The 57671-nt window shown below is 44.7% G+C and carries 29 protein-coding genes (1 of these 29 running past the window's edge); 11 read left to right on the top strand and 18 right to left on the bottom strand.

Annotation, left to right across the window (positions count from 1 at the left end; genetic code table 11):
* The 5 genes in view from KN811_RS20715 to KN811_RS20695 are tightly spaced (at most 41 nt apart) and all read right to left on the bottom strand, a layout consistent with a single transcriptional unit that may run on beyond the window.
* Positions 1–663, bottom strand: the 5' portion of a protein-coding gene (locus tag KN811_RS20715; protein WP_187966315.1) for a DUF1735 domain-containing protein. It extends 267 nt beyond the left edge of the window; the window shows 663 of its 930 coding nt (coding positions 1–663); its start codon is at positions 661–663; the stop codon falls past the left edge of the window.
* A gap of 17 nt (positions 664–680) precedes the next feature.
* Positions 681–2450, bottom strand: a complete 1770-nt coding sequence (locus KN811_RS20710; RefSeq protein ID WP_187966316.1) for a RagB/SusD family nutrient uptake outer membrane protein — start codon at positions 2448–2450, stop codon at positions 681–683.
* Positions 2451–2462: 12 nt separating this feature from the next.
* Positions 2463–5477, bottom strand: coding sequence for a SusC/RagA family TonB-linked outer membrane protein (locus KN811_RS20705; RefSeq protein ID WP_187966317.1), 3015 nt, complete (start codon positions 5475–5477; stop codon positions 2463–2465).
* Positions 5478–5518: 41 nt separating this feature from the next.
* The gene (locus tag KN811_RS20700; RefSeq protein ID WP_187966318.1) at positions 5519–7378 is read right to left on the bottom strand and encodes a RagB/SusD family nutrient uptake outer membrane protein; all 1860 of its coding nucleotides are present in this window, start codon (positions 7376–7378) and stop codon (positions 5519–5521) included.
* Positions 7379–7401: 23 nt separating this feature from the next.
* Complete coding sequence (locus KN811_RS20695; RefSeq protein WP_282097930.1) at positions 7402–10581, bottom strand: SusC/RagA family TonB-linked outer membrane protein; 3180 nt, start codon at positions 10579–10581, stop codon at positions 7402–7404.
* A gap of 607 nt (positions 10582–11188) precedes the next feature.
* Here KN811_RS20695 and KN811_RS20690 point away from each other — a divergent pair.
* The 4 genes from KN811_RS20690 to KN811_RS20675 all read left to right on the top strand — a co-directional run bounded on the left by KN811_RS20690 (position 11189) and on the right by KN811_RS20675 (position 21195).
* Positions 11189–12439: a cellulase family glycosylhydrolase gene (locus tag KN811_RS20690; protein WP_187966320.1), complete on the top strand. Its 1251-nt coding sequence runs from the start codon at positions 11189–11191 to the stop codon at positions 12437–12439.
* 300 nt (positions 12440–12739) lie between these two features.
* Positions 12740–14830 (top strand): sulfatase-like hydrolase/transferase, encoded by a 2091-nt coding sequence (locus KN811_RS20685; protein ID WP_187966321.1) that lies wholly within the window; start codon positions 12740–12742, stop codon positions 14828–14830.
* A gap of 53 nt (positions 14831–14883) precedes the next feature.
* On the top strand, positions 14884–19038 hold the full coding sequence (locus KN811_RS20680) for a hybrid sensor histidine kinase/response regulator transcription factor (protein WP_216334998.1): 4155 nt from the start codon (positions 14884–14886) through the stop codon (positions 19036–19038).
* Positions 19039–19104: 66 nt separating this feature from the next.
* On the top strand, positions 19105–21195 hold the full coding sequence (locus KN811_RS20675; RefSeq protein WP_187967224.1) for a glycoside hydrolase family 30 protein: 2091 nt from the start codon (positions 19105–19107) through the stop codon (positions 21193–21195).
* Positions 21196–21377: 182 nt separating this feature from the next.
* Here KN811_RS20675 and KN811_RS20670 read toward each other — a convergent pair whose 3' ends face one another.
* From KN811_RS20670 to KN811_RS20615, 12 genes are all read right to left on the bottom strand, one after another.
* Positions 21378–22778, bottom strand: a complete 1401-nt coding sequence (locus tag KN811_RS20670) for a glycoside hydrolase family 30 protein (RefSeq protein WP_187967225.1) — start codon at positions 22776–22778, stop codon at positions 21378–21380.
* Between the two features lie 214 nt (positions 22779–22992).
* Positions 22993–24513, bottom strand: a complete 1521-nt coding sequence (locus KN811_RS20665) for a sulfatase family protein (protein ID WP_187967226.1) — start codon at positions 24511–24513, stop codon at positions 22993–22995.
* 15 nt (positions 24514–24528) lie between these two features.
* Positions 24529–26976: a glycoside hydrolase family 2 TIM barrel-domain containing protein gene (locus KN811_RS20660; RefSeq protein WP_187967227.1), complete on the bottom strand. Its 2448-nt coding sequence runs from the start codon at positions 26974–26976 to the stop codon at positions 24529–24531.
* A gap of 34 nt (positions 26977–27010) precedes the next feature.
* Positions 27011–27856: an alpha/beta hydrolase gene (locus KN811_RS20655; RefSeq protein ID WP_187967228.1), complete on the bottom strand. Its 846-nt coding sequence runs from the start codon at positions 27854–27856 to the stop codon at positions 27011–27013.
* Between the two features lie 14 nt (positions 27857–27870).
* A complete protein-coding gene (locus KN811_RS20650; RefSeq protein WP_187967229.1) occupies positions 27871–29781 on the bottom strand; it encodes a sulfatase family protein in 1911 nt (636 codons plus the stop codon).
* A 248-nt stretch (positions 29782–30029) separates the two neighbouring features.
* Positions 30030–32501 (bottom strand): hypothetical protein, encoded by a 2472-nt coding sequence (locus tag KN811_RS20645; protein ID WP_187967230.1) that lies wholly within the window; start codon positions 32499–32501, stop codon positions 30030–30032.
* Between the two features lie 49 nt (positions 32502–32550).
* The gene (lacZ, locus tag KN811_RS20640) at positions 32551–35736 is read right to left on the bottom strand and encodes a beta-galactosidase, LacZ type (protein WP_187967231.1); all 3186 of its coding nucleotides are present in this window, start codon (positions 35734–35736) and stop codon (positions 32551–32553) included.
* 289 nt (positions 35737–36025) lie between these two features.
* Positions 36026–40240: a hybrid sensor histidine kinase/response regulator transcription factor gene (locus KN811_RS20635; RefSeq protein ID WP_216334996.1), complete on the bottom strand. Its 4215-nt coding sequence runs from the start codon at positions 40238–40240 to the stop codon at positions 36026–36028.
* 76 nt (positions 40241–40316) lie between these two features.
* On the bottom strand, positions 40317–41768 hold the full coding sequence (locus KN811_RS20630; protein WP_187967645.1) for a carbon starvation CstA family protein: 1452 nt from the start codon (positions 41766–41768) through the stop codon (positions 40317–40319).
* A gap of 46 nt (positions 41769–41814) precedes the next feature.
* Entirely contained in the window at positions 41815–43836 is a 2022-nt protein-coding gene (locus KN811_RS20625) for a glycoside hydrolase (RefSeq protein ID WP_187967644.1), read from the bottom strand.
* 167 nt (positions 43837–44003) lie between these two features.
* Positions 44004–45776: a RagB/SusD family nutrient uptake outer membrane protein gene (locus KN811_RS20620; protein ID WP_187967643.1), complete on the bottom strand. Its 1773-nt coding sequence runs from the start codon at positions 45774–45776 to the stop codon at positions 44004–44006.
* 10 nt (positions 45777–45786) lie between these two features.
* Entirely contained in the window at positions 45787–48861 is a 3075-nt protein-coding gene (locus KN811_RS20615; protein WP_216334994.1) for a SusC/RagA family TonB-linked outer membrane protein, read from the bottom strand.
* Between the two features lie 885 nt (positions 48862–49746).
* Here KN811_RS20615 and KN811_RS20610 point away from each other — a divergent pair.
* The 4 genes from KN811_RS20610 (at position 49747) to KN811_RS20595 (ending at position 52666) form a co-directional block, all read left to right on the top strand.
* On the top strand, positions 49747–50760 hold the full coding sequence (locus KN811_RS20610; protein WP_187967572.1) for a DUF932 domain-containing protein: 1014 nt from the start codon (positions 49747–49749) through the stop codon (positions 50758–50760).
* A gap of 77 nt (positions 50761–50837) precedes the next feature.
* On the top strand, positions 50838–51179 hold the full coding sequence (locus KN811_RS20605; RefSeq protein ID WP_187967571.1) for a single-stranded DNA-binding protein: 342 nt from the start codon (positions 50838–50840) through the stop codon (positions 51177–51179).
* A 77-nt stretch (positions 51180–51256) separates the two neighbouring features.
* Complete coding sequence (locus KN811_RS20600; RefSeq protein ID WP_187967570.1) at positions 51257–51532, top strand: DUF7000 family protein; 276 nt, start codon at positions 51257–51259, stop codon at positions 51530–51532.
* A 330-nt stretch (positions 51533–51862) separates the two neighbouring features.
* A complete protein-coding gene (locus KN811_RS20595; RefSeq protein WP_187967569.1) occupies positions 51863–52666 on the top strand; it encodes a hypothetical protein in 804 nt (267 codons plus the stop codon).
* Between the two features lie 20 nt (positions 52667–52686).
* Here KN811_RS20595 and KN811_RS20590 read toward each other — a convergent pair whose 3' ends face one another.
* Complete coding sequence (locus KN811_RS20590) at positions 52687–54639, bottom strand: sensor histidine kinase (RefSeq protein WP_187967568.1); 1953 nt, start codon at positions 54637–54639, stop codon at positions 52687–52689.
* 1067 nt (positions 54640–55706) lie between these two features.
* Here KN811_RS20590 and KN811_RS20585 point away from each other — a divergent pair.
* From KN811_RS20585 to KN811_RS20575, 3 genes are all read left to right on the top strand, one after another.
* Positions 55707–56249, top strand: coding sequence for a Crp/Fnr family transcriptional regulator (locus KN811_RS20585; RefSeq protein ID WP_247716575.1), 543 nt, complete (start codon positions 55707–55709; stop codon positions 56247–56249).
* Between the two features lie 102 nt (positions 56250–56351).
* Positions 56352–56705 (top strand): hypothetical protein, encoded by a 354-nt coding sequence (locus KN811_RS20580; protein WP_187967566.1) that lies wholly within the window; start codon positions 56352–56354, stop codon positions 56703–56705.
* Positions 56706–57143: 438 nt separating this feature from the next.
* Complete coding sequence (locus KN811_RS20575) at positions 57144–57500, top strand: hypothetical protein (protein ID WP_187967565.1); 357 nt, start codon at positions 57144–57146, stop codon at positions 57498–57500.
* Positions 57501–57671: the final 171 nt, after the last annotated feature.

The raw sequence follows: 57671 nt of genomic DNA, 5'->3' as shown, positions 1-57671 counted from the left end.
CGTGGAAAGGTTCCACGTCCCGTTTTTAACCAGATCCGGATGATCATAGACGACTTCGTTCGTTTGCCCGTCTGAAGTAGTTTCGAGCTGGTTTCCCGTATGATAATACGTTCCCTGATACCGGCTTATATATTTTATGACCACAATCGCGTAATTTTTGGGGGCTGTGACCTGGTTTCCCTGGTCGTCAAAACTTCCTGAGGCTATGGAGTCCAGGGAAGTTTCGGTAATCCGTACAGGGAGGGCGTAGGTATTGGATGTTGACAGTGAGTCCGTAATAAATTCCTCCCGGTTCAGGGTCACGGTGACATCTCCTATATACCGGCCTTCCGGAAAGGTCATGGTATTCCCGTTACTCAGGGAATAATAGGCTTCGGGAAGCAGTTTGAACGCTCCCGCCCCGTCCAGCACCTCATTGTCGAGCAAAGACGGGTCTATAACGAATGTGGCGGTTTCTTCAACGGTGTTATACCGCTTTCCTCCCATCGCAACCCCTACTTTAAACTGCATCTCGTCATAGGCAACAACAGTTCTCAAAGGTTTCTGGCTATTAAAATAGGCGATGGTAAAATCGTAATCCTCGACGTAATCTTCATACTTTTCACAGGAAACCATTGTCGTGAAGATCAGTACTATTATGGTTATTTTTCTGATTGTCATCATTTTTCTCACTTTAATTATTACCATCCCAGGTTATCGATCAGTTTCGGGCTCTTGGCCAGTTCTTCATAGGGCAATGGCGCATAGTAATATTTTATATCGTTGAACCTGCGTTCTTCCACTTCAAAAACAGTATACGAATAGGTGTCGTCTTCGTTCCGTTCAATCCTTATTCCTCTTACGGCCTCATCAAGCGGCATCAGCCATCGCCTCATATCGAAATAGCGATGGTTTTCAAAGGCGAGTTCCAGTCTTCTCTCTCTTAATACCAGTTCCCGGAAGGCTTCCTTTCCCCGGGCTGCCACCTCATCTACATAGGTGTTGTCGGTAATACCGGCCTTGGCCCTGATCATCTTGATCACATCTACGGCCGACCAGGCCATCCCCGGGCCTGCCACATCCGGCCCGTAAGCTTCATTGGAAGCTTCTGCAAAATTCAAATATACTTCGGTTTTCCGGAGATACGGGTTGTAATGATGATCGTTCCCCGGGTTCTCTACACTGATAATACCCGGTTTCAGGGACAACCACTTTCTCAGATAGTACCCCGTCCGGGTATTTTGCGGATAGGCATCGCGGGAATCCCTGCCCCCTTCATATATCTGCAAAGGGCTGTTATTGAGTATTGCCCCGTTGTAAAGCACATTGAGGTACAGGCGGGGGTCCCGGTTCTCATAAGGATGCTGCGGATCATAGCCCGAACGCGTATCGGTTATCGGAAAACCGTTCTCACTGTAAAAGGCTTCTACGAGGTTTTGTGAAGGTCCCGTACGGGCCTGGCCGTATTCCCCGAAAGGATAATTCTGGCTTTCCAGCGACCGGTTTTGATGGTAACTCCTCCAGATAAACTCATCAGGGGTATTGTTATTGTTAAAATCTGCTTCTGACAGTCCCTTCAGGGCACCGACAACATCTATCGCTTCCTGCGTCGCCCGGGCTGCCTCCTCCCATTGTGCTACAAAAGTACCCTGGTCCGTAATGGAAAACTGTCCCATTCCGGTAAGCCTGACCACTTCATCGGGCTGGTATGCCGGACTTGCCCCATAGACTGCTACCCTTGACTTCAGGGCCAGGGCAACCTTCTGGTCAGCCCTTCCGATCTGAAGTTGTCCGGTCACCGGATCGCTTCCCGCATATTCGACAGGCAGGTATACCACGGCCGAATCGAGGTCCTGCATGATCTGCGCTACACATTCCTTATAAGTGTTTCGTTCCACTGCATCGAGGTCCTGTGCTTCTTCGTCCGATTTCAGGGAACGTATTATCGGATATCCCAGGGCTTCGCCTTCTCCGGTCTTACCTCCGTATACCTGTAACAACCGGAAGCCCCACCATGCCCTTAAATAAAAAGCCTCTCCCTTAAGGTTGCGCTTTTTCCGGATATTGTTTTCCTCATTGGTAATATCGTAGTTGACCTGGGGGCCAAGGCCATTCTCTAAAAAGAAATGTACATTCCTGAACTGATTATATGCCGCGCCCCATACCGAAACCGGGTTGGTGCTCGCTGTAAGCCCCCCTTGTGACATCCGGTAAATATCACTGCTGAAATTGTTGGTTACCGCATTGTCGGTAGCTGCATCCAGAAAATTTCCTCCGTAATCATCCACAATCGTATTGGGAAGATTGGAATAGGCATTCATCAGTAAGCCTTCGGCTTTTTCAGGAAGTGTAAAGGCATACTCCCCTCCGTAGGTATTGTCGATCTCCGGGTCTAAAGAACAGGAAACCACAATAGCAGAGCATACCGATATGGCAAGTATACGAATTCGCGTATTTAGTATTTTCTTCATCTCGATCTTTTTTTAAAATCCTATGGTAAGTCCTCCCGTAATTACCCGCATCAGGGGATAGTTATCAACACCCGATGCAGGGACTTCGGGGTCCAGGTCTTTTTCGCCAGACAGCACAAACAGGTTCGTACCTCTTAGATAGACCGTGATATTCCTGGCCACCCGGGTATCGTTGGAAAAGGTATAGCTCACTTCCACGTTCTTCAGCCTGAAAAAAGAGGCATCCTGTATCCAGAACGTAGACCCCTGAAAGTCGTTTGTCGGGTTGTAGGTGGTGAGCGCCGGCAAATTTCCCCCGGGGTTATTTACAGGGTGAAACCTGTCCCTTGCCAGTACCGAGTATTTACCTTCGCCGGAATTTCTGTAATAGGTATTGTTACGCATAAAATCAACACCCAGTTCGGAAGTTCCCAGCAGGCTTAGCCCGAATCCCTTGTATTTAAGATTGGCATTGATCCCTATACTGGTCCGGGGAAATGAATTTCCGATCACTTTTCTGTCCTGCTCATTGACGATCCCGTCATTGTTGAGGTTCTGATAACTGATATTTCCTGCCTTATAAGGCCCCAGTGCCTGATATGGGGCTTCGGCCACCGCTTCTTCGCTCCTGAACAGGCCGTTGGAAACATACCCGAAGATCGCATCAGAAGGATTCCCTTCCACATTCAGGTACGCATCGGAATTGTCTATGGCATCTGCCCTGACCACGCGGTTCCTGGCATATAAAACATTGGCCCCTACTTCATACCTGAGCCTCCCGGAGCCTCCGTAATACGTGACCTTGCCATCTATACCGTTGTTGACGACCTTTCCGAGATTATGCGGTGCATAGGGATTAAAGGTGGAAGAATAGATGGAAGAGGGACTATTGAAAATAATATCATCCCTTACTTCATTGAAATAATTCACTTCAACGGCCAGAGACCTATTAAAGAAAAGCCCTTCTACCCCAAGGTTTAACTCTGCGGAGGTCTCCCATTTAAGGTCCGGGTTGCCCAAATTATTATAGATCGTTCTCCCGACACCCTGCTGGTTGCGTTCTCCAAAATTTACATTCCCCCCGTTGCTGAAACGCGTGTTGTATAAATAGAACCCGGTAGCCCGGTCATAGCCCATCATCCCGTAAGTTCCCTTAACTTTCAGATAGTCCAGGTTTTTGGCGCCCTTGAGAAATTCCTCTTCGGAAAGCACCCATGCCACCCCGAAAGTACTAAAATATTTGTACCGGTTCTTACGGGCAAAACGGTTGCTGCCCATAACACTCTGTACCCAGTCTATATAAACCCTGTCTTTATAGGCATAGGTGCTTTTTAAAAACGTATTGGTATTTTCGGTATGCTGGCGGTTGTTTTTTTGATCGTTCAGATAGTAAAAATGAGAAAGGGTCAATGAAAGATGGTTGTCGTTATTGACCGTAACCCTGTAATTGGCTTTGGCCGACCAGCCCAGGTTTCTCTCAATATCGTTCCCGCTTTCCGAACGGTTGCCCCCTATGAGCCGGTTGTTCAGTTTGGTATACACCAGCGAATCCGGGGTAACGGCCCTTACGGCATAGCGCACGGGATTGTTGATCTGCTGGGCCCGATGATATTGGTAATTATCAAAAGTCACCTCAGCACTCACAGACAGCCCTTTGAGCAGGTTACCGAGGTCAAAGTCCAGTCCGAAATTGGTCTGCCCATAGAAGAACTGGTGTTCCTGGTAGCCCCCGTATACCACATCGCCATAGAGGCTTTGGGGGTTCAGCAGGCTTCCGCCTAGGGGAGGGATCTGCTCCTCTCCCAAAGGGGTTTCTTCTCCCATAAAATCTGGGTCTGTTATCACAAAAGGAAATTCATTGGGTCTCTGGGTCTTAAGGGCTGAATAAAAATCGCCCTGGTGCAGCTTGCCCCATTTCCTGCTCTCTATGATCCCGTTGGCCCCGAGGTGTGCCGTAATGGACCGGGACAGGTCTATACTGAGGTTTCCGCGCACATTAAACCGGTCCTGTTCTACGGCCTTCCCCACTTTTTCTATACCCTGGTTCCCCCTGTAACCGGCGAGCAGGGCGTAACGGACCCCTTTTTCTCCCCCGGAATACTCGAGGTTTACCCTTCTGAAAGGGTTCAGGTCCTCGATAAAATAATCGTTGTAATCGACATCGGGATACAAAAGGTCGTTTGCACCGGTGCTTTGCTCATACCCTTGTATCTGTTGTTGGGTATAAAATGAAGACAACCCGTCATTGGCCCGGGCCTCATTATACAGCCTTGCATATTCCGCACTGTTGAGATATTCGGCCATACGCGTATTCATATTTACCCCGTATTCTGCAGAAACCTCAAAAATCCTGGTGTTTTCCTTACCTTTTTTAGTGGTGATGAGCACTACCCCGTTTGCCGCCCTCGGTCCATAAAGGATCTTGGCGTTGACATCCTTCAGCACTTCCACGCTTTCTATTTCCTGCGGATTTAAAAAATCTATGGGCCTTTCGATACCATCCACGACCGTAATGGCCTGGTTGTCCGTTTGCCTGGACAAACCACGCACATATAATTCCGCATTGTTGTTTCCCGGCCCGTCGGTCGTCATTCGTGCTGTCAGGCCCGCCAGTCTTCCCTGTAAGGTATTTGAGAAGACCATATCGGGCTGGGACTCCAGGTCTTTCCCGGCGATCTTATCTGTCGCTCCCACAAATTCCCTCTGGGTAGTCTGTAAGGAAGCCGGTAAATCGATCATATCGGAGCCGTACAGCCCTTCACTTTCGAGCATTATGCGATCCGGAAGACCGCTTTGGGAAAGATCGATGACTTTTTCCTTAAATCCGTTTGCGGAGATGATCAGTACATTATCGGTCCTTACCATCAGGCTAAAGGCCCCGGAGTCGTCGGTATACACCTGGATATTGCCGTGACCCAATGTTACTTTTGCACGGGGTACGGGGGCTTCTTTATCGTTGACCACTACGGCACGTATATGCTTTGCCATATCCGGGCCCTGCTGACCATAAGACATTGTAAACCATCCGGACATTAAAAAAATGATCATGTGGAGCGTATTGCGTTTTAGTACCATTTCCAAATAAAATTTTACCATCCCGGGTTTTGCTTTAGATTAGTGAGATTCAAGGCATCCGCCTGGGGCATGGGATACCAATAGTGTTTCAAATCAAAAACCCTCTGTTCCGTAGTCAGGTCGGTGACCTCGTAAGAGAAATCAAGGGTACTTTTATCTGTGACCTGTTTGTGACCTGCAGGCGGATTGGCCCGGACACCCCTGATGGGGTCTGAAAATACCTCTTCGGCGATCATCCACCTCCTGAGGTCGTGCCAGCGATGATTTTCCCACATCAGTTCAACAGCCCGCTCCTGTCTTATCTTATCCCTGAAGGTTTCCTTGGATGCGGTGAGTTCACTCCTTACATCGGGCATACCTACCCGGTTGCGGATGATATTGACAGCATCTACCGCGGTCATCCCATACCCTTTCGGGTCACTATCGGGCCCATAGGCCTCATTCATGGCTTCGGCATAATCCAGGTAAACCTGGGAAACCCGGATATAAATGGTATTGACACTATATTTCCTGTATTGCCAGCTATACCCGTTCGCTTCGGGCCATATAAATTTTTTACACATATATCCCGATAACTGGCGGGCGTTGGTCCAGCTGCTATTCACCGTGCGGTTCCAGTCGCGTCCCCCCACATAAAGCTCCTGATAAATGGGTTTTCCGGACTGGTTCACTCCCCATTCTTCTCCGGGCACCAAAATATTGTTATAAAACCGGGGGTCCCGGTTGGCATAAGGGTTTTGCGGGTCATAGCCTGACCGGGGGTCCGATATGGGGTAGGCCCGGCCATTATTGAGTACTTCAAACATATCCACAATATTCTGTGTCGGATTGGTATAGGCCGTCTGGTCGCTCCCCGTATTATTACCGCAAAAATACTGGGGCAGGTAGAACACCCTGAACCCGCGTCCCTGATCGCGTTTACCGGCATCCAGACGGTACCATATCGATTCTTCGGTAACCTGGGCGCCTTCCGAATAAAATATGAATTCGTATTCGTTCCCGTTCATCAGCCGTACACGGGCCCCTCCTGCCCCCTCGTCGATATAGGCCAATACATCATGGGCATATTCGGCCGCACGTTCGCTCCATTCCTGCCCATAAGGCAAATACTGCGTACTTTCCAGGCCATTTTGCATCAGGGGACTGGCCGCATAGAGCGCTGCCATTTCCTTTACGGCCATGGCCGCTACCTTGTTGGCCCTTCCGTATTCTGCATCTTCCCAGGCCCCTGGCAGCAATGCAATGGCCTTGTCGAGGTCTTCCATGATAAATTCGGAATTTTCGGAATACGTCAGCCTGGGAAGGTCGACATCATCGTCCGGGCCAAAAGCCTTGTCCAGCCTTGGCATCCCTCCCATACGCTGAATGACCTGGAAAGTATACCATGCCCTGAAAAAATAAGCCTGCCCCAACAAATGGTCGTACTCCTCCTGTGTCATGTTGGGTATATCATCTATACGCTCAATCACCTTATTCGCAATACGTATGGCATAAAAAGCATTGCCTATCACTTTTCCCTGGTTCCAGCTCGGAGTCCCTGTTCCTGTCCACCCGATCTCCCCTTCCGCTCCCCGGTTTATCCAGGAACCCGTGTTGATCACATTCACTATCCGGCTCATATTAAAAATTACTCCTGCCTCGTCAGACAGCGCATTGATATTACTTCTGCCCAGGTATTGCGATTGCCAGTTATGGATATCCAGTAAAACCTCGTAGCAGTTGTCCAGATAACCGCGGGCAGACTCGTATTCCGAAAACACATCATCTTCGGCAATCCCGAAATCCGGGTCTACGTCCAGGTAATCTTCACAAGAAAGGATAGCGCAACTCAATAGTACAAGCAGCAGGGTATATAAATGTTTTCTTGTTCTCATCGATCTTGTTTTTACTTTGATTTTTAAAATGTGACCCTTAATCCGAAGTTATACCGTTTTAACACAGGATATACCCCTGCGCCGCTGGTTTCCGGATCAACGGGAATATCCAGTTTGGACCACGTTAACACATTGTTTCCATTGGCATAAAGCTGTAGTTGTTTTAGTCCCAATGATTCGAGGACCCGCCCTTTAAAAGCATAATTGATCTCAATATTTTTAAGGCGCAGGTAGGAGCCATCCCTATATAATAAGGTGCTGTTAGTACTGTTGTGATTATTGACAAGGTGAAGCGCGGGTTTTTCGGCAGTGTCCGCGGTTTCCGGGGTCCACCGGGTCAATACATCGGGCTGGGCCTGAACAAATCCTCCCGCGAAATCATAGAACAACAGGTCCGGAACCGTATATCCCGTATTGGTCACTCCGTATAAAAGGGCATTGAAACCAAGATTTTTCCAGTTAAATCCCAGGCGTAAATTATAGGTACGCAACGGATATGCTTCCACATCCTTCATCGGCACCCTGTCATTATTGTCGGAAACACCATCCCCGTTATAGTCGACATACAGGATGTCCCCGGGAACCAGGTTGCTTAAACCCGACCCGTGATTCTGGCCCGGGCCGTTGTAGATATCGTCCAGCGACTGGTAATATCCTCCTGCAATGGGCAGGGATTTCCAGTCAATGGGCTTGCCCGCGTCCTTGAGATACCTGTCCATCATCGCAGGATCATCCCTGAAGACAACCCTGTTTTCCGTAAAAGAAGTACCGAAACTCACGTTGTACCTGAAGTCGGAACCTATCCGGTCGTTCCACCCCAGGGTAAGTTCATACCCATGGCTTTTGGTCCGTCCTATATTGGCATCCGGAAGGTCCGAATATCCCACAAAAGTAGGGACGGTCCTTCTTTGCATCAGGATATCCTCCCGGTCTGATTTGTACATATCCAGCTCAAAGCTGACCTTCTCTATGAGATCGGCACTGATCTTAAGGTTCTGCTGTGTACTTTTCTCCCATGTGGCATTGGGGTTGGCAATGGCCCCTTCCATATAGCGAGGTCCGTAACCCGTCGGGGTTTCATAGCCAAACCTCACATCTCCCGCACTGTCATAGGTTTGCACATACTGAAAACTGTCCGTTCTGTCATTTCCCACTTCACCATAGGAATAATTGACCTTGAGGAAGTCCAACCAGTTGCCGGCCAGTTTTTTTGCAAAGGGTTCTTCCGAAATCACCCAGGCCCCGCCTATGGCCGGGAAAAATCCGAATCTCAGCCCCGGGGCGAATTTTTCGGTCCCGGAATAGTTCCCCGAGGCTTCAATCATATACCGTTCTTTGTAATTATAGCTCAAACGACCTATCCACTCCTCCCTTCGGGCAGGATAGCCATTTCTCCATACATCATTCTGCCGGAGCATCAAAGCCGTTACATTCAGGTTATGATCATTAAACCTGCGTCTGTATTCCAGTTGAAAACGATAATTCAACCTTCGGTTATAGCCATACAGATTGGGGAGGCTCCCGTTTACAGGGCCTTCCTGGGCCTGGTTATCAGGCCAGCGCAATTCTTCGATCAACGGGTAAGACACATTCCCCTGTTCATCTACCGTGGGCAGGGAATAATCGTAACGCCGGTAATAACGGATAATATTCAAACCCGAAAAAGCGCCTTGCACCCCGTCCCGGAGAATCTGCTTGGAATAGTTGGAAAGTGAAGAGTAATTAATACTGGCATTAAACGATAGCCCCTTAGTGATAAAATCCAGTTTCTGGTCTAATTGCGCGTCGTAAAACCCTTGGAAATACTGATAGGTCCGTTGTCCTCCTTCATTTAAGTAGACCAGCAGGTTCCCTTCTCCATCGGAAGCATCACCGGGATACCCGTCCGGATGGGTGATCGGGAACAGGTTTTGAGGGGCATAATAAATACGCTCATAAAACTGGGCCTGTCCATAACCATCCTCCACCCCATTACTAATACGATAAGCCGGTTGGTTCCTCACCCGATAATTCCCTGAAAACCGCACGCTGAACTTTGTAGTAGCGGTAATGTCAAAATCGAGATTGGTACGCCAGTTGTATTTCCTGAGCCGATAGGACGGGTCGTAGTCGGGGTTCTTCTCTGTCTGAAAAATATCCCCGTCGTCCCGGTATCCGAGAGAAGCAAAGTATTTAATCTTATTTCCCCCTCCCCTCACATTCAGGTTATAGGTTTGCTCAAAGCCCGTACCGATCAACTCGTCGTACCAATCTATTTCCGGGAAATAAGGATTGTAGGGCCCGCGTTCGTCATAGTGTTCTGTCCATGCATCTATCGTGGACCGGGGAATGAGCTGATCATAGTTCCTGTCGTTAAATGCCGCTTCATTGTAAGCCCTCATGGCCGTAAGATAATCTGCCTTTTTCGGGGTTTTGGTAGGCTGTTTTATCCCCAGGTTGGCCGAAAAGTTAAAGACCGGGTCTGACAGTTTTCCGGTCTTGGTGGTCACCAGGATCACACCGTTGGCCCCTCTTACCCCGTAAACTGCGGTGGAGGCTGCATCTTTAAGTACGGAGATGGTTTCTATTTCGTTAGGATCTATATTGTTCACGTCCCTCTCCACGCCATCTACCAGGAATAAGGGCGAAGCATTTCTCCACGTAGACTTTCCCCTGATAAATATTTCTCCTGCATCTGCTCCCGGTTTCCCGTTTGAATTGATGATCGTCATTCCGGGGGATTGTCCCTGTAAGGCCTCCGAGATCGTACTTACCGAACCGGTCTGCAAAATATCCTCTCCTTTTACCGAACTTACAGACCCCACCAGGGTCTGTTTGGTCTGTTCACCATATCCTATGACCACGACCTCGTCCAGGTTGGTGGCATCGGGCTTCATTACAATATGCAAGGCATCGGTTTCTGTTACGTCTTCAATACGTTCGGTAAGGTACCCTACATAACTGAAAGTAAGCGTAGATCCCGCTTCTATTTCCAAAGTGAAATTTCCGTCAAAATCGGTGGCAACTCCTCTCGAAGTATTTTCTTGCATCACGGTAACCCCAATCATGGGAATGTTATTTTCGTCCACCACCGTTCCCGAAACACTTATCACAGACTGATAAAAGGTGAATGCACGAACATTGTAACCACACAATGCTATACAGCCGAAACAAATTCCTATTACCCCCCGAATTAAAATTAACTTAGTAAAGGTTTCCTTCATTATCAATGAATTGAATGGTTGTTATTTAGAGTCTGTCTAAGTTTTATCCTTTGGTTCTTTTATGCGCCTTTTCCCGCTATACTTCAGCTATTTTTCGCCACGTAGCTATGGCTATGTGCCTCAAAATACCTTCGTCTGACAAAAAAATGCACTATAAAATATTCCAAAAACAAAATTTAGACAGGCTCTTAGTTTTAGTTGTTTTCTCTCCCTGCTTTATAAATATTTCCAATACACCTGACTATTTCACAAATGAATCGAGCCTGTTTTTATGGATCCACATTTTTCAAGGCATTATTTTACAAAATATCAAAAAACAGTATCGCAAATGTAAAAGGGCCTGGCGGTGAGCATCATTAAAATTTCATCAAATACTGTGAATATATATTCATGAATAAATGCCGAATCCTTTTTATGTTAAAAAAAGTGGGTAATATATAAAAATCAACAAGAATTGATTATTACTTCACAATAATTCCCTTTAAAAAATATCATATTCACACCGCTAAAGCAAGTCGTTGAAAATAATCCATTTGACGAATGACACCTAACCCCTGTCAGGAAATCAGATCTCAAACCAATTTTATAACACCCAAAACCAATAATTATGAAAACAAGTGTACAAACCCTGAGCAAGCTTCCAAAACGTATTCCAACAGGCACATGGACATTATTATTGTCCCTGATTTTATGTATTGTCCTGGCAGGCTGTAAAACAGACGAGGTCCCTCCTCTTGAGAACGAGAACATCTCATCTGATACTTACCAGTACAACATAGGTTTAAGTCTGAATGGTAAAGAAATACTACTCGACGGAGCTCCTTTTTATCCGAGGGGCTATGTATTTGAATCTTTACTTTATAAAAAAGAAAATCTGATCGAATATGCCCAGTATCCGGAATATGAGGAATTTTGTACCAGGCAGTTGGCAGCACAGGATTATTACTTCGGCAAAGGTGATTTTACAGACAATTCCGGTCTGGACCTGGCCCGGGCATGGGGAGCCAATACCATCAGGCTAAACTTAAACCAGGGAGCTCTTGACCCTCAGAATCAATATTATTCCGAGAATTATGTACAATTGGTCCGGAGAGCTGTCAGTGCTGCCAGGAATAAAGATTTCGTTGTTATTTTAACCATTTTTGTTGCTGCCAATAAAAATATACCTCAGCCCATGCAAGATGAAAATCCGAATATTCCCATAAATAATCCGATATCCCTTGGAGCTTGTGTAAAACTCGCGGAACTTTTCGGGGATGATCCCTATATTATGTTGGAAACACTAAACGAACCCTGGTCACCTACCCGGCGGGATTTTGGCTGGGAGTTCTACAGGGATGGTGGTACTCCAAGTGCCGGTTGTTGTCCGGGTGTAGAATTTGTCGGGGTCAATACCATAATCCAGGCCATGCGTGACAAAGGGGCTAAAAATTTAATTATAGTGCAGGGTTTGAAAACATCTTTTAAAGGATTTCCCGGTGGTTTTGTAGATCCTCTGGACAAGATCGTCTACTCTGTCCATCCATTTTTCGGGGATGGCTCAGATCCGGAAAGGATAGACTGGGATGGAAATTTCGGATTCATGGCCGAACAATACCCATTTTTAATTACGGCATGGGGAGCACCACTGGCACATGGATGGTGTGATGAATTCGGGTTAAATAAGCCTATAGAATTTCTGAACTATATCGACTCCAAAAATATCGGGATGATGGCCTATGCACTCGATGTCCCCTTTACAACGATCAGAGATTTCAGAACAGACCCCATAGAACCTACTGTTTTAGGAAATCAATGCTCAACCTGGGCAGGCCGTGGTACGGGAGAAATTATCAGGGATTATTTTTTATCCTTCTAAAATAATTCCATACCATAATACATTTTTAGTACCTTATCAGCACAAAAAGCCCTTTAAATATGTATTTTTAACAATAACTCGTTTAAACAGGTTCAATTTCTCATAATCTTTGATTAAAGATTTATATTTTAAATGTGTTTATTTTTTGATATTTACCCGCCCGATGATATCCCTTTTATTGGTGCCATTTTATCGGCCCCGGCAAAATGTGGATATATTGCAGGTTTCAACACCGGGAACAGCGCGATTATTGATTAACAAACCGGAGATCCCGGCGGGTTTCACTTATACTAATATTACATGAACAGGATCAAATCATTTCTATTCCTATCTTTTTTCAGTACCGTTTGTCTTTCTTCCTGCAAGAATGAACAAAAAGAAAAAGCGGCAGAGGCCGAGCCCGTAAAGCCCAATATCATATTCATTCTCACGGATGACCTCGGTTACGGGGATATCGGCATATTCTTCCAGAACCAAAGAAAAGAAAAGGGCGACCGAAGTGAACCCTGGCTCGAAACACCTTACCTCGATGCCATGGCAGAAGAAGGTGCGCAACTCACACAGCATTATACGGCAGCCCCTGTCTGTGCGCCCTCCAGGGCTTCGATACTCCTGGGTGTCAACCAGGGGCATTCCAACGTACGCGACAACCAGTTCGACAAAGCCCTGGAAGATAATTACACCATGGCCAACGTACTAAAACAGGCCGGTTACCGTACCGTAGCCATCGGCAAATGGGGATTACAGGGAAAAGGCGACGGACCGGACTGGCCTTCACACCCTTTAAAACGGGGGTTCGATGCCTATTACGGTTATATCAGGCACAGGGACGGACATGAGCACTATCCGAAAGAAGGGACATACCGGGGGCCCAAGGAAGTTTATGAAAATTATAAGGAAGTCAGTGAAAGCCTTGATAAATGCTACACGGGCGATCTTTTCACCGCCCGGGCAAAAAAGTATATCACCGAGCACCGGGAAAATCATAAGAACAAGCCCTTTTTTATGTACCTGTCTTATGACACCCCGCATGCCGTGCTCGAATTACCCACCCAGGCCTACCCGGAAGGCCGTGGACTGAACGGAGGGTTACAGTGGCAGGGGAAACCGGGAGAAATGATTAATACGGCTTCCGGTGAGGTAGATTCCTATGTATATCCGGAATATGAAAATGCCACCTGGGACGATGATAAAAACCCCGATACCCCGGAAGTCCCCTGGCCCGATACCTACAAGCGCTATGCAACGGTAAACAGGCGGATCGATGACCAGGTCGGGGACCTCATACAATTGTTGAAGGACCTGGAGATAGACCAAAACACCCTCGTGATATTTACATCCGATAACGGCCCTTCCAAAGAATCTTATCTTTCCAAAGACGAGTACGTGGAATACAGTCCGGAATTCTTTAACAATTTCGGGTATTTTGACGGCATTAAAAGAGATACTTACGAAGGGGGTCTGCGCACGTCGACCATTGCCTTCTGGCCGGGGACCATCCCCGCGGGAAGCGTGGTAAACAGTCCCAGCATTTCCTATGACTGGATGCCCACATTTGCAGCCGCCGCAGGAACAACAGCCCCGGTAAGGACAGATGGCATTTCCCTGCTCCCCTCCCTGACCGGGAAAGGAAAACAGGAAGAAAGCAGGATCTATGTCGAATATTTCCATCCCGGGACAACGCCTTCTTATGCCGAATTCGGGGAAAACCATCAAAACACCAGGCGAAAACAGATGCAAATGATAAGAATTGGCGATATGGCCGGGGTACGGTATAACATTACTTCGGCCGCAGACGATTTTAATATTTACAATGTGGTGGACGATCCGGCCCAGCAAAACGACCTTGCCGGCCAGCATACCGACCTCCAGGACCTGATGAAGGCCAGGGTGATCCAAATGCGGCATACCGATGCTTCTGCCCCGCGGACCTATGACAATGCTCTGGTTCCGGCGGCCCCCGGTAAATCCCTTGTCAACGGGCTCATGGCAAAATCTTTTCGCAATGATCTGCCATGGATTCCGTCCGCCCCTGAAAACCCTGTGGCCGTGGCCCGGATCGATAATCCCGGTGAAGCACAATTCGAAGGAAACCTGGTATGCCTCGAAGGTTACATCAAAATTCCCGAGGATGGAAAGTACAGGTTCTCTGTAAACACGGATAAAAAGTGTTTTATGAGGCTTCATGATATTTCGGTCATAGACGGGGACTTTAACAAAGACAGGGACCGGGAATATGAGGTCAGCCTCTCCAAAGGATATCACCCCATCAAATTATATGTTATGGGAGATCAACCGGTAACTGGCAAGAACCTGCAACTGATGTGGAAGTACGCAGACCGGGAAGGATCTGCGGTTCCCCCGTCGGCATTTTATCACTATCCGCAATAGACTTTCGTATTAATATGCTGTTCGGTTATTCCAGATATTTATTACTTCTTTTCATGGGTGCCATGCTTTGCAGTTTCCAAAGCGTAGACCGGGAAGATATTCTTTCTTCGCGAATAACATCGGAAGACGGACTGGACTCCGATGAAAGTAATTTTGTCTTCCAGGACAGTGACGGTTTTATATGGATAGGAACAAACGGGGGCCTCTTCCGCTATGACGGTTATGAGGTCCTGAATTTTGAAACGCTGGTCCGGGACAGCAAAAAAATACCGGGAAAGGCACAATATTTTGAAATGACCGAGAGTGAGGACCAAAAACTCTGGGTGGCATCTTCGGCAGGCATATTTTCCTATGATAAAAAGAAAGCTTCCATCCGACTGATCAAAAAAGGCCCCCAGGTCTATAACAGTACCAGTCCCGGAGATCGGGTGACCATAGAATATGATCCTTCCGGAAAAGTCTGGTTTGGCGGGAGCAAAGGAATTTTTTTCTATGACCTTCAGACACAAAAAATAACGCACTACAGTACCATTAAAAACAAGGATCATACCAGGGGATTAAGGGATGTACTCATCAGTTCTTCCGGGGATGTATGGCTGGCCACCTGGAAAGACGGGCTGGGAAGGTATCTTCCCGAAAAAGGGACGTTTGAGGTTGTTGATAAATTTACGTCCGGGCCTTTCCGGCAAAAAGACAATGTTTTGAATGCCCTCTACCAGGACCGCAAGGGAAGATTATGGGTAGGTACCTGGGACGGGGGGTTGTATGTTATGGATATTTCAGACCCCGGATCTCCCGAGATCCTGGAATGGTTCGGAGAAGCAACCGGCAAGGAAGAAGGGCTTCCGAGCAACATTATCTATGATATCAATGAAGATATTTACGGCAACATATGGGTAGGGACACCCTTTGGCCCCGGCATCATCAAAACCGTAAAGGACCGGGAATTCGAATTCCTTCATTTTAAATATGCAGATCATACCACAAAATGGAGAAGCCATGAAGTCAGGGGTATTATTCAGGACAGGTCCGGCCCTATGTGGCTGGCGACGTTTGGAGGTGGGGTCAATAAATTTGATCTCAGGCGAAATAAATTTCCACTATATCACATATCCCTATCCGACAACAGGAAAAGTCAATCCGTCTATGCCTTTACCAGAGATCATAAGAAGAGGTTGCTGTTAGGGGTACAAAGCCTGGGCTTCGGGGTATATGACATGAACAACAAGACCCTGACACCCTTTGAGCATATAGACGATTACAAACCGTTATACGATCTCGAGCTCAATACGATAAGAAATTTTACCTGGGACAAAAAAGGGAATCTATGGCTGGGAACAAGATTCAAAGGACTTATTAAATACAGCCCTTCCCGTAAGAATTACGCCCATGTATCCAGGAGAAAAAACAACAACAGGATATTCAAGGAAGTACTCCGCACAGTCCCGGACCTCAATGACAGGATATGGATCCTTACCAAGAGAGGTTTTTTTTATGTAGAACAGGGAGATCGTTTCGGTGATAATTCCGTCAAACCATTTTCCCCCCGGATATCAAAGGATTCCGCAGTCATAGAAAATGCATATTCCGATTTTAACATCAGTAAGAACGGGTACCTGTATATCGCCACACACAGCGGGGATATCTGGAAATCGGAAACCAGTATTTATTCGGATACCGCCGATCGCTATTTTTTCAGGAAAATACCACGCCCCGGGAAGAACAACAAAAGCCTGAACACCTTGTTCATCGATGGAAAAAACAGGTTGTGGGTAGGAACGAATAATGGGCTTGAAACCTATACCGAAGATGGGGAACCCATAGAATCCGGTATGCTGTCGGGAATAAAAAACCTATCCCTGCACGCCTTCGAAGAAGATGAAAAGGGAAATATTATCGCGACTTCCAATAAGGGCCTGATCTATATAAACATGCTGACTGATGATACCCAAATCGGCTTATATACCATGCGCAACGGGCTACAAGCAAATTATTTTATCAAAGGGTCCATCTTCAAAGACAAGGACGGTACTTTATTTGCTGGCGGACATCAGGGGTTCAATCACATAAACCCATTGAACATCAAGGACGATCATATACAGCCTTCCCTGGTATTTACCAATCTGCGCACCTCCCGTAAGAACTATTACAGCGATCGTGCATTTAATGCCGAAAACCCGTTTGTCCTCCATTACAATGACAACATCATAACATTGTCTTTTTCTTCCATAGATATGAGAGATCCGGACAATTTGAACTATGCCTATAAACTAGAAGGGCTTGAGAACAAATGGATATACGTTACCTCCAATAACAGGACCGCAACCTATGTAAACCTCAAGCCCGGCAATTATACGTTTCAGTTAAAAGCTACCAATGCCAACGGCCAATGGTCGGAAAATACCATATCACTTCCCCTTGTGGTAGAAACCGCTCCCTACTTTTCCTGGTGGGCTTACACCCTGTATACGCTGGCCGCAGTGGGCGTCATTGCCGCCATTTTTGTTCTCTACCGAAGAAAGATCAGGATACGGGAGGCCCTGAGGGTCGAAAATATCGAGAGGGTAAAATCGGAAAAACTGCACCGGTTCAAACTACAGTTCTTTACCAATCTTTCGCATGAGCTGCTCACTCCCCTGTCCGTATTGACCATCCTCTCGGACAAGAACCTCAACGGGAATAAAGATGCCCGGGAAAAGGATAAAATACTAAAACGCAATATCAAAATCCTCAATGACCGTATTAAACAGATGCTCAATTTCAGGAAAGCCGAAACCGGCAATATGGAGCTGAATATTTCATGGCAGGATATTTCTGGGATCGTATATGACCTCAAAAAAGACTACGAAGTCCTGGCCGAAGAAAAAGGGATTGACTTTAAGGTGAAGGTACAACATGACCTGACGGGCTATATCGACCTTGAGAAGATAAAGATCTGTATGAACAACCTGCTTTCCAATGCGTTTAAATATACCCCGGTACAGGGTTCCGTAATATTCGAATTACACACCCAGGGTTATAACGGTAAGCAGGGCCTGATCATCTCGGTAGCAGACACGGGAAAAGGCATTCCCCGGGATGATCTCGAAAGGATATTCGACCGTTATTATCGCCCAAAATCCGTGCAGGGTTGTGAAGACGGCCTGGGCATAGGGCTTGCACTGACCCATCATCTTGTGAAAATTCAGCAGGGGACTATCGGGGTAGAAAGCGAAACGGGAGTGGGGACCCGTTTTAAAATTACCGTACCGATAGGCAAGGATATATCGGGATTGAAAAACAGGAGACAATCCGGGCCCCTGATCACCGAAAAAAACATCAGGCTGCCCGAAGATCATAAAACCTCCCATAAGCCCGAAGATGTGGAATACTCGGGAAAAACCATACTCCTTGTCGAAGACAATGAAGATTACCTGGAACTCGTACAGTCCTATCTCCGGAATTATTACAAGGTATTTAGCTGCCTTGACGGAAAGAGTGCCCTTCAGCTTGCAAACCGGGAAGAAATAGACCTTATCGTTTCTGATCTGCGCATCCCCGATATGAACGGGCATGAATTGTGCAGGGCCGTTAAAAACGATGTCAATACCAGCCATATCCCTGTGGTAATCGTTACGGCCCATGCCGATGACGAGGAAAGAAAAAAAGGGTATGAAGCGGGTGTGGACACCTATTTCTCCAAGCCCATAAGCCTGGATGTCCTGGTCTATCGCATCGAGTCGCTCCTGAAAAAACGCGAAAATGTATACCATAAGTTCAACAGGGGCCAGTTCCTCGAACCGGAAAAAATCGTATCGACCAGTATTGATGAAGAATTTCTGACCAAAGCCAAAAAATCTGTGGAAAACCGGATGTCCGAATCGGATTTTTCAGTAAAGGTACTTTGCAGGGACCTGGGAATGAGCAATTCCATGTTCTACAGAAAAATAAAAGGTATTCTCGACCTCACTCCCAACGAATTTATCAAGAATATCCGCCTGCGACGCGCGGCACAATTACTGGCCGACAACAATATTCATATTTCGGAAGTAGCCTATATGATCGGTTTTAATGATCTGAGCTATTTCAGCGCATGCTTTAAAAAGCAATACGGTGCTTCCCCCAGTGCATACCGGAAAAAAACGTACCGGGAACAGAAGCAGGCGTCTTCTTCCATACAGCAAAGCATCCGGGAAAATGACGAATGGGAAAAATTTAATGACAATTGATCATTATCTCACAATCATTTTCCTGAAATGATGCAACATTCGTGATGTTAACTCTAATTTGATATCATGAAAAAAAACACAACCATAAAGGCTGCGCTATTCCTTATGGCCATAAGCCTTTTATCTTTTGGAAACGCTGAGAAAAACAGGAATTTGCCTGCCTCCCAGGCCATTGACATAGACGGGACCGCCATCCTGAACACCTTTGAAGGATTGGGCGCCATACCCAGCTATGAGAAACTGTTATACGACTACCCCGAACCACAGCGAAAAGAAATTCTCGATTATCTTTTTTTACCCGGTTACGGGGCATCCCTGCAAGTGCTCAAGGTTGAAATAGGTTATGACGGGAACAATACGGCCGTTTCCTGGCCGAGTTATAAAAGAACCCTCGGGGAAACCCCGGATTTCGAGAGGGGCTACGTCTGGTGGCTCATGAACGAAGCCAAAAAAAGAAACCCGGATATCCGGCTTTCGGCTCTGCATTGGGGCTATCCCGCCTGGGCAAGGACCGATGACCAGAAAGCCGGATATATTTTCGGTTTTGTACAGGGGGCAAAAGAAAAGTACGGCCTTCGTATCGATTATATCGGCGGAAACCAGAACGAACAGTACAAGGAAGGCAAACCGTTTATCAACAGGGCCCTGACCATAAAATTAAGACAACTGCTGAATGCCAACGGTTATGACAAGGTTAAAATTGTCACTGCCGACGAAGGGGCGAAAGTCAGGAAATACCGGGTATTTGACGAAATACAGAAAGATTCTCTTTATGCCGAAGCCGTAGATATTATCGGTGTACATTACAAAAACCGGCCTGCAAGCTTTATGCCCGATATCGCCTACAAACTGGGGAAACCCTTATGGTCCAGTGAAGACGGGGGCGGAAGCTATCGGAATATAAAAAGCGGCTATGACTGGGTAAATCAGATCATACGGCTGTTACTGGATGTAAAAATGAACGGTATTATCCGCTGGTCTGCTACTGCTTCGGTATACGACAACATGCCCTGGGCCAATAACGGCTTTATAAAAGCTGATGAACCCTGGAGCGGGCATTATGAAACAGGCTCAAACCTGTGGGCTTTCTCTCATTTTACCCAGTTTACAGAACCCGGCTGGAATATTCTAAATACCGGTAAGACCAATGTGTATAACCATAACGGGACCAAAGCCGGGCGGTTTATTGCATTTAAGGATAATACGGGTGATGATTATACTATTGTTATCAATACGCACGACCATAATTTCCCGGAAGCGGGGATCGACCTGGAGATCAATTTGTCCGACGACCTTTCAAAAGGCCCCGCATATCTGTGGCGTTCCGATTTCATGAAACCATCGGAATGGTTTAGACAGGTAAGGTCCTTGCCTCCCGCAAAGAAAAAGATAATAGTTCACCTGGATAAGGGCTGTGTTTATACCCTGTCTACAACGAAAGGGCAACATAGGGGAACAACGGTAATTCCCCCGGCTGAAGAATTTCCGTTCCCCTATACCGAAACGTTCGAATCTTACGAAAAAGACGATATGGCCCGGTATTTTATCGATGCCAACGGCATATTCACCATTGCAGGTCCCGGCAAAAACCGAAAAGGCAACGCACTGCGACAGGTCGTTACCGAAGCCCCACGCATGTGGCACAACAGGCCTTTAAAACAGCCGCTCACCGAAATGGGAAATATCGAATGGACAGACTATAAGGTCCGGGCCGATGTTTTAATGGAAAATCCGGGGAAAGTTCTTTTAAGCGGAAGGTTCGACGGTAAAAAGGAAAACAGCGGGGACTTTCTGCTCGAAGGTTACTGGCTTTCTCTTGATAACCGGGGAAAATGGGAGTTGATCCGAAAAGACCCTCCCGAAAACCCGGACAACAGAAAAGACACGGGAACATTTGTTACCTTATCATCGGGTGTTGTACCGGGAGCCAGTCTCAATCAGTGGATCACTGTCGGGCTGGAATTTAACGGGCCCGTGATCAAGGTGTTCATAAGAAATAAAAAAGTAGCTGAGGTCGTTGATGAGGCCTATAAAAACGGTAATGTAGCCTTGGGGACACTGGGACTGGGATGTAAAGATCCTTTTTCTGCTTCCGATAAATGGTCAAATGCCCGTTTCGATAACCTGCATGTTACTCCTATTTCCAGGCGGCCATAGGGTTCCGGGAATATCCCAAAAAAATCAGGGCATTAAAGCTTAGAAGGGTGTCTAAAAAGTTTTGTAAATCGTCATTCCGAAACAAGTCAGGTTGACGTGTGATCCACTTTTTAGACACCTCCTTAAATTTAGGGTCCTGTTTAACAATCGTTTTTCAAAGATTTATCCGAAAGATAAAAACATCATATAATATCCATCGTAAAGACGATGAACGACTTTGCCGGAACCGGCTGGGTGAGCGTGGTGGAATCCGGGGGCGTCCACGTAGTGGTATCACCTTCAACCGCCGAGCCCGGAGTCCACCTGGTCCTGGTAAGGCTTCTGTCAATCTGGTATCCGTCATTAATTTTAATCGTTACCCCTTCGAAATCAATGGTAGATCTATTCAATATCATAATGACAAGCCGGGAACCGTCCCTGAAGGCCATTAACCTGACATTGGGCCCTCCGTACGCCCTTACCTGCTGTTTGCCTTTCGATGTATTGACAAATTTTTTGTATCCGTAGTATTCCTTATCCCGCATGGGTTTCCCGGTGGAAAAATTCTGTTTTAATATCCATAATGAGCCCCAGTAGCTGATAACGCCGTTCACCTTACCTTTTTTAATGGGGTCCCAGATATGGTCCAGGCCTGCCGTTAATCCATCCATCCCCGTACCCAGGTTAAACCTGTTCGATTCGGTGAACCAGGAGGGTTTGTTTACCGAATTCATTGCTGTGGCAAAATCGGTCCAGGACGAAGTATTATTGTCATTTCCCTCTTCTCCATCGTCATAGAAATGCGTTCCGATCACATCGAGTTCATCCATATAATCCGAACCTATGAAATGATTGTTCAGCCAATCAACCATCCAGTAGATCCCCCATCGGTCCGGGCCTACAAATGTGAGCTGGTCCATGGCCGCCGAACCGATGACGCTTTCCAGGCCATTCTTACAGTACCTGATATGTTGAGGTTTCACAAAACTATCTTCGTTATAAAGACCCAGGTATTGGATATTATAGCCTTTGGATTGCAGATAGTTCAGGTATTCCCCGACAAGCTGGCCGTATGCATAGTGCTTAAATGTCGTTTTATCACCGGGGGTTCGAAATAACCAGTCGGGATATTCGTCGGGCGTACTGGTTTCCGCTGGGCTTGCAAAATAGGCCAGTCCGGGCTTATCTACCGTCAAATAAGTTAGTACACTGTCCAGGTCACTATAAATGCTGTCCATGGTATTGAGGGTCGTCCCTCCTTCCGTATGAAGCCACTGCCGGATGGGGATCCTGAGCACATCGTGTTGGATATCCGTAAAAAGATATTGAACCAGGCTGTCCTTAAAGGCCGTGTTTCCATTCCTGATGGCCCGCAGATAAGAACCTACACAAAGTTTATTGTCGGTGCCATACATATCCATATACTGATAGGTTACATCGGGAAATACTTCGAGTTCCGAATCGGATGCAAGGACACTTATTGACATTTCTCCCGCACCCGGGTCCGTGTCCCGAAGGTTTTCTTCACATGCAAAAACAAGGAATATCATCGCAACAGCTCCTACCGCGACGATTCTGGGGGTTAAATAAAAAGGTGTTTTCATAATTTAACGAAATTGGTTTTTATGATTGGTTAACAAAAAGAAAATTCCATGACCAACATCACGAATTTGATATTATTTCGCTTAAATTATTGTGAAAAACCAATCAATTACCATCAATTTTTGCGCAGTGTACCAATCACTAAAAATTGAAATGACACTTAAAAGCGTCACTGCCAGTGAAGCGTCAGCAGTCTTCATAAGTGTCCCTACACCCCTAATTTTTCTTAATCGAGTCCAGGCGGGTGATCATTTGTTTAAGGGTATCGGGATAAGTTTTAGCCAGGTTTTCCCATTGTCCTATATCCATTTTCAGGTCGTAAAGCTGGTAGCTGTCGGCATTCCCTGTTTCAATATTCACATTGCGACTGATCCCAGGCCCTTCGTAAGGTGGTATCATCACCCAGTTTCGCATTCTTATGGCTGTTCTGCCGTTAGCTTCCAAGACCAGGGTTTCCCGCCCTTTTGTGTTTTGGCCCAGGAACTCATCGAGCATATCCCGGCTGTCTGTCCCTGTTGTTTCTCCTCCTACCAGCCTGGAAACGGACTTCAATAGATCCATTTGGCATACCAGGGCATCAGATACCTGCGGACTTATTCTTCCTTTCCAGTAGGTTATAAACGGAACCCTCGTACCTCCCTCGAACAGGCTGTATTTGCCTCCTCTTAACCGTCCTGCCGGTTTGTGGTCACCGAGTTTTTCTACGGCATCATCGTAATAGCCGTCATTCAATACCGGGCCGTTATCACTGGTAAATACGATCAGGGTGTTTTCCAGTACGCCTTCTTCCTCCAGTGTTTTCAGAAATTCACCGATACACCAGTCGGCCTCGGCAATGACATCTCCCCTCGGCCCCAAACCTGTAGTCCCGGCAAACCTCGGATGGGGCGTACGGGGCACATGGGGTTGTTGCATGGCATAATACAAAAAGAACGGGCTATCTTTATGGCCCCTGACATAGGACTGAGCCTTTTCAAGAAAACGGTCGGCCATATCCTCATCGATCCATCTGGCCTGATCTCCTCCTTTCATAAATCCGATTCTCGGAATACCGTTCACGATACTGTTATTATGCCCGTGATGCCATTTCATACGCAGCATTTCGGGATTTTCCAGCCCGGTAGGTTCTCCCGGGAAATTCTCTTTATAACTGACGGCTATGGGGTCTTCGGGGTCTAACCCTACGACATTACCGTTTTCTATATAGACCGTAGGTACCCTGTCTTGTGTGGCGGCCATGATAAACGAGTAATCGAACCCCACTTCATTGGGCCCGGGCGATATATGCCCGTTCCAGTCTACATTTCCCGTTCCCAGCCCGAGGTGCCACTTTCCTACAATACCGGTGTAGTACCCTGCCTTTCTGAGCATTTCGGGTAATGTCTGCTGTGCAGTATCTATCAGTAAAGGTGCGGTTCCCGGCAGTATTTTCGCTTTCTTGTTCCGCCAGGGGTAGCTCCCGGTCAGCAAAGCATAACGGCTCGGGGTGCAGGTCGCTGAACTGGCGTAACCGGAAGTAAACTTTACCCCTTCTTTTGCCAGCCTGTCTATATTCGGGGTTTGTATCTTCTGTGCTCCATAGCAACTTACATCACCATACCCCAGATCGTCCGTATATATGATTACAATATTGGGTTTTTCAGGGTATTGTTCCCCCTTTTTATCTTTTTTACATGCTACCGGGGCTGTCAAAAGAAACAGGGTCATAACCGAAATGTGTACTAATTGCTTTTGCATTTGATATCTTATTTTTCAGGGTAATCTTTCCAGTAGGATCCGGGCCGGGGCCAGGCCTTTTCCGGATATCAGTACCTCAATATCTTCATTTGTGTCAACGGCCCGGACCAGGGCCAGAAGTTTACCGTTAAAAGTCCTCCTGTTTTGTGCCATATGGGGTGTGAGGTCAAGAATATCTCCATTCTCCAGTCCGATGAGTTCCCCTCCGCCCTTAACCTCGACATGCAGTTCCCTGTTTGCCCGGGGGACTTCAATACCTTTGCTGTCTGCAATACTTACTTCGAGGTGGGCTACATCCCTGTCCTGATAGGACAGGCTTTTGCGATCGGTACTGATCTTTATGGTTTCGGGATTCCCGGCGGTTTTATATGCCTTTGTCACGGTTTGTCTGGAAGCTGTTTGTGCCACGGCCTTTAATTCTCCCGGGCAATAAGGAACCTGCCATACCAATTGCAGTTCTCCTTCTTTCAGCTTCTTTTTACCCAGGGATTTTCCGTTCAGAAAAAGTTCTGCCCCGTCGGTATTGGTATAGACGACCACAGGAATATTCACATTTTCTTTCCCGGGGTGGGTCCAGTGCGGTAATACATGTACCATGGGTTTATCACTCCAGATCGCCTGGTACAGGTAATAATTATCCGTAGGGAACCCGCATAGGTCCAGAATGCCGAAAGGGGCCGTACGTGCCGGCCATCCGAATGATTCTCCCAGGTAGTCAAAAGCCGTCCACCGGAACGCCCCTAAAAAGTATGGCTTATCTTTTGTTTCCTTCCAGTAGTCCCTGATCCCCATCCGGACTATCGAATTGTCGTAAGAAGATTGGTAAGGGAGTTCATATTCCGTAAACACTTCTTTTTCGAAAAGGTCAGGGATCAGATATACCTTGTCTTTCATCGGGGCAAATGACTGTCCTTTTTCCCAGGGAGCCGGGAAGTCCCTTCGCCTGTAACTGGTCTTCGTCCTGTACACTCCCCGGGTCTGATAGGTATGGGTAATTTCGGTGCCAATGACAGGTTTACTGGGATGTTTTTTATGAAAACCGGCTATGGCCCCCTTAAATTCCCCGTGTCCGTTCATACCGGCGATCTCAATTGCGGTTCCCTTGCTTCCTTCCCCCTGTGTTATCGGGCGGGAATCGTCCAATTCCTTAATAAAGTCTACCAGTTCATGCTGGCGTTTATCCGTAAAACCGCGTACTTCATTCCCTATGCTCCAGAATATTATGCTGGGGTGGTTGATGTCCCTTTTAATAAACTCTTCGAGGTCTTTCTTCCACCATTCTTCAAAATAATTGCCATAGTCATGTTCGGCCTTGGCCACTTCCCATCCGTCGAAGGCTTCGTCCATCACATAAAATCCCATTTCGTCGCACATCCTGTAAAATTCCGGGGCAAAGGGATTGTGTGTGGTCCTTATCGCATTACATCCCATTTCCCTGAGCAGTTTTAACCTTCTGCGCAACACATCTTCCGGGACGGCTGTTCCTACGGGACCGGCATCGTGGTGCATGCACATGCCCTTTATGATCGTTTTTTTTCCATTGACCCGCAAGCCTTCTTCTACCGATACTTCAATTTTTCGGAAACCTATAACGGTTGATCTCTCGTCCAGTACACCTCCTTCGGGGTTCAACACCTTTGTTTGTAGCACATACCTGTTTTCAGGGCTTTCAGCCGACCACAATAACGGGTTTTTCAGTTTTATTTCCTGGTCAATATCTTCTTTGCCCAGGACTTTTATTTCCCCGGATCTCTGTTTTAGGACCATATGGCCTTCCCTGTCTTTGAGTACCTGTTCCAATACTATGGACTGAGATGACGGTGTATGGTTTTCAACGGTGGAAGTGATCCGGGCAAAAGCGAGGCCCAGCCGCTCCAGGCCACTTTTTACCTGCACCCCGTGCCTGGACAGGTGAACCTGGTTCGTTACCAGGAGATTTACATGCCGGTATATGCCCGATCCCGTATACCACCTTCCGCTCGGGGCTTTGGAATGGTCCACTTTTACGGCAATCGTATTTGTGCCGGGCACCAAGTGGTCCGTGAGATCGTACTGAAAGCCTATATAACCATACGGCCGCGTTCTCAGTTTCTTTCCGTTGATGTATACGGTTGAATTCATGTATACCCCGTCGAAAAGAATATAGACCCTTTTTGTATTCCAGTCCGGCCGATATTCGATCTTTTTTCTATACCATCCTATACCCGTAGGTAAAAATGCACCGCTGATTCCGGCCGGATTGTTCTTGTCATATTCCCCTTCTATACTCCAGTCATGGGGAAGGTCCAGCATACGCCAGTGGCTGTCGTCATAATCTTTTTTATAGGCGTGTTCTGCTTCTCCCAAATAAAAACGCCAGCTTCTGTCCAAAGTAACCTGTTCCCTGCCGGTACCGGCAAAAGCCGAAAGCGAAAACAGCAGTCCCCAAAAAAGAAATGTTTTTACTATTGTTGTTGTTGTCATATCCATAAACGATCAACAGGACCGGTCCTGTCTTCTAAAAGAATTTCCTTTCACGGAGAAACTTCTCCATCTCATCCCTGGTTTCCCTGAAATACCTCCCATTTTTACGGGCTATATTAAAAAAACCATGGCCTTCGCCTTCATAGAGGACCAGCGTACAGTTTCCACCGGAATTTTCAATATCATTACAAAAGTCCTCCATGGTTTTCACGGGAATAAGTTTATCTTTTGTTCCTACCATAACAAGCACATCGGCCATCCCCTTCTTGTCCTGGTGAAAAGGTGAAAACTTTCTGTAACGTTCTCCCAGCCTTTCATAGCCATACCCGTCAGGGCCATTGTCTACCACAGGATTGAACAACACCAGTGCTGCCACCCTGGTATTTACAGACAGATCATCCCCAACATCGTTAAAGTCCTTTACAAGCTCTACCGCTGCTGCAAGGTGCCCTCCTGCCGACCCTCCGGAAGCTACTATCTTTTCGGGGTCAATACGGTATTTGGCACTATTTGTTTTCAGGTATCTTATGGCTGATTTGGCATCCATCAGGGAGGCTATCGGGTCGGTCCCGTCTGTCTTTTTCAGGCGGTATTGTACCAGGGCGCAGACCATTCCTTTTTCTGCAAAATATTCGGCATACGGGGCAAATTGTCCTATTTTTCCCGAGTTCCAGCCCCCTCCGTGAAAAAAGACCACCAAGGGCCAATCCGTCCTCTCCTTCCATTTACCGGGATAGACAAATGATATTTTCAGGGCCCTTTGAGGTGTTTTTTTGTAGAATTCCTCCCTGTCATAAGTGAATGATTGTGCCCTTATCTGCATCACTGCAAACAGGGCAACGAACAGGAGTACGGCTCCTGATTTTGTGGTATTTCCCATAATCTTTTTTAGGCTTAATCCATCCATTTTTTCATATTGTCGTAGTAAAGCTCCCCTTCTCCCAGCATAAAAAGCGTGGTTTCGGCAACACTTACACTGTTGAGAAAGCTTTTGTCCTGTTTCCGGAGTGCAACAAATGCCTTGAGGTCGTCCTTAAAAAATTCGGGGCCTCCTTTCATATACTGAACATTCTGAAGCATCTGTAACGTTACAAGGTCATTATCGAACTTCAGCAAGGGCCGTAATGCCGAAGCCGCCTTTTCTTTTGCCCCCAGCCTTTCAAAAGCAATGGCAGCGGCCAATATTCTGACCGGCAGATAGGACGAGTGCATCTTCTCCATGATCTTATGCCGTACCCCCGAAAGGTCAATCTCCCGAAGGCTTTGAATTCCCATCAGGCTCCAGTATACCACGTCCCTGTTTTCACTTTCCAGTCCCGACAGAATTTCCTCAGGCTTTTTCCGTTCTCCGCATAGAAATGCCTGATCCAGGATTTTCTTTAGTTCATATCCCTTTTGTAACCTGTATTCAAAGGGTGTCATTTCCGCGGAAATACTGTCCATGGTGTACTCCGGCAGGAACATGACGTCCCTGACCTCCAGAATATGCTGGTAAAGTTTTTCTTTCAGCAGAAAAACCTTCTCCCTGTATTCCGGTTTTTTTGCCAGGTTGTGCAGCTTCCAGGGGTCGTTGTCCATATCATACAGGTACTCGCTTCCGTTTCTGCTGTCCATCATTTCACTTTGCACTTTGTTAAGCTTATTATCGCTGTAATCCTGCCTGATCTGTTTTACGATATCCGATACATCGGCATATTTCTGATATTCCAACTCGGGGAATTGCGGTTGAAAAACCTTGGTATACATATAGCGGCCGTCTGTTATGCTCCTGGCCAGCTGGGGGCTTTCATCGATACGGTTCCGGGAGGTAAAAACATATTTTCCCGGGGTTTTCCTGTATTTTCCCATAAAGGGCCGTCCTGTCATATATTCCGGTGGCTTTATCCCTGCCAGGCTGAGCACCGTAGGGGCCAGGTCGTCAAAACAGATCAATTCGTCCGTTTCGGAACCTATGGGCCAGGGAGATAATTCCTTGTACTTATCAGGGAACCAGACCACCATGGGCACCTTATAACCTATTCCTGCGGAGCCGGATTTCCCACGGGGAATGGCCTCTCCGTGATCTGCATAAAAAAAGATAATGGTATCGTCCTTAAGGCCATCCTTTTCCAGTTTATCGAGTAGCTTTCCTATTTCTTTATCGGTCAGCGAAATGGCATTGTATACCCTGGCAAAATACCTGCGCATCTCTGCACTGTCATTAAAATGGGGAGGCATTTCGAATGCGGCTTCTCCTATACGTTCTTCCCCAGACAAGCTATCGTAGATCATGGCCCTGTACCATCTGTAAGGGTTGGTCATGGTGCGCGACTGGTGGCTGTTCATATGGTTAAAAACACTGAAAAAAGGTTGCCCGTCCGTGCGTTTCCACCAGCCTGCCTCCCGGGACGATTCGTTCCAGGAGTCCCGTATCATTTTACGGGCACCGCCCACGGAATAATCAGTTTTGGCATTGTTGGAGGTATACCATCCCGCCTTTTTCAAATAGGAAGGAAACCCCTTGATCTTATCAGGTAAAGGGTATTTACTTCTATGGTTCCCCGTGCCCAGGACTTCATTGAGTACCCCGGTAATGATCGTGGTCCGTGCGGGAGAGCATACGGGGGCATTGGCAAAGGCATTGGTAAACTTTACCCCTTCCCTTGATAACCGGTCTATATTGGGTGTTTTGGCATCTGCATTACCATAACAGCCTATAAAATGAGGCGAGGTATCCTCTATCGTAACCCACAGTATATTGGGCTGCTGGGCCTGAGCTATACAATTAAACATAAAAAAGGCTAAAAAAACTAATACTCGATCCATTATCTTTTTATTAGAGTTATCTGGTATTGATAGTCCTGAAGTTTATTAATCATATGGCAGTACAAGTTTATATCAGTAAGCCCGAAAAGAATAGACAATATATGTCATCCTATCATCGACTCCCCTTGTGCTGTTTTCTTATATATTTCTACCTGGTCGTAACGCGATTCCTGTCCTCTCGCCGTTGCAATACACAAAAGGGCAATGGTTCAAATGTATGTTTTTGCCGTTATTTCCATACCAGTATATTACCGATAGGTCAAAAAAGTAGTTGCCCTGCAATTCTTATCCACAGAAAATCGGATCCACCTGGCCTGAAAATTATCCGGAAAATCGAATTTTAATTTTTCTCCGGCCTTTACACTTATTTTCTTATAATGTATCCACTCCCCGTGCCCTATTGGATTCACTTCTAATGTAAAAGTGACATCGGAGGCCTGATCGTGTGAAAGCAGTAATTCCTTTTTGTCGTAGAAACCTATTAAATACGGATCGGAAAGCTCTCCGGCCTTTACTTTAGAATTTTTCCATGGCCCTCCGTGCCCTACGGGCTTTCCCAGAGTCCAAAGGTCGTCTATCACACCGGCCCACAGCATTGCTTTACCATCGGAAGAACGTACAATATGAGGATTGTTCTCAAACCCGTCCGGTTTTAATCCGCTTATAACCAAAAGCCCCCTGTATGAAGCATAATCGTGAATCCGAAAATTATGGGACGAAACCGGCCGTATTTTTGCAAACCCGTCGGCATTCTCTGCGGGCAATTCGAAAAACGTGCCCATAAGGTTAAACAGATCTCGCTCGGTAGCTACCTCACGACATATCCGCAAAGCTCCTGCATCTGTCAAAGGCCTGTAGGCCTCATTCCCCAGGGGTAAACGCCAACGGCGGTTGTTATCATCGACTATCAGGACAGACGATTCTTCGATAGCAACAACATTTTCAGGTATTGCAAAGTGGTTGCTGATAAATTTTTTCATAACCGGATCGTTCTTCTTTTCCAGTTTCATGTTTCCGTCCAGTTCATAATATGCTGTTTCGGTAAACTTATCCTCTTCAAATGTTCCGGCCAATATCCCCAGGGCACGACGATCATCGCCCAATCCGTAGAATAAAGCCCCCCTGGAGGTCTTGTCTTCTACGCTTGTTATGCCTTTAAAAATGTCCGGTGATTCTTTTGAAACCCTTTTATCACTATATGCAAATTCCAGGCTCAGAGTGGCTGTTTTATCAGATATGGCACGTATCCATTCACCTGTCTCGGAACTATCAAAATCAATAAATACGGATTGTTTCGGGGCAACGGTTATGGTCTTTAATGGCCGCCATTCATTATTTCCGGCCTTATCTACTTCTAGTGAAATATTAGCAGTATGGTTTCCGGAATTCCGAAGCCATGCGCAACGCTTTTCCCATCCGGCGAAAAGAAAAGGTTCCGAGGCCTCTCCGCGTTTTACGGAATCGTCAACCCATACTGCTCCTATGGCCGTGGTATTCCCCAGGTTATCCGGCTTATTAATATCGGTAAACCAGAGATTTGAATTGGATTGTCCGGGCCCCTCAATATTGCCTTTTACCTTGCGTTTATTTAAAAACTCCTTATGGGCCGAATCATCACATCCAAACACAAGCTGATCATTCCATCGTGTAAAATCACCGATTACTTTCAGATAGGCCGACCGGGGGCGGATTCCTGCTGTCCGACCGGATGAAAAGGTTTTTGGGAAATGCCAGAACATTCCGTGCATGGTCATCAGATAATCCGGATCACCTTCTGTACCTATATCCCTGATTCTCGGCCATTCGGTATTCCAGCCATGTGCACCGTCATAACTATTACTCGCTTTTGGCAAACGGTAAAAAGACCATGTTCCACTATCCCTCACCCCGACCAATACCGAACGGGAATCCCATCCCGTGACCCAAATCGGGTCTGTTTCCGGGTTGGGGTTCCCATATATTCCTCCGGGGCCGGTAACCTCTACGAACTGATTACGCCGAACAATCTTCCAGTTTTTTCCGTCCCATTCCGACAAGGCTCCTGAGGTATGGTTAAAATCGGTCAGGGCCTTTTTATCTGCTTCTCCGTTGTTCGAATAGACCATCACCCCCTGTCCTGAATACAGCCCTTTGCCATGTGCACCGGGGAGCAGGGGGTTGGGTTTATTGGCTTCTGTATCTTCTCCGTGTTTATTTATTACATTACCGTCTACATACAACGTTTTAGCTTTTAAGGTATGTACATCCACTTCATAAAAACCTTCTTCCATGGTTGCGGTATATATCTTGTTTTCCGGGTTGAATAAATGTGGTGCGGTCCCCGTATAACGTCCCGGATATTCAGAAAGGGGTATTGCCCTTACGTTGCGCTCATCATCTATTACATAAGGCCCTATAAATAACTGATTGCTTTTTTTATGGATAAACCTGTTGGCCGGTGTCCCTCCTATACTTTCCTTCCGTGTGATCTGTTGCAGCCCTGGGGTGATTTCATACAGCTTATCAGAAGATCCGAAAGGCAAATGCGGACCGTAAGTGATGACCCATAAACGGCCGGCCCAATTTACAACAGCTCCCGTGCCACATTCTCCTTCGTTATTGTAATATGCCAAATGCGGATAAATACCGCTATAACTCAAAAATTCCTGCTGTTCCCGTTTATTGTCCTGGCCGTAGGTAAATTGACAAAAAGCCAAAAATAAATATATCAATTTCTTCATTTGTATATGATTTTCATTATAGAGGTTATCCAAGTAAACAGAAAAAGTTTTAATCATATCCGATACCGGGTTGAATCGGACTTATCCGGTATTGATAGCTCTGGGATCTGTTGGACACACGGTATGCCGGTATGGGAAAGGCCCTTTTACTCCAGCTATCTGTGCCCCCTACCCCCATTTGGGCCTTATCTATGTTGAGAAACACCTGCGGCGATCTTGTCAGCTGAAAATCGTAGTTCGCTTTTCCCATGGTTTCCCTGGTGTAATGACTCGCCCCAAAGCCAAAAGGGATGTTTCCGCTAAAATGCAATCCCAAACCATCTTTATTGGTTACTGAGACCCATCTCGTATCTGTTTTATAACCGTTCTCCTGGGGTCGGCTGTATGCTACCCATTCCCGGGCTACCGTAGATTCGTAGATACCAATCTTTTCCACTTTCCGGTCGGCATAGGTCGGGTCCGGACCACGACCATACCATTTAAGGCGGTCATAACCCGGGGCAAGGGTCATATAGTTGCCAAACCTCGGCATAAACCCTGACATATCCTGGTTGGCATCGGGCTGGTAGTCAGAGCTTACATCAATAATTCCTGAGGGGTAAACCACGTATGTCATCGTATATCTGGCCCCTACCAGGGGAAGCCTGAAACTGGTGTTTACTTCCACATTCCCGTTTTTTTCTTCATACTCAAACCTTACATCCCGTTTTGTTTCCCCTCCTTTCCATTTAAACAGATCTACCTCTGGCGCTACTTTACCGCCTTTCATGCGAACACCTTCGTCGTTATCTGTGGGGACTCTCCAGAAATCGGGGATGGGGCCGCTTTCAACAACCCGGGAATTGTCTATGTAATAGGAACTCAAAATCCCAAGGTTTTTATCAAACTTGACGGTGAATGAGTCCCCCCTGATAGTGAGGTTTTTTCTGAAATCTTCTACAAATAGCGGTTTATCTTTTTCGGTTTTTATCTCCGGATCGGGTAAATCACGACCTACATCGTTCAGCAGGAACTGCTCCCATGCCAATTCAAATCCCGCCTGGGCATAGAAAAAGTCTTTTTTTGTTTTAACACTGAAATTCACAAAAATCTCCCCGGTTTTTATCTGGTTTTCGGGAAATGGTATGACGATATCTTTGCCTGTCCGTGCTTCGATATCCAATTCCGGTATATTTCCACGGGCCACGGGCCGCCCGTCCCGGATCAATTCCCATGTTATATAAACTTTATCCTTAAGGTTGATAAAATCATACCAGTTTTTTACATGGAAGACCCCTTTTTGAATATCCACGGGAGTGATATGCACATAACGCTGCCAGTATTTAAACACTTTCAGCCCCGGGTGCGGGGTGTGATCGGCAGCCAATACACCGTTCATACAAAAGTTGCCGTAACTGACCATGTTGGCCTGATGGGTGTCCTCCCACCAGCCTCCGTAGGCATAGAAATGATCTTTTTCAGCCGTCCCGGCATATGCTTCCGGCACAGGTTGTTTGATGCCCTGGTCCATCCAATCCCATACAAATGCGCCGAAGAAATTGTTGTCGGCATAGATCAGCTCCCAGTATTCTTTCAGGTTGCCGCTGCTGTTCCCCATGGCATGGGCATATTCACAGAGCATATAGGGGACATCATTGTATTGCTTTATCGTGTTCTCACTGCCTTCGATCCCTGTGTACATACGGGATATGAGGTCGGCATTAGTCACGCCCTTGTTTTTGCTGGTCCCCTGGTAATGGAATGGACGGGAAGGATCGAACTGCTTTACCCATTCGTAGCAGGCCTTTACATTGGGGCCGTCCCCGCTTTCATTCCCCATGGACCAGATGATTATCGAAGGATGGTTCTTATCCCGGTGTACCATGCGTCTTACCCGGTTTAAATACGGTTCTTTCCAGGCAGGGTCATTGCTCAGTTTATTACCATCCCCGTTCCCGAAACCGTGGGTTTCTATATTCCCTTCATCGATAACATAAATCCCGTATTGGTCACATAAGGCATACCATTCCGGATCATTGGGGTAATGGCTTGTTCGCACCGCATTGAAATTGTTTTGTTTCAAAAGGGTTATATCCTTCATCATGCTTTCATAACTAATCGTATGCCCGTGTTCAGGGTCGTGTTCATGGCGATTGGCTCCTTTTAGCAGTACCTGATGGTTATTGACATAAAACTGCCCTTCCCGGATCTCCACTTTCCGGAACCCGACTTTTTGGGGGATAACCTCAAGTACGTTTCCCCTGTCGTCCATCAAACTTATATACAGATCATACAGATAAGGGGTTTCGGCATTCCACGGATAAACATCCGGGATTGCTTTTTCAGAAAATGTAAAAGGTGTATTTCCCCTTTCCAGGTCCAGGACCTTTGAATGGCTTATGACCTCATTCCCCTGGGCATCGTACAGGGCATAATTAACTTTTACGCTCCCTTTCGGCCTGCTGTTCTTTATTTCCCCTTCAAGTGAGAACAACCCGTTTTTAAAGCCTTCATCCAGTGTGGCATGTACCCGGAAATCCCTGATGTGGCTCTTGGGGGTACTCCACAGGTAAACGTCCCTGAAAATTCCGCTTAAACGCCAGAAATCCTGATCTTCCAGATAAGAACCGTCACTCCATCTGTATACCTCCACAGACAGCGTGTTTTCTCCTTCCTTCAGGAATTTACTGATATCAAATTCCGCAGGGGTCCGGCTTCCCTGGCTATATCCTACTTTTTTACCGTTTACCCAAACGTAAAAGGCAGACTCTACACCTGCAAAATGAAGATATACAGGTTTGTTTTCCCACCGTTGGGGAATCTCAAATTTGCGCTTATAGGACCCCACAGGGTTAAAATCATGTGGCGCCCTGAGTTCGGATATGTCAAAGGGATAAATAACATTGGCGTATATGGGGATGCCATAACCGTGCATCTGCCAGTTTGAAGGGACGGGAATACGGTCCCAGTCCCCGGTATCATAATTGTCTTTATAAAACTCAACCGGCCTTTCTTTCGGGGTTTCGGCCCAGTTGAATTTCCATAAACCATTCAGGCTTTGGTAAAACACTGAGCTCTCCTTATTAAATGAAGTAGCCGAAGCCCGGTCAGGGTAAATCATTAAAGTCGAACGGGGCTCTTCCGTATTGACCTGCAGCACGGCAGTGTTGTCCCACTCTTCGTTACTTTTCTGGGCATAACTTACTGCAGCCGTAAAAAAAAGCAATGCAATCAGTCTGATGGTCGTTTTATTCATGATGAATTATAATAATGTTTTAAGAAACTGTTTAAGTTTCGGAATCTGTCTAAATCCCAAAAGTAATTTGTAGAACCAGGTCCTATCCTGAAAAATCATTCAAATATTCTTGATTTAAATTCAAAAGTGTGAATATGTCTCAAATACGTCCTGCAAAAGTTAAAAGCCGGCTAAAATTTAAACTTTGAGATCCTGAACGAAGTTCTCGTATTCTGAAAAGACTCTTAGAAAACAGTCAAATATTAATAATTACCGGGCATTAAAAAATTCCCGGCTCCAAAAACTGTTTTTATCTTCCGGGTTCATCGGATTTTAAACTTTTTGTATCGTTGTCCTTTTGATATGCACTGGGAGAGATACCATACTGCTTTTTAAAACATACCCCAAAATAGCTCAAATCATTAAAGCCTGTCATATATGCCACTTCCGAGATATGTATTTCTTTATCTTCAAGTAGTTGTGCTGCACGTCTCAGCTTGATGTTTTTAATAAACTCATTGGGGGTTAAGTTTAAGATCCCTTTTATTTTCCGATAGAACATGGAATTACTCATTCCCATCTCGGTACAGAGCTTCTTTACGGAAAAATCTGTTTCAGACATATGATCTTCTACGGCTTGTTTGGCTTTTTCCAGAAAATCTTCATCGATCCTTGTGGAGACAATTTTTTCGGGTTCCAGATACTGCCCCTTGTTGAATTTATTGTATATCTTTTCTTTTTTCTTAAGAAGGGATTCTATCCTATAGACCAACACATTAAGGCTTAATGGCTTAATAAAGTACGAATCTGCCCCGGATCCGTATCCCTGTATACGTGCCTGGTCTTCGGTATTGGCCGTAATAATAATAAAAGGGATATGGCTTGTATTGACATGGTTTTTTACGGCCTGGCAAAAATCAGAACCATTCATTCCCGGTATACGAAGGTCGGAAACAATAAGGTCTATATCTTCCCGGTTGGCAATTTCGAATGCCTCTTCGCCATTTGTAGAAGTAAATACCTTATAAAAACCCTGAAGGTGTGTTTCTACAAGTTTAAGATAATCTTTATTATCTTCAACGACCAGTATTCTCTTACCTGAATATTCGATCTCTACAAGAATATCCTCAAGCTGGTTTTCTTCGACGGGCTCTATACGGTCCTGGTCAATCAGTCTTTTTATTTGTTGGTCCGGGTTGCGTTCCGATTGATCCTTGTTAACGGGTAGCGTAATCACAAAACAGGCCCCGGAATGCACTTTACTGTTCACGGTGATCGTTCCTTTTTGCAAAGCCACCAAATGCTGCACCAAGGAAAGGCCTATCCCTAACCCTTCTTCATTTCGCTCTATGGAGGTTTGCCTGTAATATCTATTGAATATCTGCTTTAAGTCCTTTTCCGGAATTCCTTTTCCGGTATCCGACACTTTTATAACAAGTTCCCTGTTGCCATTGTATCCCGTACTATGGGTCTCCAAATGAACCCGGTCACCCGGAGAGGTATATTTAAAGGCATTGGACAACAGGTTGTCTACACATATTTCCAGTTTCTCGGCGTCTATATACCCGGTTATACCACTCTCGATATCTATACGGAATATCAATGACTTTTCTTTGGCCAGCAATTGGTGGTTCTCCCCGATTTCTTCCAGAACTTCAGTAATATTCCGCCTTCGGGTATGTACTTTCATATTCCCTGTTTCAGCTTTTCTGAAATTCAGCATCTGCTTTATATGGTCATCGAGTTTTTGAATATTCCGTTTAAAGATCTTCTTTTCTTCGGTGATCTTTCCCTTTTGCCCCATCGTTTTTTCTGCAAGGACCATCAGAATGGATAAAGGGGTTAGGAGTTCATGCGATAAATTGGTGAAAAACTGCAGTTTAAACTGTGTAAGCCTCTCTGACTTCACCCTTTCTATATTTTCTATTTTCAAGGCTTCCTTGGCCCTGGATTTTCTAATATAGAGCACGAAAATCAAGGTAAACAAAGTGAGGGACAAAAGGGCATACAGGGTATACGCCCACCATGTTAAATAGGGTGCTGTTTGTACATAAACCGGTAATTCTATGGTTTGTGGAGACCACTGCCCGCTACTGTTTGTACCCTTTACTTTAAACGTGTAATTTCCCGGGGGCAAATTAACATATGTGGCCGTTCTGTTGCCGGATGAGACATATTTCCATTCTTCTTCCAATCCTTCTAACTTATATGCGTAGTAAAGGCTTTCCGGGTTTCTCAGGTCCAGGGAGGCAAACGTTATACTTATAATATTATCATCGTACGGAATTCTAAAAGGCGTTTCCTTCGAAAATCCGTCCGAATTAAAATATACTTCACTTGAGTTTTGCAAATTTGTAAAAACAAGGGCCGGAAGGTTAAGCTCATCTGTTATTTCTATGGGGTTGATATAATTAAACCCGCGATGCCCACCGATGTAGATTCCGCCTTCGGTGTCTTTATAAATAACATCCTTGATAAAAAAATTGGCCTGAAGCCCGTTCCGGGTAGTAAAAATCTTATGATCCGGATTTCCCGAGGTGATATTTATATAGATCACTCCCTTATTGGAAGTGACCAGAAGGTTTCCCCGTTCATCCTCTTCCATGGAATGAACAGACAGGTTATTGATCTCACTGAGCAAATTGGTATTATGTGGCTTTCCGTTTTTTCCATAAACCTCCAGTCCGTTATTGGTACCTACCCACAATTTCTGCCTGCTGTCGACAAAAAGGGAATTGATCGATTTATTTTTTTGTCCGGGTCTCCGTATCTCTTTGAAGTACAGGTCCTGAACAGCCTCATATATACTTTCGGTAGATTTCCAGAGATTGCCGTCTTTTGTGGCGAGATAAAAATAGCCTCCCCGGTCTATTACAAAATCCGAAAAACCGGCATCTATGGGCTTGCAGGAATCTGCCTGTACAGGTTCAAAAGGTTGCACATCGCAACTCTTAAAATCATCGCTCTGCACCACGTGAAAAATTCCCTTGTTGGTCAGGCTCCACAAATTGTTCTTCAGGTCCAGCCTTACCTGAAAGACCTCTTTAAACAAAGGCAATCCTTTTCCGCTCCTGCCCACAGCTATATATTCTTTACGCTCTACATTATACTTAATTAATCCTTTGTACCTGGTACCTAACCACAAATCCCCCTTTTTGTCCCAGGTAAAGTTTCTTACCGTATTAATATCAAAATCGGCCAATGGCCTGTAATCGGGAATATCGGTATAAGGTGTAAAAATATTGGTCTCCGTATCATATATGCCAAACCCCAAGCTGTGTATGCCCAGAAACAGCCTGTCTTTGGAATCCCTGGTAAAGGCATAGACGGACTGACTCTTTCGTATGGGGTCTTCCGTGGCTATATGAAATAAGGGAAACCTGTCTTTCCTCAAATCCACCTTATTAATACCTCCTCCATAAGTTGACAGCCACATAAGCCCTGAGCTCCCCCTCGTAATGCTTTTTACTTCATTGTTATTTAATTTTTCGTTTTCTTCCCTGGAATTGTGATTGCGAATTGTATATCCTTCTTTTTGAGAAGATTTTTTCAGAATGCTTATCCCAAACGGGGTCCCCACCCAGATACGTCCCCGAATATCCTCGGATATGTCATAAATTATGTAACTGGGCAAACCGGGGTTCTCCTCCCGGCCGTCAATATAAAACCAATCGAGAATCCGGGGGTTATCTGGCGCAGTAATATCCAGGCGGTATAAACCATCTCCCCAGGTGCCGGTCCATAAATCTCCATGATCATCTTCATATAATGCACTTAGCACATTATGCTGATCTGTATCCGGCCCCCTGGTAAAACCCTCAAAAATATCAAAGGTGTTGCCGGACGGATCGTATCGTCCCAGGCCATCACCCCAAGTGGCAATCCAAATATCTCCGGAAGAACTGACCATTATATCTTTAACCCCGCGAACTCTTTGTCCTTTTATAGAATTAAAGTACTCAAACTTTTCTCGTTCCAAATCATATATAAAGATTCCCTTAGTACCTCCCAACCAAACTTTTCCCGCAGGATCATAAGCTATGGCAATCCTCGCATCTGATATAGTAACGTCAAATATATCTTCGCTTTTTATCAGCAATTCGATAGCAGATGTTTTTCTGTGATATGAATAAACACCTTGTGATGACGCTATCCACAGTACATCATCTTTCCCTTCGGCAATTCCCAAATACTTACTTTTTCCGATGATATTATTAGTATCCCGAACAATATTCTCAAAATTCAATAATTCATATCCGTCATATCTGAATAAACCTCCATTCGTACCTATCCATAAAAAACCTTCGGAATCCTCAAAAACAAAATTGCATTCATCCGAGTCCAGCCCCTGTTCCGAGGTGATATAGGAAAACCTGATATCGCCATTATCCTCCATGCTCTGAAAACCGGTCAGGACACAAAAAAGCAGCAGGCACACGGCTTTCTGCAAAACGAAAACCGGTTTAAACAGCCCGAACAGGACTTTTTTCTTCTTTAACCTCTGTGAATTGTTCTTACTAAACATATGGTTGATTATCAACTTCGTTAATGAAAATATGCCGATGCCGGGGTTACAGGGATAAAAAAGTTTAAACGGTTTCCTATTCTACAATCTCCATGGTTATGCCGGGGATTCTTTTTCTTTTCGCGTAATTCCAAAAGAGCAATGAGATAGCAACCGTAATCAAAATTCCCAGCCCGTAAGCAAGGATGTGGTTTAATTCAAAACCTTCAGGGGCCAATAAAATATATGTACTGCACACCAGGGTCATAAAAATGGCGGGGACAAGGCTTATAATATATAATTTATCTTTATACATCAAATAGGCTGTAACTGTCCAAAGCACCACCATAGCCAGGACCTGATTGCTCCAGGCAAAATACCTCCAGATAATCCCGAATTCGATCTGACTCAGTATTAAAGCTATAATGAACAATGGGCCACTCATTAAAAGCCGTTTTTTCAAAAGCTTTTGATCGTAATTAAAAATATCGGCTAAAATAAGCCGCGCAGACCTGAAAGCTGTATCTCCGGATGTAATAGGAGCTGCAACCAACCCTATAACTGCCAATATTCCGCCAATATTTCCCAGCATGCCATTGGTGATCTCATGAGCCGCCCATGCAGCATTATTTTCGTGATCTGCCATTGCAAAATTCAGTCCTTCGACATTCCCGAAAAACGCCATTGCCGCTGCCGCCCATATCAAAGCTACGATCCCTTCCGTGATCATTGCTCCAAAAAATATCTTCTTCCCCTCTTTTTCACTCCTGATACATCTTGACATTAAAGGTGACTGCGTAGCGTGAAACCCCGAAATGGCCCCACACGCAATAGTCACAAAAAGTATAGGGAACAAAGATGTTTTTTCCGGGTTAATGGTCATATTACGCATGGTTGCCCCTGTAATTTCCGGAATGTGATACACTCCTGAAAAAAGGGCAATGATCAAGCCTATGGCCATGATTAACATGGCTATTCCGAAAAGCGGGTATAATTTACTTATAATTTTATCTATGGGCAACAGTGTAGAGAGTATGTAATAAACCAGGATGATCGCTATCCACATTCCCGTACCCCATCCGTTTTGGAACATCTCCGCTATTATTTTAGCCGGCCCCACCAAAAAAACAGTTCCTACAAAAATGAGCAGCACAATGATAAAGACACGCATTACCTGTTTCAGGTATTTACCGAGATAGACCCCTACAATTTCACTAATACTTAAACCATTGTGCCTAACCGATAACATCCCGGAGAGGTAATCGTGTACCCCTCCGGCAAATATGCTCCCGACTACGATCCAGATAAAGGCGGCAGGGCCGAACATGGCCCCTGCTATGGCACCGAAAATGGGTCCGAGCCCGGCAATATTCAGAAATTGGATAAGAAAGACCTTCCAGGCGGGCAGAGGTACGAAATCTACCTTGTCGTTAAATTTCACCGCCGGAGTCTTATTGCCGGGGTTGATCCCGAAAACCTTCTCTACGATAGTTCCGTAAACAAAATACCCGATGACCAGTACAACCATCGAAATAAGAAATGATACCATATTCTACCCAAACTTTTTAATATTCTCTTTTTTGGTTGTACTACTGTTAATCTTCTACCCAGAACTCAATACTCCAGGGTTCTAACGTAATGCTGTGCTCACTCCCCGATACCGACTGGAGCGTCTCATTCAGTTCGTCCTTATTATAGCGGTGCCCTGTAAAAGTACGATTTCCATCCAGGGTAATATTAAATTCAAATGCCTGGTTACTACGGTTGGTCAGTGCGTAAACAAACTTGCCATCCGGTTTTTTCCATACCATGATACGCTGGTTGTATAACACTTCTTCTTCATCTACCTCGTAACGACGGGAATCCCAGGGCATATATGTTAAAAACCCTGCAAGGGCGTTATAATTCCTCCAGTTCAGCTGAAACGTTCCTTTAGCCATATCGGGAAACTGGGTGAAGTTGTTATCGTTCAACGACCTGTACATCCCTAACCCGAAGCCTTCCCAGTTCGAATTTATAGGTTTCAGGGCATGAAGCCAATACCATTTGGGAGAATTGATAAACGTCATCCAGTTCATCACGGATTGAGCGGTGTTGACCATCCGCCATTCGCCCGTGTATCGATCGACCTGATAGTCAAAATATTCGTATTCGTTTTGATATATAGGCTTCCCTTTATTGTCCCAAAGGTAACGGCTTTGTCCTTCTATCAGCGTATTGGCATCACGGCCTATCCTATGATAAACCCAGGCATCTACATACGGCAATGCTGCAGCATCATCTTTAATTTGCCTGCTGATGGCTCCTACATTCCCATCCCATGAATCTACAATAATCTCGGCATTTGGTGCAGTAGCCCTCACCTTTGGGGCTACGCTTTTGAATGTCGCCAAATAATTCTCCGGAGTATAATATGCATGGGAATATCCTCCTACTTCGTCGGTTTCCAGCCCACCCGTAGCCTTTAAAGCCGGTTCGTTCTGAAGCCCCCATGTTGAGATTGTTATCCCGTTGTTCTGCAAATACTCCATGTCACTGACCACCGCATCCCCAAAATCGGAAAGAAAACCGGGATCAAAACTCTTTAAGGTTCCGTTACGAAAATCATCCGTAGATTTCCAAAATGGTGCGGGTGACCAGTATTCCATGGATATACCTTCCATATCGGCATCTGCGATAAGGTTCTTGATCGATTGTAATTGTCCGGGGTAACGCTCAATAATATTTTTACGGTCTTCGGTTGTTCCGCGAAACCAAAGCCCCATGGCCATCCGAAGATATCTGAAACCTGTTAAAACTTCTGCTAACCGTTGTTTTTCAGTGTCTATCAACTCGTAAGGCACCCCACTTACCGGGTCGCTGTTTACATAGTTAGGACCAAACCGATCGCTCTGGATCTCCACCCCAAGCCCTTCGATAACCTGCCTGGGCTGGTCAAAACGAATCGTATAATAACCCGAAGTGGGAAGGTCTGCCTCTGTAACACGACCGTAAATGGACACTTTGTCAAATTCGACCGTTGTTTCCCGGCTATCGGCTTCTACTCCAATTGCGAAAAAGGGAGTGGTGTGGTCCGGCTTTTTGGCAGGATTGGGCTTTAATACATAAGTTTCGTAAACCGACGAACCTGCTTCAATGATAACTCCCTGGTATTGTGTAGTGTTTTGCTTGTCATCGCCATAACTCAAACGGATTTTATCCGGTTGATTATCAGAGCGGCGCATTATCACAGCCACGCTGTCCACTTCAAACTCATAACCGTAAAGGTTGGTGAGTTTAAAGCCAAACCATTTCCCTCCACCCACGTATAATTTTACCCAGTCACTGAGAGCAAGAGCATTATTTGTATACTCCGATTGCAGGTCACCGATCGAAATATTGGATAGAATAGCTCCCATTTTCACATCCGAGGGCTTGTTTTTAGCACTTCCGGTCGTAAAGGTAAATTCACCTAGTAATTCGTTTTCCCCTGTGACCATATTGGTTTCTGAAGCTGGTTGTTCTTCGAGCTTACTACAAGATGTCAACGAAAATATACTTGTACAGGCTATCGATAAAACGAGTAAAGTTCTCTCGATGATATTCCTTCCGCAGTGTTTAAAAATATTTTTTTTCATGATTGTTAATTTTATGAGTCAATTTTATAATATATCCCGGCGCCGACCTCTAAACAGTTGGATACGGCCGGTTTCACAACCGCTCCTTTACCATGCCCATCTATGGCATAGAGATCTATAAGGCACCGTGTGCTAAATTCAAAGAACTTATCACTCGTTCGTGACATTCAATAGCCCGGATTCTGTTTAAGATTGGTATTCAGGAGAAGTTCATCCGCAGGGATCGGCCAAAGATATTGTCTTTCCGGAAAGGACATCACATTGAGCACTTCGCATAGATTATTCTCATATAAATGGTCGAAGTCGGGTACTCCGTTTTCGTCTATTTCCGGAATTGCTCCCCAGAACCACAGTCCCGGGTTTACTACATGATCCATTAGATCTCCCGTAGGGGCTGTGTTGACATTAGCACTTGTAGCAACATTGAGAAGGCCATAGGCATTACCCGAAAGCACTTTATCGGCCAACCGCCATCGGATCAGATCCATATATCTCAAGCCTTCGAAAGCCAATTCTGAACGTCTTTCACTCCTGACCTCATACCGGAGTTGATCCTGATCTGTGGTACTCACCTCGGGAGTGGGGAAACCGGTCCCCCGATAGGCACGACCTCTGACGTCATTAATGGCTTTCAGCACACTCTCATCAATCTGATTCAATTCTATCTTTGCCTCCGCATAGACCAGAAGCACCTCTGCATAACGCATGATAATACGATCCGGAGCTGTTCTGAAATCGATCCAGTCTTCGGTAATTCCCTTTTTCATCATCAACCCGTTATAAGATGCGTGCTGGGTTACCGAGCGGGTATCATTGTTTCTCGTCATTTGTCCGTTACCATAATTCAATACCTGTTTGTGTTGAGGGTGGGGATTGTATTCGAAATTTAGAAATCGAATTCCTGAGTCAGATTCCAGTCCATCTCCGTCCTTAAGCGAGCCGAAAGGCACTATGGTCATTGCACATCTGGGATCCCTGTTCTTAAATGGATTCCGCAGGTCAAACAGGGGAGATTCGTCTATCGGCAATCCGTCCACGCATTGAAATGAAGCCAACAGGTTCCACGAAGGGAACATGGAGCCGTACCCGCCTTCATTTCTGGGAAGTAAACCCAAAACGGTGCCGCCGGGAAATACCTTATTAAACTCTTCCCCTCTTGGCATCTTAAAGATGATCTCTTTGGATTGCTTGGTATCCGGGTAAAACAGGCTTTCGAAATCGGGGTGCAATTCATATACGTCCAGCTCCATACATTTTTGTGCCGCATCGGCAGCAATGTTATAATCTCCCATATAAAGTGCCGTCCTGGCTTTCATGCCATACGCAGCTCCTTTGGCAGCAAACTCGGTTCCGGAATATTCCATGGGTAATGCTTCTGCGGCGAGATCGTAATATTCATAGATCTTCTCAAGAATTTCGCTTTTGTCCGTCCTGCTCATTTCAAAGGACTCTTCTATGGATATCTCTCCTTCATAGAAGGGAACATCTCCGAAATGAGTGATCAGGTAAGACCAGAACGAAGCGCGGCAAAAGTTAACCTCTGCCATAAAATTAGCCGCTTCTTCTTCCGGAAGTATATCATCCTGTGCTGCTATTTCCCTGGCAATTATGTTGGCGCGGGTTATCGCTTTATACAGAAAAGACCATATCTGTGCTGTAGTTCCATCTTCCGACGATAAGGTCCCTGACTTAATGGCTCCTATGACATTGGGCCTTTTTTGAATGTCATCAGTCCAATCCTTAGACCCCATATCACCTCCATCCTGATTCCAGAACTCATCCCTGTACAATTCATTAATAGATTGGCGGAACTGATCCCTTGTAGTATACCAGTTTCCTGAGCTTGCCGCATCCTGCTGAGCCAGGTCGAGTTCGGTACAGGAGTAGTTAAACAAAATAATCAGTATACCAAACAAGCAATAATAAGTATATTTCTTCATAACAGTGCTCTTATAAATTAACATTTATCCCTACTAGATACGACTTGGTAAATAAATACCCGGCATTATCTTCGGGGTCAATTCCTTCCGGGTAATTATCAATCGAGAAAAGATCATTCCCCGACAGGTAGATACGAAGTCCCGAAATCCCGACCTTATCCATAACATTACCAGGCAGTGAATATCCTATAGTGATATTTTTCATTCTGAAATACGAACCGTCTATCAGCCAGAAATCGGAAAACCGGTAATTGTTATTCTTAGATACACTAGACAGTCGGGGATATGCAGCGCGAGCATTTTCGGATGCCGAATTATATACGCTCCAGTAATTGCCGTCAATGAGAGAGGGAGGAAGCTGCCATCCGGAATACAACGGTTGTACATACCGTGACCTCAGGTAGGCTTTCTGTTTCCCCACTCCCTGAAAAGCCAGGCCGAGATCGAAGCCCTTATATTCCAGCCTGATATTTCCTCCGTACTCATATCTGGGTAGGGTGGAACCTCCGAGCTGTGTCCTGTCCAGTTCATTGATAATACCATCCGGTTCCCCATCGGGGCCACTGATATCTACATACCTGATGTCACCGGGGCTTACATTATCAGAGGTAGTGGCTGAATTATCCACTTCTTCCTGTGTTTGATAGATCCCATCCGATTTATACCCGTACCATGCATTATAGAGATCTCCCTCCTGAGAGATGGTCCGATCTCCGATAATCCTCTTGCCTGCGATATCTCCGATCACAGACTTGGAATCGAACATATTAAAAGCTGCAGAATACTTTAACTGCCCGATATGATCTTTCCAGGAAACCGCAACTTCCCACCCCTTGGTGTGCATGGTTCCCACATTATCCGTAGGGTCTTCATAGCCGCTGAAATCCGGAATGCTCAGGTTGAGCAACATATCTTTGGTTTCCTTATCGTAATAATCTGCGGTAATTGACAATTTGCTGTCAAAAAGAGAGACATCCACTCCCAGGTCTAGCGTAGTTGTGCTTTCCCAGGTAATGTCATTGATAGCGAGAAAGTGCTGTGCCGCTGTTCTGAGCGATTCCACTTCGGACCCGTTGGCAAAAAGGGTGTTACTGAATTGTAATACAGACAGGTACAGGTAATTTCCCAGCCTGTCGTTACCAAGTTTACCATAAGACCCTCTGAACTTTAAGAAAGATACCAGAGAATTGAGTCCGGAAAAGAAATCTTCATTGGATGGTACCCACCCCAGGGAAACCGAGGGAAAAGTTCCCCACCGATAGGCTGAACCAAACCTGGAGGAAGCATCTCTCCTCACATTGACCTGGGCATAATATTTACTGTCATAATTATAGGCGACACGCCCGAAGTGCGAAGAATACGCCAGTTCCGATATACTGGTATTGTCGTTAAACACCTTATCTACAGGGGCCTGATTAAGAAAAGGGTATTCCACAACATCGTACTCACGGCCTGCTACGCCCAGCACTTCGTCTTCGGATGAAAATTCCTCAAATCCCAATAAGGCTTCTATATGATGCTTTCCGAAAGATTTGTCGTAATTTACGAGCACCTGTGTGGTAAGTGCCTTATAAAATTTCCGTCTTTCGGTAAGCCTCGTATCCAGAACGTTATGTCCTTTGATATAATTGGGTTCCCCGGTCATCAAAGGATCATCATAATCCCAGTAGGGTATGGTTTTGTTAAAGGATTTGTACCGGGTAAAATTATAACGAGGAGAAAGGTTCAGAGATATTTTCAGATCTTTTACCGGTTTATAGTATACTCCAAACTTCCCAAAGAACTGATAGGTATCGGTATTGGTAAATCCTCCATGATGCAACTCGGCATAGATATTTTCTCCCTGTTTCCCCCCGGAAATACGCCCATCTGACCACACTGCCGGGAAGATGGAAGGGGACTCTATAGCCAGATTGGTCGGATCAACAATAGGCCCTTCAGCATTCCCAAGCCGGGCCGAAATATCGAGATTAGCCCCGAATTTATCACTTAGTTTAATATCGGTATTTACCCTGGCGGTATAGCGTTTCCATTCGCGATGGTCGTATAGCGCCTCCTGCTTCTCATATCCCAGACTAGCAAGGGTTTTTACCTTTTCTCCGCCTCCACTGATGGTCAGGTTGTGCCGGTATCCGAAAGCATAATCTTTAAGAATAAGGTCTTTATAGTCCGTTAACGGGTATTCATCCGGGTTTTCTATGTTATTTTCCAGATAAGAATCAATAAAATCCTGTGAATATATAGGAAATTCATTGTCTCCGTTGCCTACATCATTCCAGGACATCTCATTACTCATTTCCATATAACGCAATGGCCCAACCGTAGATCTGATCTCTGTGGGCGTATTTACGATCTGGGTTCCGCTGTAATTGATATTGAAGACTCCTTCCCTCCCCCTTTTTGTCGTAACAATGACCACGCCTGCTGCCGCCCTGGAACCGTAAATAGCTGCTGCTGCCGCATCCTTTAATACGGAAATGGACTCTACATCGTTCGGGTTTACATCATCAAGGCTCCCTACCGGTACATCATCTACGAGGATCAGGGGGCTGGTACTCCCCTGTAATGTCGTAATCCCTCTTACTCTTATCGAAGCACCGGACCCGGGAGCAGATCCGTTATTGGTAACCGTGACCCCTGGCATGGCTCCCTGAATGGCCTGAGAGATATTTGTCACATTCCGCTGTGTAATATCCTCGGAACTCACTGTAGCAACAGCACCTGTCAAATCCTTTTTAGACTGGGTACTATATCCTATAACAACAACCTCGTCCAGTTCAGAAGAATCCGGTTCCAGCTTTACTTCCAGATTTTTCATAGCCTCGGAAGTGTTTTCTAAAATATACTTGTTATACCCTATATAACTAAATTCAACCGTGGCCCCTTCCTTCACTTTTAAACTGAAGTTTCCGTCAAAATCTGTTGTTGTTCCCCGTGAGCTGTTCAACTCGATAACATTGACCCCCGGCATGGGAACTCCTTTCTCATCAGTAACGGTTCCTGAAATCGTTATCGTTGACTGGGAATAAAAAACAGAGGCCCGTCCCACAAAAGTTATGAGCACTGTAAATAAACAACACATCATTAAGGGGACCTTTTTTCTTCGATCAATTGTTAAAGCAATGGTGGTTAATAAAGTTTTTCTCATACGTGAAGATTATTTTATATTAATATTTAGCATATTGTTTTATTTTTTTTCATATAAATTGATTTTAATTATCAAATCCGCAATCAAAGTTAGTCCGATATCAACTGGACTATTCTTAATAATCTGTCAAATGCTCTTAAAAATCATGCAACGGAATAATTGATAGCAATTGACCAAAGGCCAGTATTCACGAAGAAAGAATACCCATTGAAGTATTTAACATAATTATCTCGGCAAATGCTTCCCCACACATTTGCTGGTCGAATAGCCAAAAACCCGGTTAAGGCTCATAAGTTTTAAGGATTCATTCATTGTGCTTTACACGCAGGTGTAGCCTTACCCAGCTTTTAGGGAAACCTACACAACAAGTCTTTTGAAACCACCCTTCTTTATCCAAATTTAAACCCGTAAACTCAGTTTCTCAACCCATTCCCCAGCCTGCCCGTTTTACAGGTAGACATTCCGTTTCCTTTTTTTGGGAAAAGCGCTACGTCGAAAAGGTCTTGGACACGCCACCTTCCTTTTTATTTCCACTCCGTTGCCCTGGTCCGGATAGCCCTGGAAGGGGACACTGCACTTGCTCAAAATGAAATGGGTTAAGTCCGCTTACGCAGTACTGTCAAAATCATCAGTAGTATGTAATAAGTCTTCATACAATATTACCGAAAGTTAAACCCGCAAAATATTTGCATTCAAATTTATCTGCCTAAAAAATCGGACCCCCTAAAGGTCCCCCAATTTTTTACTTGAAAATTTGAGACAAAATTTTGTCTTCCGTTTGGGTTGACCTGCAAATATTGTTTAACTTAAAATTATAATGTTATGTATTTAAACAATTTACAGCAGGACGAGGTTTTTGTAAAAACGGAAATGAAACCTTTACAGGAACTCACCTCCATGGAACCCCGCAGGGGGCTTGAAAATGTCATTATCTCCAATGGTAAGATTGTCAACATCGTGTCCAAAGGCTATGGGCATATTCCCAATGAACTTTTCTTTACAAAAGCCGAGCAAATGCTTATTGATGCCGAGCTGAACTATCATCGTCAGACCATCAACAGGTCCGACCGGTCCTTCAGTATGGATTTTATCATTGAAGATCATTCTCAGTTTGCGGTAAATCATCAGGAGGATCAAATACTACCGATGCTACGGTTCACCAATTCATACGATGGTAGTGAACGAACTTTAGGACATTTCGGTTTTTTTAGAAAAGTTTGTGCCAACGGCCTGCACGTGGCACAGTCACAGATTGCCTTTTTTGTAAAACACAGTACGAACAGCGTACAACTGATCATGCCGAAGTTAGAACTGCTTTTTCAAAAATTCCTGGACAACGAATTTTATACCATCTCCGACCAGTTCAGCCCGATGATGACTGTCCCAATTCTGGATCCCGAAGAATTCGTCAGGGAAGTTTTGGAACGCACCAAACTATTTCGTTATGAGTGCAGTGATAAAAATGACGATCCTTCTAAAAAAGCCAGGGAAATCCTGGAGATTCTGGACCGTGAATCTTTGCTGCTCCATGAAGCACCAAACCTTTGGTTGGGGTACAATGCTTTTAACGCCGTTTTGCACCGTAACCTAAAAAAAGCTTTTCCAGGCAGGAAAGACTGGATACACAGTTGTTCCAGGAGATCTGCGAGATGGCATGACGCTAACAAAAGGCTGCTCCGGAGCCTTCTCAAAACCGGAGTTTTTAATGCACATAACACATCAAAATTTAAAGAAATGGCAAAAGTATCTCAAAGAAAAACGGTTGGGCGATCTGGAGAAACGTCAATTAAAACTGTTTTTAATTGTATTCCATACCCACATTTCTCGCAGCTATAAAATACCTGGTCGAATCATCCCCTCCCCGCAATTAAATACAGAAAGGGGTATTTATTAACCTTTAAATTTTTTCAATTATGAGTACGATCAGAAACAGGGTTCAACTCATCGGAAACCTGGGCGATGACCCGGAAATAACCACTTTGGAGAGTGGTAAGAAAGTGACCCGTTTTTCACTCGCTACCAACGAGTATTATAAAAACAAAAAGGGGGAAAAGGTACAATCTACCCAATGGCATAGCATTGTAGCCTGGGGAAGAAACGCCGAAGTTATTGAAAAATACGGCGAGAAAGGGAAGGAAATTGCCATCGAGGGCAAACTGACCCACCGTTCCTACGAGAATGCCAACGGGGAAAGAAGGTATGTGACCGAGGTCGTAGCTAATGAAATTCTTTTCTTAGGTACTAAATCGGAATAGTTCAAAAAGAAAGAGGGTGCAACTTTCGACGGAAACACCCTCTTTCCAATTTCTAATAATCCATAAAATCATGAATTATGAAAAATAAAGTTAAGAAAATTAAACAGGAATTGCAAAAATTCTGTGGGTCAGATTGGGTAAGGCTACAACCGATTCAGAAAAAATATTGGGAATTGTTGAAAAACACAAAATGGAGTAAAGAAAAAACGGAAATGCCAAAATATTCTATTCTTGAAATGACTTTGGTTGAGAATCCTGATTTTAATAACCTGGACAAACTAGCTGAGAGAATAGAAACCAAAATGATTGAGGCTTCTAGCGAAATATTGGACTATCTAACAACATTAGATTAACTGAAATGAAAATAAAAAGCCTACGCACGATAACGGTACTCGTTGCACAAACGATTGGAAGCATGTAAAAGGCTTAGGAATAGCTTTGAGAAATTGTAATTTTAAAAGGTAATTAATTGTATTTTTCTATATGTTAGTCAGAAGCTGAAAACCCACCGCACAAGCAAAGAGTGCTATCGCACACATTGCTTTTTTCAACGCTAGGGAAGGCTACAACAGGCCTTGGTTAAAATGAACCGATAGCTCTTAAAAATACTCGTTTTCGGGTATTTTCATATCCGAAAACGCGGCTTATTTTCGTAAAGAGTAACTTCAAAACAAATTGAACCGATGAAGAAGCAACCGTTATATCATTACACATTTTTCGTTTTTTCCGTGCTGATCCTTTTTTCCTGTTCCGATGACAATGGCAAACCAGATGAGGGACCGGATGAGCCTGGGAACACGATCACTCAAGCTGAGTTTGACGCAACCCTGGGAGATCATACAAGGTTCAGTGTGGATGTGAGCAATCAGGAAGTTGATCCCGGTCCGTCAGGATCCGGGGTCAGTTGGGATTTTTCAAAATTCGACAACCCGTTTTCCTCAAATTTTCAGGAAGCCTTAAACTGTCCTGATACCGAGGGTTGTGATGTTTTTCCAGAAGCCAACAGGGCCTTCCTACTGCACGGGGACATTGACAGCTATAGCTATTTTACACTCTCGAAAAATGAATATCTCCGGATTGGAGGTATAAACGATGATATTCAAACAACTATGAATGATCCGGAAACCGTATGGAAGTTTCCGATTGCCTATCAGCAAGAATTTTCGGATGATTACCATGAAACGGGCAGTAATGGCGAAATCACTACCGCTACAAAGGACATCGAGGTCGACGGATATGGGACCCTGACAACTGCAGCCGGGACATTTTCCAATACCCTGCGTGTTAAAATGTCCTATACTGTCGTAGTTGACTATCCTGATCCCCTAATCCCTCAAACCCAAACAAACCTGGTGCAATACATCTGGCTCAATAAAAATTACGCTGGTGGGCTCTTGCTGGGAGTCCTCTTTTCTGAAACCAAAGTCAACGGCGAGGCGGTCGGCATCGGCAAAGGGCTATACTACACGGATCCCGAGCCTTTATAAGGATCAAAAGCCAAAAGACTTTAAATAAAAAGCTCAATATTAACAGTCGTTCCCTGATTAAGTGCAGAATCTATTTCCAGCTTGCCTTTCATATACTCCACCCGGTTGTGAATGTTGCTAAGTCCAATCCCTTTCGAGTTTTTCTTCCCGGAAGTATCAAAGCCACAACCGTCGTCTTCGATGGTAATCAGGAAAACCTGCTCGTCCTGGACACACTGTACCAGGATATTGCCGGCTTTTCCATGGCGCAGGGCATTGGAGAGCAATTCCTGGATAATCCGGAAGATATTTATTTGTGAGGCTATTGGCAGGCTTTGATCAACTCCGTTTGATTGAAATTCAATTTTTGTATGGGAGGAATTGAGGGAAAGACACAGATCTTCCAGGGCTCCCTTCAATCCTATATGGATGAGTGATTCGGGCATCATATTTCGGGTAATATGACGAAGTTCGGTGATCGACTTATCCAGTAATGATGTAACCTCATCTGCCATTGCAATAGCTTCCCTTTCCTGTTGCTCCAGAAGTTTGAACTTCACACCCAATAATGAGCCCCCGAGACTATCGTGTAAATCTCGTGCGATGCGTTGCCGTTCCCGTTCTTCACCTTCCAGCATCGTTTGCGTTAGCTTCAATGCCTGTTGTTGTTCCATGTCCCGGACCCGTTGCAAACTTTGCTTTTTATGATTGCGATAAGTATTGATCAGAAAAAGAATGATCAAAAGGCAGATCAACGCGCCAATACCCAAAAGCCAATTAAGTAAACGATTATTTTCAGCGGTTAGTTCGGCCTGTATTTTTTGTTTTTGCAATTGAAGGATCTGCTTTTCCTTTTCGGATGTCTGATACTTTACTTCCAGTTCGTGAACATTTTTCAACGTTTGTTGTTGATCTACACTGTCCTTATAGGCGGTATGTTTTTGTAAATATTGGTAAGCTGTTTTATAATCCTCCATCCGGCTCGAAAGATCTGCAACATCTTTTAGTGCAACGATGGTTGCTTCATCATATTGGTCTTCCTTCCCCATGCTATAAAGGACAAAAGCCGCTTCCCTGGCTTTTTGGGTATTACCGGCGGCGGTTTCCACTTCGCGTTTCGCCTCATAGGCCAGGTAGAGGTTCATCCTATCTTTATAGTTCTCCGCCTGATCGAAAGCTTTTGCCAGGGCCCTTCTGGCTTCACCTATTTTTTTGCGCGCCGCAAAGTACATTGTTTCATAAGCATAGTACTGGCCCCAATACCTGTTGGGGCCCAATGCTTCCAGGCTTTTCCTGGCTTTAGTCAAATAGGCTTGTTGCTGGTCGAGTTTTTGCATATTATAGCACAACACATTGGCATTTAGATAAGCCAGTGCACGAAACTCTTTGTCTGCGTCTGTTTTATCAGCCAATTTCACATCTTCCAGCATATATTCATAAGCCTTTTGGTATTCTTTCAGCATCACCAGGCTGGAAGAAATATTATGAACCGTTAAGTGATACAAACGGGTATCTTTGAGTGCTTCCAGCCGGGGCAAATTGGAAATGATCAGTTCTACTGCCTTCTGCATATTACCACTGGCAGAATAGGCGACCGCCAGGTTGTTAGTAGCCGTAACTTTTACCCGAAGTGTAGCCAGGCTGTTTTCACTTTCAAGTAAGTCCAGGGCCTTATTACTATAAAATAGTACACTGTCAGTATTCATTTCCACGGTGTGTACATATCCCGCCAATTGATTTGCTTTGGCTTTATACCATGTGAATTTGGTGTTATCGGCCATTGTCAGCATTTCATAAACAGTGGAAAATGCTTTGCCACTTTCACCGATTCGGACATATTCCCTAACGAGTTCTCCCTGGATACTGATACGGGAGGTATCGGTCCCTACTTGCTTCAACGCATTTAATAAACTATCGATTTTTACATGATCCTGTGCATTGCAGGTAAGCTGAAAAACAATAAAGAGGAACAGGAGAAGTATAGGTTTATCCATGATATTAATGAAATTACGGGGTAATATACCGAAAACACACTTTTTCAAAGCGTCATAAAAACTCTCCGGTTTTCAAACTTTTCAGCCTAACCCCGACGCAAAGGGTCGAGGAATTCCTTAGATTAAAAAATACTGGTTATATGTAACATACAAAAATAATGAGTTTAGACTACTTGATACCTATAATTTAAATCGACTTCTTTAGAATATGATGAAATTAGAAAAAACTTATAAAAAAGTCCTTCTCATAAACTATTTACCTGCAAACAACTAACCGGCAAACCTCGGACCCTGCACATCGCTTTCCTTTCTCATTTTTATCACCTCCATTCCTACAAAAGATGGAAAAAAAGAACAAACAAGAGTCTTAAAATTCATCGAATGATGCCTAAAGCTGTATCGTACAAACATAATCCCTTTCAAATTAAATCATTCAATAAAATGTCAAGTATTTTGTTTCGTTTACTTGACATTTAAGCAATGTTCCTAATCTTTACAGAGCAAAATGCGGGAATCTCACAAAAAACACAAAAGCAAATCAGCAAGTTAGCCGAAGGTTAACAACAAAACCATTTTGTAGCAAATCCATAACATTATACCTCCTATGCTGTGTGAGACTGGTCAAAGGTAGGGTTCTTCCTATCGACCGTAAAGTAGTCTTGATCATATAAAAAAAATTTTATCGAGACTTTTGAAATAGCGTCACTTATTTTGATTTTCTTCAAGTGTAGGGAATCCTTTTGGTATCGATTCGAAATTTTCTCCTTCGGGCTTTTTCTTTTGTATTTTGACGTATTTGTGCAACAAGCTCCATGTATAGCTACAATTGCGTCTGTTCTAAACTGAAAAACCTTAACTTTAACCCTATAACTGATGGTTATGGACTGTTCGTTGCAATTCCCCATTTAAAAGAAACGCTATTGATTTCTTGAGCTAACATTTACATTATTTCGGGAAGTCCATGCTATATTTAACCGTTAGTGAGGATGCTGAAAACTATAAAATTATAACCAGATTTGCACAAGACTAAAGAACAGCTGCTAAAATATGTACAAAACTTTGTTTCCTTGACCGACATTGAAGCAGAGCAATTTGCTTTGAGCTTTGAAGAGGTCAAAGTTAAAAAAAGACAATTTATTGTTCAGCCCAATTTTATAAACAGGCATAGGGCATTTGTCGTAAAAGGGGCCTTCAGGACTTATGCCATAACCGATAATGGACAGGAACACACCTTACAATTCGCAATAGAGAATTGGTGGGTTTCAGATTTTAACAGCTATATCTATCAATATCCAGCCACACTATTTATTATAGCTTTGGAAGACAGCACCATTCTTCAAATTCAATACGTCAAAGAACAAGAGTTAAAGAACAGCAATCATAAGTTTGAAACATTTTTTAGGATTATGGCAGAAAAGGGCCTGGCCTTTGAGCATAGAAGAATACTGTTTAATCTGTCGCACCCGGCAGAAGCCCGGTATGAGAACTTTTTACTGAATTACCCAAATTTTGTTCAACGGGTACCCCAATATGCCCTTGCTTCTTACTTGGGGATGAGTACTGAATTTTTATCACGCATCCGTAACAAACAAGGCAATAGAAAAAGTTGAACTACATCAATGGAATTTCTTGATTTATTTCATTTTTCCCCATCATTTCCCTGCTGATCTTTACATGGTCAATAATGACACCTAATTTTAAATTAAAGAGAAATGGAACAATCATTAAATGAAATCTTGTCTGCCAAAAACGAACTGGTAAAAAAAGGACAAATTGTAGAAGCTACGGAAAAGTATTTTGCGCCGAAGGCTAGAACCATTGATTTTGATGGCACTATAACCAACAATAAATCCGAAATGCTAACCAAAATGCAAGGCTTTGCCAATACTATTGCCAAAGTAAATGGCATTACCCTGCATTACACCTCATTGAACGGCAATGTTTCTTTTTCCGAGTTCACTTTTGATTTTGATATGAAAGACGGAAGCAAAATACTATGGCACGAAATACTCCGCACCGTTTGGCAAAATGGACAAATTGTAGAAGAGCAATACTTTAAATCTTAGACCGGGCATCTTATGAAATTCGTAACAAAACAAATTCACGCATATTGGGATTATCCGGTAGCCTTTGCTTTAATAGCCCTTCCCTATCTTTTGGGCTTGGGCCGTTCTAATGTAACAGCATTATACCTGTCGGTAGTGATAGGGATAACTGCTTTAATCCTGACCGTATTCACAGACCATCAATTAGGTTTGATTCGGGTGATTCCATACAAAATACATTTATTGATTGACGGATTGTACAACCGAATATCAAGTTTACTGTCGGAACATCAGAAAAGAGTATAAAATATATCCGAACTTCATGTACCGAAAAGGGAGAAAAAATGTCCTGAAAAACTTATTGAACTTGGACTCTATCTTTAAAACTGAATTTTTCAAGGCCAAATACGAAAATCAAGCCAAAGAAAACATAATCAACGAACTAAACCAATTAAGCTAATGGGAGTATGGAAAAAGCTCTTTGGGGTAAACCAACGACAACAACCAGAAGAACTATATCAGATGGAAATCTCAAATACCAATATAAAAGTAACCCACCCGAAAAGGAATGACGAACAAATCAATTGGAACGAAATAGAAGAAATAAAACTTGTAAACATGGACGAAGGCCCCTTTTTGCCTGATGTTTGGCTGATTTTAATGGGTAACGGGAAAGGGTGTTCGATTCCCCAGGGTTCTGAGGGTTGGAATAAAGTTTACGACATTGTTTCAAACTATGAAGGATTTAATTTTGAGAACGTGATAAAATCGGCAAGTTGTGCTGACAACAAGACATTCGATCTATGGAAACGCTGAAAAAGTACAGCCCCAAAAGCAAGCAAAACAAAAAATGAACAACATTGATAACATAAAGAAAAGAACATCCCAAAATTGGGAATTGAAAAACATTCAGATTTCTCACAACTTAATAGAGTATCACTCTTTTGACAAAATTAGAACAGCTAACGATACGAATTGCGTTAGGCT

This window comes from Sinomicrobium weinanense, assembly GCF_018863395.1.
Classification (GTDB): Bacteria; Bacteroidota; Bacteroidia; order Flavobacteriales; family Flavobacteriaceae; genus Sinomicrobium; species Sinomicrobium weinanense.
This window is presented reverse-complemented; position numbering and strand designations above follow the sequence as displayed.

Coding starts and splice junctions, on each gene's coding strand:
- KN811_RS20650 (WP_187967229.1), bottom strand. CDS start 29,781: ATGGATCGAGTATTAGTTTTTTTAGCCTTTTTTATGTTTAATTGTATA.
- KN811_RS20610 (WP_187967572.1), top strand. CDS start 49,747: ATGTATTTAAACAATTTACAGCAGGACGAGGTTTTTGTAAAAACGGAA.
- KN811_RS20580 (WP_187967566.1), top strand. CDS start 56,352: ATGGAACAATCATTAAATGAAATCTTGTCTGCCAAAAACGAACTGGTA.
- lacZ (WP_187967231.1), bottom strand. CDS start 35,736: ATGAATAAAACGACCATCAGACTGATTGCATTGCTTTTTTTTACGGCT.
- KN811_RS20615 (WP_216334994.1), bottom strand. CDS start 48,861: ATGATGTGTTGTTTATTTACAGTGCTCATAACTTTTGTGGGACGGGCC.
- KN811_RS20595 (WP_187967569.1), top strand. CDS start 51,863: ATGAAGAAGCAACCGTTATATCATTACACATTTTTCGTTTTTTCCGTG.
- KN811_RS20700 (WP_187966318.1), bottom strand. CDS start 7,378: ATGAGAACAAGAAAACATTTATATACCCTGCTGCTTGTACTATTGAGT.
- KN811_RS20655 (WP_187967228.1), bottom strand. CDS start 27,856: ATGGGAAATACCACAAAATCAGGAGCCGTACTCCTGTTCGTTGCCCTG.
- KN811_RS20590 (WP_187967568.1), bottom strand. CDS start 54,639: ATGGATAAACCTATACTTCTCCTGTTCCTCTTTATTGTTTTTCAGCTT.
- KN811_RS20575 (WP_187967565.1), top strand. CDS start 57,144: ATGGGAGTATGGAAAAAGCTCTTTGGGGTAAACCAACGACAACAACCA.
- KN811_RS20690 (WP_187966320.1), top strand. CDS start 11,189: ATGAAAACAAGTGTACAAACCCTGAGCAAGCTTCCAAAACGTATTCCA.
- KN811_RS20620 (WP_187967643.1), bottom strand. CDS start 45,776: ATGAAGAAATATACTTATTATTGCTTGTTTGGTATACTGATTATTTTG.
- KN811_RS20600 (WP_187967570.1), top strand. CDS start 51,257: ATGAAAAATAAAGTTAAGAAAATTAAACAGGAATTGCAAAAATTCTGT.
- KN811_RS20625 (WP_187967644.1), bottom strand. CDS start 43,836: ATGAAAAAAAATATTTTTAAACACTGCGGAAGGAATATCATCGAGAGA.
- KN811_RS20670 (WP_187967225.1), bottom strand. CDS start 22,778: ATGAAAACACCTTTTTATTTAACCCCCAGAATCGTCGCGGTAGGAGCT.
- KN811_RS20710 (WP_187966316.1), bottom strand. CDS start 2,450: ATGAAGAAAATACTAAATACGCGAATTCGTATACTTGCCATATCGGTA.
- KN811_RS20680 (WP_216334998.1), top strand. CDS start 14,884: ATGGGTGCCATGCTTTGCAGTTTCCAAAGCGTAGACCGGGAAGATATT.
- KN811_RS20665 (WP_187967226.1), bottom strand. CDS start 24,513: ATGCAAAAGCAATTAGTACACATTTCGGTTATGACCCTGTTTCTTTTG.
- KN811_RS20705 (WP_187966317.1), bottom strand. CDS start 5,477: ATGATCATTTTTTTAATGTCCGGATGGTTTACAATGTCTTATGGTCAG.
- KN811_RS20635 (WP_216334996.1), bottom strand. CDS start 40,240: ATGTTTAGTAAGAACAATTCACAGAGGTTAAAGAAGAAAAAAGTCCTG.
- KN811_RS20685 (WP_187966321.1), top strand. CDS start 12,740: ATGAACAGGATCAAATCATTTCTATTCCTATCTTTTTTCAGTACCGTT.
- KN811_RS20660 (WP_187967227.1), bottom strand. CDS start 26,976: ATGACAACAACAACAATAGTAAAAACATTTCTTTTTTGGGGACTGCTG.
- KN811_RS20630 (WP_187967645.1), bottom strand. CDS start 41,768: ATGGTATCATTTCTTATTTCGATGGTTGTACTGGTCATCGGGTATTTT.
- KN811_RS20695 (WP_282097930.1), bottom strand. CDS start 10,581: ATGAAGGAAACCTTTACTAAGTTAATTTTAATTCGGGGGGTAATAGGA.
- KN811_RS20605 (WP_187967571.1), top strand. CDS start 50,838: ATGAGTACGATCAGAAACAGGGTTCAACTCATCGGAAACCTGGGCGAT.
- KN811_RS20645 (WP_187967230.1), bottom strand. CDS start 32,501: ATGAAGAAATTGATATATTTATTTTTGGCTTTTTGTCAATTTACCTAC.
- KN811_RS20675 (WP_187967224.1), top strand. CDS start 19,105: ATGAAAAAAAACACAACCATAAAGGCTGCGCTATTCCTTATGGCCATA.